Annotated in this window: 59 protein-coding genes; 54 read left to right on the top strand and 5 right to left on the bottom strand. The window is 35.2% G+C overall.

Translation table 11 applies throughout. The features are described from left to right. From C7958_RS12055 to C7958_RS11980, 16 genes are all read left to right on the top strand, one after another. Positions 1–486: carboxyl transferase domain-containing protein (locus C7958_RS12055; RefSeq protein WP_279586192.1), on the top strand; the 486-nt coding region annotated here is incomplete at its 5' end. Positions 487–578: 92 nt separating this feature from the next. Next, a complete protein-coding gene (locus C7958_RS12050; protein WP_111572927.1) occupies positions 579–896 on the top strand; it encodes an OadG family protein in 318 nt (105 codons plus the stop codon). Positions 897–910: 14 nt separating this feature from the next. Beyond that, positions 911–1,348 carry a biotin/lipoyl-containing protein gene (locus tag C7958_RS12045; protein ID WP_111572926.1) on the top strand — a complete coding sequence of 146 codons (438 nt, stop codon included), beginning with the start codon at positions 911–913 and terminating at the stop codon, positions 1,346–1,348. Positions 1,349–1,359: 11 nt separating this feature from the next. Next, complete coding sequence (locus tag C7958_RS12040) at positions 1,360–2,490, top strand: sodium ion-translocating decarboxylase subunit beta (RefSeq protein ID WP_111572925.1); 1,131 nt, start codon at positions 1,360–1,362, stop codon at positions 2,488–2,490. 224 nt (positions 2,491–2,714) lie between these two features. Beyond that, entirely contained in the window at positions 2,715–3,026 is a 312-nt protein-coding gene (locus tag C7958_RS12035; RefSeq protein WP_111572924.1) for a late competence development ComFB family protein, read from the top strand. A 56-nt stretch (positions 3,027–3,082) separates the two neighbouring features. Beyond that, complete coding sequence (locus C7958_RS12030; RefSeq protein WP_111572923.1) at positions 3,083–4,156, top strand: AI-2E family transporter; 1,074 nt, start codon at positions 3,083–3,085, stop codon at positions 4,154–4,156. Between the two features lie 203 nt (positions 4,157–4,359). After that, positions 4,360–5,136 carry a Fe-S cluster assembly ATPase SufC gene (sufC, locus tag C7958_RS12025; RefSeq protein WP_111572922.1) on the top strand — a complete coding sequence of 259 codons (777 nt, stop codon included), beginning with the start codon at positions 4,360–4,362 and terminating at the stop codon, positions 5,134–5,136. Between the two features lie 100 nt (positions 5,137–5,236). Next, positions 5,237–6,640, top strand: coding sequence for a Fe-S cluster assembly protein SufB (gene sufB, locus C7958_RS12020; RefSeq protein ID WP_111572921.1), 1,404 nt, complete (start codon positions 5,237–5,239; stop codon positions 6,638–6,640). A gap of 10 nt (positions 6,641–6,650) precedes the next feature. Then, positions 6,651–7,841 carry a Fe-S cluster assembly protein SufD gene (gene sufD, locus C7958_RS12015; RefSeq protein WP_111572920.1) on the top strand — a complete coding sequence of 397 codons (1,191 nt, stop codon included), beginning with the start codon at positions 6,651–6,653 and terminating at the stop codon, positions 7,839–7,841. Further along, entirely contained in the window at positions 7,813–9,087 is a 1,275-nt protein-coding gene (locus tag C7958_RS12010; RefSeq protein ID WP_111572919.1) for a cysteine desulfurase, read from the top strand. The genes sufD and C7958_RS12010 overlap by 29 nt, the downstream gene beginning before the upstream one ends. Further along, a complete protein-coding gene (gene sufU, locus C7958_RS12005; RefSeq protein WP_111572918.1) occupies positions 9,077–9,508 on the top strand; it encodes a Fe-S cluster assembly sulfur transfer protein SufU in 432 nt (143 codons plus the stop codon). Before C7958_RS12010 ends, sufU begins: the two co-directional genes overlap by 11 nt. Before the next feature lie 193 nt (positions 9,509–9,701). Further along, positions 9,702–10,604, top strand: a complete 903-nt coding sequence (locus C7958_RS12000) for a DMT family transporter (protein ID WP_111572917.1) — start codon at positions 9,702–9,704, stop codon at positions 10,602–10,604. 139 nt (positions 10,605–10,743) lie between these two features. Further along, positions 10,744–11,256 carry a KdsC family phosphatase gene (locus C7958_RS11995; protein WP_111572916.1) on the top strand — a complete coding sequence of 171 codons (513 nt, stop codon included), beginning with the start codon at positions 10,744–10,746 and terminating at the stop codon, positions 11,254–11,256. A 134-nt stretch (positions 11,257–11,390) separates the two neighbouring features. After that, the gene (locus tag C7958_RS11990) at positions 11,391–12,128 is read left to right on the top strand and encodes a Uma2 family endonuclease (RefSeq protein WP_111572915.1); all 738 of its coding nucleotides are present in this window, start codon (positions 11,391–11,393) and stop codon (positions 12,126–12,128) included. Between the two features lie 88 nt (positions 12,129–12,216). Then, positions 12,217–12,657 carry a MarR family winged helix-turn-helix transcriptional regulator gene (locus C7958_RS11985; protein WP_111572914.1) on the top strand — a complete coding sequence of 147 codons (441 nt, stop codon included), beginning with the start codon at positions 12,217–12,219 and terminating at the stop codon, positions 12,655–12,657. Between the two features lie 87 nt (positions 12,658–12,744). Then, on the top strand, positions 12,745–13,218 hold the full coding sequence (locus tag C7958_RS11980; RefSeq protein WP_111572913.1) for a glutathione peroxidase: 474 nt from the start codon (positions 12,745–12,747) through the stop codon (positions 13,216–13,218). A 47-nt stretch (positions 13,219–13,265) separates the two neighbouring features. Here C7958_RS11980 and thiI read toward each other — a convergent pair whose 3' ends face one another. Continuing rightward, positions 13,266–14,486, bottom strand: a complete 1,221-nt coding sequence (gene thiI, locus C7958_RS11975) for a tRNA uracil 4-sulfurtransferase ThiI (RefSeq protein WP_111572912.1) — start codon at positions 14,484–14,486, stop codon at positions 13,266–13,268. Positions 14,487–14,500: 14 nt separating this feature from the next. Then, positions 14,501–15,649, bottom strand: coding sequence for a cysteine desulfurase family protein (locus tag C7958_RS11970; protein ID WP_111572911.1), 1,149 nt, complete (start codon positions 15,647–15,649; stop codon positions 14,501–14,503). 250 nt (positions 15,650–15,899) lie between these two features. On the opposite strand from C7958_RS11970, the gene C7958_RS11965 reads away from it, so the two are divergent. From C7958_RS11965 to pnpS, 10 genes are all read left to right on the top strand, one after another. Continuing rightward, entirely contained in the window at positions 15,900–16,667 is a 768-nt protein-coding gene (locus tag C7958_RS11965; protein WP_111572910.1) for a TatD family hydrolase, read from the top strand. 44 nt (positions 16,668–16,711) lie between these two features. Beyond that, positions 16,712–17,608: a Gfo/Idh/MocA family protein gene (locus C7958_RS11960; RefSeq protein ID WP_111572909.1), complete on the top strand. Its 897-nt coding sequence runs from the start codon at positions 16,712–16,714 to the stop codon at positions 17,606–17,608. Positions 17,609–17,728: 120 nt separating this feature from the next. Continuing rightward, a complete protein-coding gene (gene rsmA / locus C7958_RS11955; protein ID WP_111572908.1) occupies positions 17,729–18,631 on the top strand; it encodes a 16S rRNA (adenine(1518)-N(6)/adenine(1519)-N(6))-dimethyltransferase RsmA in 903 nt (300 codons plus the stop codon). Positions 18,632–18,670: 39 nt separating this feature from the next. Then, positions 18,671–18,928 (top strand): NAD(P)H-dependent oxidoreductase subunit E, encoded by a 258-nt coding sequence (locus C7958_RS11950; protein WP_309250761.1) that lies wholly within the window; start codon positions 18,671–18,673, stop codon positions 18,926–18,928. After that, positions 18,925–20,430: a 4Fe-4S dicluster domain-containing protein gene (locus tag C7958_RS11945; RefSeq protein ID WP_111572906.1), complete on the top strand. Its 1,506-nt coding sequence runs from the start codon at positions 18,925–18,927 to the stop codon at positions 20,428–20,430. Before C7958_RS11950 ends, C7958_RS11945 begins: the two co-directional genes overlap by 4 nt. A gap of 120 nt (positions 20,431–20,550) precedes the next feature. Further along, entirely contained in the window at positions 20,551–20,808 is a 258-nt protein-coding gene (locus C7958_RS11940) for a Veg family protein (RefSeq protein ID WP_111572905.1), read from the top strand. Positions 20,809–20,955: 147 nt separating this feature from the next. Beyond that, complete coding sequence (locus C7958_RS11935) at positions 20,956–22,656, top strand: Na/Pi cotransporter family protein (RefSeq protein ID WP_309250760.1); 1,701 nt, start codon at positions 20,956–20,958, stop codon at positions 22,654–22,656. A 440-nt stretch (positions 22,657–23,096) separates the two neighbouring features. Beyond that, on the top strand, positions 23,097–23,684 hold the full coding sequence (locus C7958_RS11930; RefSeq protein WP_111572903.1) for a GrpB family protein: 588 nt from the start codon (positions 23,097–23,099) through the stop codon (positions 23,682–23,684). 89 nt (positions 23,685–23,773) lie between these two features. Next, positions 23,774–24,463 (top strand): response regulator, encoded by a 690-nt coding sequence (locus tag C7958_RS11925; protein ID WP_111572902.1) that lies wholly within the window; start codon positions 23,774–23,776, stop codon positions 24,461–24,463. Next, a complete protein-coding gene (gene pnpS / locus C7958_RS11920) occupies positions 24,447–26,228 on the top strand; it encodes a two-component system histidine kinase PnpS (protein ID WP_111572901.1) in 1,782 nt (593 codons plus the stop codon). The genes C7958_RS11925 and pnpS overlap by 17 nt, the downstream gene beginning before the upstream one ends. 284 nt (positions 26,229–26,512) lie before the next feature. On the opposite strand, the gene C7958_RS11915 is transcribed toward pnpS, so the two are convergent. Then, the gene (locus C7958_RS11915) at positions 26,513–27,862 is read right to left on the bottom strand and encodes an FAD-dependent oxidoreductase (RefSeq protein ID WP_111572900.1); all 1,350 of its coding nucleotides are present in this window, start codon (positions 27,860–27,862) and stop codon (positions 26,513–26,515) included. A gap of 18 nt (positions 27,863–27,880) precedes the next feature. Further along, the gene (locus C7958_RS11910) at positions 27,881–28,195 is read right to left on the bottom strand and encodes an ArsR/SmtB family transcription factor (RefSeq protein WP_111572899.1); all 315 of its coding nucleotides are present in this window, start codon (positions 28,193–28,195) and stop codon (positions 27,881–27,883) included. A gap of 185 nt (positions 28,196–28,380) precedes the next feature. Between C7958_RS11910 and C7958_RS15680 the strand changes: the two genes are divergently transcribed. The 14 genes from C7958_RS15680 to C7958_RS11845 all read left to right on the top strand — a co-directional run bounded on the left by C7958_RS15680 (position 28,381) and on the right by C7958_RS11845 (position 39,194). Continuing rightward, entirely contained in the window at positions 28,381–28,557 is a 177-nt protein-coding gene (locus tag C7958_RS15680; protein WP_166668718.1) for a hypothetical protein, read from the top strand. Positions 28,558–28,660: 103 nt separating this feature from the next. Then, positions 28,661–29,740: an ACR3 family arsenite efflux transporter gene (arsB, locus tag C7958_RS11905; RefSeq protein WP_111572898.1), complete on the top strand. Its 1,080-nt coding sequence runs from the start codon at positions 28,661–28,663 to the stop codon at positions 29,738–29,740. Between the two features lie 41 nt (positions 29,741–29,781). Beyond that, positions 29,782–29,928, top strand: coding sequence for a universal stress protein (locus C7958_RS11900; protein WP_258394142.1), 147 nt, complete (start codon positions 29,782–29,784; stop codon positions 29,926–29,928). A 219-nt stretch (positions 29,929–30,147) separates the two neighbouring features. Further along, positions 30,148–30,510, top strand: a complete 363-nt coding sequence (locus C7958_RS11895) for an ArsR/SmtB family transcription factor (protein ID WP_111572896.1) — start codon at positions 30,148–30,150, stop codon at positions 30,508–30,510. Beyond that, positions 30,510–31,466, top strand: coding sequence for a permease (locus tag C7958_RS11890; protein WP_111572895.1), 957 nt, complete (start codon positions 30,510–30,512; stop codon positions 31,464–31,466). The genes C7958_RS11895 and C7958_RS11890 overlap by 1 nt, the downstream gene beginning before the upstream one ends. A gap of 87 nt (positions 31,467–31,553) precedes the next feature. After that, the gene (locus C7958_RS11885) at positions 31,554–31,784 is read left to right on the top strand and encodes a thioredoxin family protein (RefSeq protein WP_111572894.1); all 231 of its coding nucleotides are present in this window, start codon (positions 31,554–31,556) and stop codon (positions 31,782–31,784) included. 170 nt (positions 31,785–31,954) lie between these two features. Next, the gene (locus tag C7958_RS11880; RefSeq protein WP_111572893.1) at positions 31,955–32,776 is read left to right on the top strand and encodes a phosphate ABC transporter substrate-binding protein; all 822 of its coding nucleotides are present in this window, start codon (positions 31,955–31,957) and stop codon (positions 32,774–32,776) included. A 139-nt stretch (positions 32,777–32,915) separates the two neighbouring features. Beyond that, positions 32,916–33,803: a phosphate ABC transporter permease subunit PstC gene (pstC, locus tag C7958_RS11875; protein ID WP_111572892.1), complete on the top strand. Its 888-nt coding sequence runs from the start codon at positions 32,916–32,918 to the stop codon at positions 33,801–33,803. Next, positions 33,803–34,669: a phosphate ABC transporter permease PstA gene (gene pstA / locus C7958_RS11870; RefSeq protein WP_111572891.1), complete on the top strand. Its 867-nt coding sequence runs from the start codon at positions 33,803–33,805 to the stop codon at positions 34,667–34,669. The genes pstC and pstA overlap by 1 nt, the downstream gene beginning before the upstream one ends. An 18-nt stretch (positions 34,670–34,687) precedes the next feature. Beyond that, positions 34,688–35,446: a phosphate ABC transporter ATP-binding protein PstB gene (pstB, locus tag C7958_RS11865; protein WP_111572890.1), complete on the top strand. Its 759-nt coding sequence runs from the start codon at positions 34,688–34,690 to the stop codon at positions 35,444–35,446. 140 nt (positions 35,447–35,586) lie between these two features. After that, a complete protein-coding gene (phoU, locus tag C7958_RS11860) occupies positions 35,587–36,246 on the top strand; it encodes a phosphate signaling complex protein PhoU (protein ID WP_111572889.1) in 660 nt (219 codons plus the stop codon). 171 nt (positions 36,247–36,417) lie between these two features. Further along, positions 36,418–38,145, top strand: coding sequence for an ABC transporter ATP-binding protein (locus C7958_RS11855; RefSeq protein ID WP_111572888.1), 1,728 nt, complete (start codon positions 36,418–36,420; stop codon positions 38,143–38,145). A gap of 211 nt (positions 38,146–38,356) precedes the next feature. Continuing rightward, the gene (locus C7958_RS11850) at positions 38,357–38,893 is read left to right on the top strand and encodes a PspC domain-containing protein (RefSeq protein WP_111572887.1); all 537 of its coding nucleotides are present in this window, start codon (positions 38,357–38,359) and stop codon (positions 38,891–38,893) included. Further along, positions 38,883–39,194, top strand: coding sequence for a LiaF transmembrane domain-containing protein (locus C7958_RS11845; protein WP_111572886.1), 312 nt, complete (start codon positions 38,883–38,885; stop codon positions 39,192–39,194). The genes C7958_RS11850 and C7958_RS11845 overlap by 11 nt, the downstream gene beginning before the upstream one ends. A gap of 104 nt (positions 39,195–39,298) precedes the next feature. Here C7958_RS11845 and C7958_RS11840 read toward each other — a convergent pair whose 3' ends face one another. Further along, on the bottom strand, positions 39,299–39,808 hold the full coding sequence (locus C7958_RS11840) for a biotin transporter BioY (protein ID WP_111572885.1): 510 nt from the start codon (positions 39,806–39,808) through the stop codon (positions 39,299–39,301). 143 nt (positions 39,809–39,951) lie between these two features. Here C7958_RS11840 and ispE point away from each other — a divergent pair, with 143 nt between their 5' ends. From ispE to C7958_RS11770, 14 genes are all read left to right on the top strand, one after another. After that, complete coding sequence (gene ispE / locus C7958_RS11835) at positions 39,952–40,815, top strand: 4-(cytidine 5'-diphospho)-2-C-methyl-D-erythritol kinase (protein ID WP_111572884.1); 864 nt, start codon at positions 39,952–39,954, stop codon at positions 40,813–40,815. A 105-nt stretch (positions 40,816–40,920) separates the two neighbouring features. Then, positions 40,921–41,307, top strand: coding sequence for a MerR family transcriptional regulator (locus C7958_RS11830; RefSeq protein WP_111572883.1), 387 nt, complete (start codon positions 40,921–40,923; stop codon positions 41,305–41,307). After that, on the top strand, positions 41,308–42,639 hold the full coding sequence (gene glnA, locus C7958_RS11825; protein WP_111572882.1) for a type I glutamate--ammonia ligase: 1,332 nt from the start codon (positions 41,308–41,310) through the stop codon (positions 42,637–42,639). It abuts the gene before it with no gap. Positions 42,640–42,661: 22 nt separating this feature from the next. Beyond that, positions 42,662–43,198: an ECF transporter S component gene (locus tag C7958_RS11820; RefSeq protein WP_111572881.1), complete on the top strand. Its 537-nt coding sequence runs from the start codon at positions 42,662–42,664 to the stop codon at positions 43,196–43,198. Continuing rightward, positions 43,195–44,199 carry an AIR synthase family protein gene (locus C7958_RS11815; RefSeq protein ID WP_243834367.1) on the top strand — a complete coding sequence of 335 codons (1,005 nt, stop codon included), beginning with the start codon at positions 43,195–43,197 and terminating at the stop codon, positions 44,197–44,199. Before C7958_RS11820 ends, C7958_RS11815 begins: the two co-directional genes overlap by 4 nt. Positions 44,200–44,265: 66 nt before the next feature. Beyond that, the gene (locus C7958_RS11810) at positions 44,266–44,532 is read left to right on the top strand and encodes a SpoVG family protein (RefSeq protein WP_111572879.1); all 267 of its coding nucleotides are present in this window, start codon (positions 44,266–44,268) and stop codon (positions 44,530–44,532) included. A gap of 216 nt (positions 44,533–44,748) precedes the next feature. Next, complete coding sequence (glmU, locus tag C7958_RS11805) at positions 44,749–46,119, top strand: bifunctional UDP-N-acetylglucosamine diphosphorylase/glucosamine-1-phosphate N-acetyltransferase GlmU (protein WP_111572878.1); 1,371 nt, start codon at positions 44,749–44,751, stop codon at positions 46,117–46,119. A gap of 33 nt (positions 46,120–46,152) precedes the next feature. Beyond that, positions 46,153–47,094: a ribose-phosphate diphosphokinase gene (locus C7958_RS11800; RefSeq protein ID WP_111572928.1), complete on the top strand. Its 942-nt coding sequence runs from the start codon at positions 46,153–46,155 to the stop codon at positions 47,092–47,094. A 150-nt stretch (positions 47,095–47,244) separates the two neighbouring features. After that, complete coding sequence (locus C7958_RS11795; RefSeq protein ID WP_111572877.1) at positions 47,245–47,928, top strand: 50S ribosomal protein L25/general stress protein Ctc; 684 nt, start codon at positions 47,245–47,247, stop codon at positions 47,926–47,928. Positions 47,929–47,997: 69 nt separating this feature from the next. Then, positions 47,998–48,555: an aminoacyl-tRNA hydrolase gene (gene pth, locus C7958_RS11790; protein ID WP_111572876.1), complete on the top strand. Its 558-nt coding sequence runs from the start codon at positions 47,998–48,000 to the stop codon at positions 48,553–48,555. Between the two features lie 120 nt (positions 48,556–48,675). Further along, a complete protein-coding gene (gene mfd / locus C7958_RS11785) occupies positions 48,676–52,158 on the top strand; it encodes a transcription-repair coupling factor (RefSeq protein ID WP_111572875.1) in 3,483 nt (1,160 codons plus the stop codon). A gap of 56 nt (positions 52,159–52,214) precedes the next feature. Further along, positions 52,215–53,843, top strand: a complete 1,629-nt coding sequence (locus tag C7958_RS11780; RefSeq protein ID WP_111572874.1) for a putative polysaccharide biosynthesis protein — start codon at positions 52,215–52,217, stop codon at positions 53,841–53,843. 73 nt (positions 53,844–53,916) lie between these two features. Continuing rightward, complete coding sequence (gene mazG / locus C7958_RS11775) at positions 53,917–54,762, top strand: nucleoside triphosphate pyrophosphohydrolase (RefSeq protein ID WP_111572873.1); 846 nt, start codon at positions 53,917–53,919, stop codon at positions 54,760–54,762. A gap of 29 nt (positions 54,763–54,791) precedes the next feature. Continuing rightward, a complete protein-coding gene (locus tag C7958_RS11770) occupies positions 54,792–55,940 on the top strand; it encodes a D-alanyl-D-alanine carboxypeptidase family protein (RefSeq protein WP_111572872.1) in 1,149 nt (382 codons plus the stop codon). The last annotated feature ends 849 nt before the right edge of the window (positions 55,941–56,789 follow it).

Genomic DNA, 56,789 nt, shown 5'->3' with positions numbered 1-56,789 from the left:
CCTATTATTTCTTTAGTTGATGTTCCAGGCTATATGCCGGGTACAGAACAGGAATATGGAGGAGTAATTCGTCACGGTGCCAAGGTACTTTATGCTTACTCAGAAGCAACAGTACCGAAGATTACTTTAATTATGCGTAAAGCCTATGGTGGAGCCTATATAGCAATGGGCAGCCGTTCAGTCAGAGCTGACCTTGTTTATGCCTGGCCGATAGCAGAAATTGCAGTTATGGGACCGGAAGGTGCAGCCAATGTAATTTACAGAAAAGAAATTGCAGCCGCCGATGACCCGGATCAGCTGCGTCAGGATAAAATTGATGATTACAAAGATAATTTTGCCAATCCTTACATCGCAGCAAAAAGAGGGATGGTCAATGATGTAATTAAAATGGAAGAGACCAGAGCCAAACTGATCAATGGCTTAGAGATGATGAACAATAAGCGTGAAGATGGTCAGGACAAAAAGCACGGTAACATTCCCCTCTAGGATTGTTGATCAAAAATAGCTTAAAAATATTCAGGTTATCGAAAAAATAATGAGATTATATAACTATAAAAAAGTAATAAGTAGGTGAAAGTATGAATAATTATGTTCTTGGTCTGGAGTTACTGGTAATTGGAATGGGAACAGTTTTTCTTTCCCTTTATCTACTCTCAGTTTTCCTTCATTTTAGTGGAAAACTTCTGGGACCAGAAAGTGATTCTAAAAAGAAAAAAGAAGTAAAAACGGCAAAAGTAGATATTGTTGAAAAATCAAAAGAAAAAGAGATTAATCAGCAGGAAATTTCTCCTAAAAAAGTTGCAGCAGTGACTGCAGCAATTTATGAGAGTTTAAATGAGCAGAAAAATTATCGGATAATATCTATACAAAAAAGTAATCAAAACTGGAAAAGATAGGAGCTGAATAGAGAATGAAAAAATTTAGAGTTGAGGTAGATGGTGAAGAATTTATTGTAAATGTTGAGGAAATTGGAAGTGAAGCGAGCGCTGGCGGGTCAGCCAGGAGTAAAGCCAGTGCAGGGAGCTCAAGCAGCAGTAAAAGTACTGCATCTGCTCCAAAAGCAAAGCCCAAAAAAGCTGCTCCCAGCCCCAAAAAAGAGTCACAGCAAGAGATGGCAGCACCGGCTGATATTGGTGAAGGTGATGTTGTAGCACCAATGCCCGGCAGCATTTTAGAAATTAATGTTAAAAAGGGTGATAGTGTCAGTAAGGGTGATATTTTAGTAGTATTAGAAGCAATGAAAATGGAAAATGAAATCACTGCAGTTGAGGCAGGAACTGTTAAAGATATTAAAGTAAGAGTCGGCGACAGTGTTGATGCAGAAGATATACTGCTGGTAATTGAGTAGGAGGTTAAATCATGTTAGATAAGATTTCACTATTTGTCCAGTCAACAGGTTATTTAAATCTGGGACTCGGACAATTTATAATGATTATCATTGCCTCCATACTTTTATACCTGGCAGTGGTCAAAGAATATGAGCCGCTGCTATTAGTGCCCATCAGTTTTGGGATGCTGTTAGTTAATTTACCTTTAGGTGGACTGATGGCAGCCGGATCAGAGGGAGAAGTTGGAGGTTTATTATATTATCTTTATCAGGGTGTTAAATTAGGGATTTATCCTCCAATTATCTTCATGGGAGTTGGAGCCTGGACAGATTTTGGTCCGATGATCGCGCAGCCGAAAACTGCACTCTTAGGAGCAGCAGCCCAGTTTGGTATTTTTGCCACTATTTTTGGAGCAATTGCCTTAGGTTTTTCACCTGCAGAAGCAGGAGCAATTGGAATTATTGGGGGAGCAGATGGACCAACAGCAATTTTTTCAGCCAGTCAGCTGGCACCACATTTACTGGGCCCGATTGCAGTAGCAGCTTATTCCTATATGGCTTTAGTACCGATTATTCAGCCTCCGATCATGAAGGCTTTAACAACAAAAGAAGAGCGCCGGGTAAAAATGGAGCAGTTAAGACCTGTAACTAAAAAAGAAAAAGTTATCTTTCCGGTAGCAGTAACTTTACTGGGAGGTTTATTAGTACCTTCTGCTTTACCGCTTTTAGGAAGTCTGATGTTTGGTAATTTAATGCGGGAAGTGGGAGTAGTAGATAGACTGCTGAAAACAACTCAGAATGCTCTGATGAACATAGTAACTTTATTTTTAGGATTAACTGTTGGAGCAACAGCCAGTGCAGAGGCTTTTTTAAATGCCGAAACAATTGGGATTTTAGTGCTGGGATTAATAGCTTTTAGTTTTGGGACAGCAGTTGGAGTATTATTTGGTAAAGTGATGTATAAATTGAGTGGAGGTAAAGTTAATCCCTTGATTGGAGCAGCAGGAGTATCTGCAGTACCAATGGCAGCCAGAGTAGTGCAAAAGGTGGGACAGGAAGAAAACCCATCTAATCACCTTTTAATGCATGCTATGGGACCAAATTTTGCCGGAGTTATTGGATCTGCAATTGCAGCCGGTACTTTACTTTCAATTCTTGGTTAAAATTAACTTATTTGAATAAAATTAAATAAAATAAAAAATATCAAGCTTGAAATATTTAATTATTATTTAAAACCCTGTCAATTTTAGGCAGGGTTTTTGCAATTTATAAAGAAATATAAATTATATAGAGTAGAATTTTATTTTAATATTGAGATTAGAACTGTTCATAGTTTTAAATTTTTATTAAATAATTTTTAAATAGAGAAAAGATGGGGGTAAAAATTATGATAAAAGATGAAAAGTTAAAACATTTAAAAGGAAGACTGAATAATGTAACTGAGGAAGTTGTTTTAAATATGTTGGATGATCTGCTGCAGAGAGAGGAATTTAAGGATATTTGTAAGGATGAAGACTGCCTGCTGGATATGGCAAGTTATGCTTTAAACCGTTTGCCGGCAAAATATGTAGCCACCTCTAAAGGGGAAGTTTTTTCTAAAACAGAGGGACTTGAACAGCAGCATTCAGTTGATCTGCTTTCTGTAGTTACCAGAGCAATTAAAGTCGTATCCGAAAATGATCATAATAATAATGACTAGTTATCTTTTGCTTTTTGTTGCCTGGCGAACAAAAAATATTGTTAGGAGAGATTTATATGTTTAATGAACGTTATTTTAAAATTGGCCATGGACTAATTATTTTCCTGATTATTATATTCTTAGCAGGACAGATACCATATTTTACGGCACCTTTGACTTCTGTGCTCAGCTTTGTGCTGCTGCCGCTGTTATTTAGTACCTTTTTGTATTATCTAATGCGACCTCTGGTTAGATTTTTGCATAAATGGATAAAAAACAAGGCCTTATCAATTGTAATTTCCTTTCTGGTTGTGATTGCTATTTTAACGATTGTATTTTATTTTGGGGGCAGCATTATTTATGATCAGGGTAAGGAACTGAGCCAGAGTGTAAGTGGAAATTATGATTATATTTATAATTTGATTCTGGGAATAGTTGAAAGTTTAAGGGAATATATAAATTTTGACCAGGCTTTTTTAGAAGAATTAAATTTAAGGGAAAGAATATTCTCTTATGCTAATGATTTGGCCCAGAGGATTTCTTCATATAATTATATGGGTATTTTTAGTTCGATCACTAACTTTGGACTGATAATAGTTTTAATTCCCTTTGTTTTGTTTTATTTTCTAAAAGATGATCAAAAAATATTCGAAAATCTGATGACAGTGGTTCCCGAATCTAAAAAAAGAAAGACGGAAAAGTTGGCAGTAGAAATTGACCAGCTGCTGTCTACATTTATTAGTTCTCAACTGGTAGTTGCTTTTTTTCTGGGTTTAGTAATGCTGATTGGTTTTTTGATAATTGGACTTCCAAATGCTGTTGTGCTTTCTTTTATTGCCATGATAACTTCCTTAATTCCAATTATCGGCCCCTTTTTTGGCAGTCTGCCTGCAGTTTTTGTGGCGGTTACTAACAGCTGGTTTTTATTTTTAGGAGTGCTGGTGATTATTTTGATTGCTCAGTATTTAGAAGGTAATGTAATTAGACCCCTGGTTCAGGGTAGAAGATTGGAAATTCATCCGATTGTTGTTTTATTTGTTGTTTTGTCGGGAGTTTATCTATTTGGGTTTATCGGAGCTCTGACAGCAGTTCCTTTATATGTGGTTTTGAGACTGCTGTTTAGAAAAAAATATATTGAGCAAGAAATATAGTGAGATAGTGTTGGCACCGGGCGCCTGGTAAATTTATCCAGGTGCCCGGTGTCATTTTGCGGTGTCATTTTGTAATGGTACCAATTTTATTGTAAATTGAGTTACTTTTTTAGTTAAAACCTTGACTAAAGTTGAGCAATGTTGTAGGATATAAATAGCAGTATGCTGAGCAGATAACTTTAATAAAGGAGATGACATAGATTATGGATAAAAAATTGCTTAAAATTTGTAATCTGGAATCAAAAGTTGAAGAAGAAAAAATATTAAATGGAATTGATTTAAAAGTTAACAAAGGTGAAATTCATGTAATTATGGGTCCCAATGGAGCTGGAAAATCAACTCTGGCAAATGTTTTGATGGGCCACCCGGAACACAAGATTATAAATGGAGATATCGAATTTGAAGGTGAAAACATTAATCAACTGGCAGTAGATAAAAGAGCTAAGAAAGGGATTTTCTTATCATTTCAATATCCTCAGGAAATTCCAGGAGTAACTGTGGAAAATTTTCTGCGGACTGCTAAAACTGCAGTCAGTGGAGAACAGCAGAGTATTTTTGACTTTAAATTTCTTCTGGAAGAAAAAATGAATCTGCTGAATATTGATCAATCATATGCAGACCGCTATTTAAATAAAGGTTTTTCTGGTGGAGAAAAAAAGAAAAATGAAATTCTGCAGATGGCAGTTTTAGAGCCTAAACTTGCTATTTTAGATGAAACAGATTCTGGACTGGATGTTGATGCAACAAAGACAGTTGCCGAAGGGATTAAAAAAGTAGCTTCTGAAGATAATGCAATGATAATAATTACTCATCATAATAAAATTTTAGATTATTTACAACCTGATTATGTACATGTACTGGTTGACGGTAGAATTGCCAAATCTGGAGATATGGAGCTGGCAGAAGAAATTGAAAAAGAAGGTTTTGCTAAATATAAAGAAGCAGCTCTGGATGAGAGTAATTCTAAAAGTAATTGTTAACACAGGTTTTTAGATGATACTTTATCTAGTAAATTAATTTGGGGGAATTAGGTATTTTTAATATAGATTTAAATGTTTTTAGAACAGGGAGGTATTTTAGATGAGCGAAAAGACAGAAGTCAATGATATTGACCGCAGTCTGCACGAAGAAAAAAATGTGGAAAAACATCGTTATAAATCAGCTAAGGGATTAACTCCTGAAGTAATTAAAGAAATTTCTAGAGAAAAAAATGAACCAGAATGGATGCTGGAATTCAGGTTGAAAGCTCTAGAAATATATAAAGAAAAAGAAGTTCCTACCTGGGGAGCAGATATTTCTGATTTAGATATGGATAATATTATCACTTATGTGAGACCAGATGCGGATCTTCAGAGCGACTGGGATCAGGTTCCGGAAGAAATTAAAGATACTTTTGATGCCCTGGGAATTCCTGAGGCAGAAAAGGAGTCTTTAGCCGGGGTAGGGGCCCAGTATGATTCTGAGGTTGTTTATCATAATTTAAAAGAAGAAATGGTCGAACAGGGTGTTGTTTATATGGACATGGAAAATGCTGTTAAGCAGCATGAAGATTTAGTCAAACAACACTTTATGAAATTAATCACACCTAATGACCATAAATTTTCAGCTCTGCATGGAGCCGTCTGGTCAGGTGGATCATTTGTCTATGTACCGGCCGGAGTAGATGTGAATATTCCTCTCCAGTCTTATTTCCGTCAGAATGCACCTGGCTCAGGCCAATTTGAGCATACTCTGATCATTTTGGAAGAAGGAGCAAATGCTCACTTTATTGAAGGCTGCTCAGCCCCAAAATATTCGGTTAATAATCTCCATGCAGGTGCTGTAGAATTATTTATAAATAAGGGTGCCAAACTCCGTTATAGTACTATAGAGAACTGGTCCCGTAATATGTATAATTTAAATACCAAAAGAGCTTTAGTAGAGGAAGATGGAGTTATAGAATGGGTTTCCGGTTCTTTTGGCTCAAAAGTTTCAATGCTTTATCCAATGAGTATTTTAAAGGGAGCCAGAGCTAGAGCAGAGTTTACAGGAGTTACATTTGCTGCTGAAGGACAGTATTTAGATACCGGGGCTCAGGTGATTCATGATGCTCCAGATACAACTTCAACAGTCAATTCGCGTTCTATTGCTAAAGATGGTGGTCATGCTTATTACCGCGGTCTGCTTAAAGTAACTAAAAATGCTCATGGAGCAAAGGCCTCAGTTTCCTGTGAATCTCTGATGCTGGATAATGAGTCTAAATCAGATACTTTGCCAATTATGAAGCTGCAGACTGATGATATTGACATTGGTCATGAAGCAAAAGTTGGACGAATCAGTGAGGAAGCTGTTTTTTATCTGATGAGCAGAGGTATCAGCGAAGAGGAAGCCAAGGCAATGATTGTCCGCGGTTTTGTGGAGCCAATTGCCAGTGAACTTCCACTAGAATATGCAGTAGAATTAAACAATCTAATCAACCTTGAACTCGAAGGTACTATAGGATAGGTGATATGAGATGTACAATAAAAAATTAGTAGATAATTTAACCACCGGCCAGTCAAAGCTGTTAAGCAGCAGAAGAAGAGAAAGTTTTGATTTTTTTCAGGATCTGGCTCAGGGTGATTATGAGAGAATAAATTTAATTAATTATCAGTTCCCGGAATACAGTCCTTATAATAAGGAATATTTAAAAGAGAAAAAAGGACAGGCTGAACTATTGATCAAAAAAATGACAGATAACTTAAATAATGAAGAAGAAATTTTAAATTATCTGGATCAATTTAAAGATAAAAAAGTTGAAAAAGGTAATCAGGGGCTTGACCCCAAATATCTGGCAATGGCCGAAGCTTTTTACAATACAGGTCTTTTTATCAAAGTGCCAAAAAATGTTGAACTAAAATTACCTGTGGAGATTTTCTATCAGCTTGATCAGGAAAATCCTGTTTTAATCGATAATAATTTAATTGTGGCTGAAGAAAATTCCAGGCTAACTGTAGTTATTGACTACAGAATGCAGGATCAAAATGTAGAAGCTTTTCATAATGGCTTAACCAGAGTAATTGTTAAAGATAACGCTGTTTTAAATATTGTTAAGGTCCAGCGATTTAATGATCAGAGTGATAATTTTGACAGCAATATTTCTCTTGTTTCCAATCAGGGAGAGTTAAACTGGATTCCAATTGAACTTGGCGGCAAAAATTCTGTTACAAATAATGAAAATACTCTAATGGATGATGGCAGTAGAGCCAGCATAAGTTCAGTCTATTTTGCTGATGGTGACCGCAAAATGGATCTTGGTTTTAAAATGAACCATCAGGGTCGTCACAGCAGCAGCGAAATTGAGAGTAAGGGTGTTTTAAAAGATAGGGCTCAAAAAGTTTTTAGAGGCGATTTGTATTTCCAGAAAGGTGCCAGCCAGGCAAATGGTTCAGAAAAGGAAGAAGTTTTACTTTTAGATAAGACGGTAGATTCTGATTCCATACCGGCATTATTTTCTGAGGAAGATAATGTGGAAGGAGAACACGCTGTAAGTGCAGGCCAGATTGATGAGCAGCGCTTATTTTATCTAATGAGCAGGGGTATGACAAAGGCGGAAGCCAAACAGCTAATGGTAGAAGCTGCTTTTAATCCAATTTTTGATAAAATACCTCTTAATGACCTTAAAGGAAGTGTTATTAATGACGTCAAAACAAGAATCCGCAGTTAATAAAAACAAATTGGATCATGATTTTGCCCAAAAGTATAAGGCTGATTTTCCAATTCTAAATCAGCAGATTAATGGTAAGGATCTTGTTTATTTTGATAATGCGGCTACAACCCAGAAACCAGAAGCTGTTTTAGAAGCAGTTAATAATTACAACCGTACAATTAATGCTAACCCACATCGGGGAGCTCATACTCTAAGTGTTCGGGCCACTGAGGCTTACGAAAATGCCAGAGCTAAGGTTAGTAATTTTATCAATGCAGAAAAAGCAGAAGAGATTATTTTCACCCGGAATACGACAGAGTCTCTAAATCTGCTGGCAAACAGCCTGGAAGCTGTGGTGGAAGAGGGAGATGAGATTTTAATTTCCGTACTTGAGCACCACAGTAATATACTTCCCTGGCAGCAGCTGGCTGAGAGAAAAAATCTGAATTTAAAATTCTTATATCCAGATCAAAGTTATAGAATTCCCCTGTCAGAACTTAAAGAAAAACTGACAGATAAAACAAAGATTTTGAGCATCTCTCAGATGTCAAATGTGAGTGGAGTAATTAATCCGGTAAAAGAAATGGCAGAACTAGCTCATCAAAAGGACGCTTTAGTTGTTGTTGATGGTGCTCAGGGTGCTCCTCATATTAAGACTGATGTTAGAGATTTAAATGCTGATTTTTATGCTTTTTCTGGTCATAAAATGTTGGCTCCAATGGGGATTGGTGTGCTTTATGGGAAAAAAGATCTGTTAGAAGAATTACCTCCTTTTCTAAAAGGTGGAGGTATGATAGAATATGTAAAAGAACAGGGTTCTACTTATGCCCCACTTCCAGAAAAGTTTGAAGCCGGTACTCCCAATGTCGAAGGTGCAGTAGGATTACAGGCAGCAATTGAATATTTAGAAGAGATAGGACTTGATAAAATTAAGGAACATGAGCTTGAGTTAACAGCTTATGCCCTCGAAAAAATGAAGCAGCTTGACTATGTAGAAATAGCTGGTCCGCTTAATTTAGAAAATCGAGGTGGAATTATATCTTTTAATATTAAAGATGTTCACTCTCATGATCTGGCTACTATAGTAGACAGTGAGGGGATTGCAATTCGTTCCGGACATCACTGTGCTCAACCATTAATGAATTATTATCAAATTAATTCTACTGGAAGAATCAGTTTTTATCTCTATAATACTAAAGCAGAAGTGGATCGCTTCCTGGAAGCCCTGGAGAAAGTAAGGGAGGTTTTTGGTTATGGATCTTGATTCAGTTTATACAGAATTAATAATGGAACACAATAAAAACAGCCGCAATAAACATTCATTAGCAGATGCTGATTTGAGTGAACATGGACACAATCCAAGCTGTGGAGATGATATTACTCTGGAACTGAAATTTGATGGTGATACAATCAGTGATGCAGCTTTTACAGGCAGCGGTTGTGCGATTTCACAGGCTTCAACTTCAATTATGATTGATTTGATTAAAGGAAAAAGCATTGAAGAGGCTCTGAAGCTGATAGAGACTTTTATTGCGATGATTAAAAAAGATATAGAAGATCAGCAGGAATTAAGAAAGCTGAAAGACGCAATGGCCTTAAAGAATATTTCGAACATGCCCGCTCGAGTTAAATGCGCAGTTTTATCCTGGCACACACTTAAAGAAGCTTTGAATGAACGGAACTAAAATTTGAAAATAATTTTTAGAAACTTCACCGAAAAGGTGGAGTTTTTACTTTACATAAGAGTAAATAATCTATATAATAATGATAACGAATATCATCGTACCAGGTACAAAAAGGCCTTTTTGTACCTGGTACCTGTTGATAAACTGTTAATAACTCTATAATCCGATAATATTATAAGATGAGGTGGAAAAAATGGAAAATAGAAAAAAAGGAATAACCTATATACTTTTATCATCACTCTTTTTTGCGCTGATGGCAGCTACAGTTAAATTTTTAGGAGATATGCCGACGGCAGAGAAGATATTTTTTAGAAATTTAGTTGGTATTTTTGTAGCTTTCAGTCTGGTCAAAAAAAGCGGAAGCTCACTGACTGGTAATAATAAAAAGCTTTTAATCTTACGCAGTATCTTTGGAGTTTTAGGAATTGCGGCCTATTTTTATGCACTGGCAAATATCAAACTATCTGATGCAGTAATTTTGAATAAAATGTCACCATTCTTTGTCATGGTCTTTGCAGCTTTATTTTTAAAAGAGAAGATTAGCAAAAAACAGCTAATTGCTCTAGTGACAGCAGCCTTAGGAGCTATACTGGTCATTAGACCTGGTTTTGATTCCAATATAATACCCTCCTTAATTGCCTTATTGTCCAGTTTATTTGCGGGAGTTGCTTATACAATAGTTAGACAGCTGCGCAAAACTGACTCAGCAGCTACAGTAGTTTTCTATTTCAGTCTTTTTTCAACTCTGGCAATGATACCTTTTCTGATCAGTGGTAGTTTTATAATTCCTACAACTGTCCAGGCGGTAGCCTTATTAGCTTTAGGATTATTTGCAGCAGCGGCTCAGCTGTTTATGACCAATGCCTACCGGCATGCAGAGGCAGGAGAACTTTCAATATATACCTATGCTAATATTGTTTTCTCCTCAATTTTTGGACTACTTTTATTTCAGGAAATACCGGATCTGTTTTCAGTATTCGGTGCAGTATTAATAATCTCAGCCGGTTATTTAAATTATCGGGCCAAGGAAAAGGAAGAGGCAGAGAAAGCAGCTAAATTAAAATTGAAAAAAGAGAAGCAAAAAAGTACTATATAAAATAATAATCTCTTTAACATTGCCCTCAGCCTAAAACTGGGGGTTTTATTGATTTGGCGGCAAACATTGCAGAATGCTTTCTAAAAACATATAATAAATGTAGTTTGTAAGTTTTTTGATTATAAATGGAGGGATCAGAGTGAAGAATATTAATACTATTTTTTTGGATGTTGATGGGACACTGACGGATGGCAGGGTATATTTAGATAATGGCAAAAATGAATTTAAATCTTTCAATGTTAAAGATGGCCTGATGGTGGTTGCTGCAATAAAATTGGGTTATGATATAATCATTATGACCGGCAGAAAATCTGAAGTTGTGGCCCGCAGAGCGGCTGAACTGGGAATAAAAGAATATTATCAGGGAGTTAGAGATAAAAAGCAGGCTTTAGAAAAATTGATGGAGGAAAAAGAAATTACTTATGGAAATCTAGCCTATCTTGGCGATGATTTAAATGATTTAGCTGTAATGAAGGAAGCCAGATTTGCAGGCTGTCCCAGTGACGCAGCAGCAGAGGTCAAAGAAGTTTCTGATCTAATATCAGAATGCAGGGGTGGAGAAGGTGCAGTTAGAGAAATTTTAACTCATCTTTTAAAAGCGAAAGGCGATTATCATAAAGTTGTAGAAAGTTTTTCTGAGAAAAAAAATTAAATTCAATATACTGACAGGTTCCCGGAATCTCTAATTTTCCATAATTAAATGCCTAATTTTAATTATATTAGTCAATTTTATTATAATTTTAGCTAATGTATGATATAATATAGCTAAAGGAGGGAGGATATGAGATGAGGGTTAACAGTACTGATTTACAGAACTCATTTGGTAAGTATTTAGCACTGGTGGAAAAAGAGGATGTTATTGTGCTCAAAAATGGTAAGGCTGTGGCGAAGCTTAGTAATTACTTTGATTATAGAGATTATATTAAAGAAGAGGCTAAAGATTATAATTCGAAAAATTATAAGAGGGTAAGCTATCAGGAATATCGGGAACTTATAGAAGGTTCTGATCAGCGTTATGAACTGATAGATGGTGAGGTATTTTTAATGGCTTCCCCCAGTTTTAGACATCAGATGCTTGTAAATAAAATTGCTGGTATTTTCTATAATTATTTTAAAGATAGTAAATGCAGTTCTTTAACATCTCCCCTTGACATTAAACTACAGGGATATGCACCTAAATTTAAAGAGGACCCAAATGTTGTTCAGCCTGATATTATGGTGATCTGTGATCCGGAAAATGTTGTGGATGATAAGTACCAGGGAGTACCCGAACTTTTAGTAGAAGTTCTTTCTCCTTCGACTAAGAAAAGGGATCTTATTTTAAAATTGAATTTATATTCAAAAAGTGGAGTCAGAGAATATTGGATTGTTGATCCCGAAAACATGAAAATAACTCAGTATATTTTTACAGAGGATAGAGATATAGAAGCAGTAAATGATCTGCTCTCGGATCAAATTTTGAAATCTGAACATTTTGAGGGATTGAAGATTCAGGTGGATGAAATATTTTCGAAAATTAACTAAAAGCTATTGACAAATGTTACAAGAAAAAGGTATAATAAATTAAGTTGAGCACAATTGAATTATATCAAACTAAAATTGAGGTGAAATTATGGGTAAATTTGAAAATTTAAAGTTGGAAAATCAAATTTGTTTCCCCCTTTATGCCCTTTCCCGTAAAGTGATTCAGTTATATAAACCTCTGCTGGATAAATATAATCTAACCTATACTCAGTATATTACCATGCTGGTTTTATGGGAAAAAGAAAATATTTCACTGAAGGAATTGGGAGAAAAATTATATCTTGATTCTGGAACTCTTTCTCCTCTGGTTAAAAAAATGGTTAAACAGGGATTGATAGAAAAATATCGTTCCCAGGCAGATGAGAGAATAGTCAAACTAAGATTAACTGATGAGGGCAGGGAAATGAAAAAAGAAGCAGTAGAAATACCGGAAAAATTATATTCTCAGTTTGAGGGAGAACCAGAAACTTTGATTAACTTAAAGAACAGTTTAGATCAGGTCTTAAAACAGTTTAAAGATGAGAGTTAAATCCCTGTAGAGAGGATTTAACTTATATTTTTATATTTTAAATTGTACACAATTTAATTTTACAAAATTCAAAAAGGAGAGATAAAAATGAGTGTATATGATTTTAAAGCAAATGATATTAAAGGAGAAGAGATTAATCTGTCAGATTATAAGGGTAAAGTTTTAATGATAGTAAATACAGCCAGTGAATGTGGACTAACTCCACAATTTGAAGGCTTAGAAGAGCTTTATCAGGAATATGGGGATCAGGGTTTTGAAATTCTGGGATTTCCCTGTAATCAATTTGCCAATCAGGATTCTGGGACAAATGAAGAAATTAAAGAGTTCTGTCAGCTTAATTATGGAGTTAGCTTTAAGATGTTTGAGAAAATAAAAGTTAATGGAAATGATGCTCATCCGTTATTCAAGTTTCTTAAAAAAGAAACTGGATCATTACTTGGAGGTATAATTAAGTGGAATTTTACTAAGTTTTTGATTGATCGGGAAGGAAATGTAGTTAACAGATATGCTCCAACAACTGAGCCGACAAAAACCAGAGCCGATATTGAAGAGTTATTATAAAAGTAAAAAGGAGCAGTATTACTGCTCCTTTTAGTTCTTTATAACAGTTATTCTGCACCTTCATTAATTGTAATAACTTCCATTTTTTCTACTGCCCTATTTACTAGCTTTTCAATTTCTAAGTCTTCTTCTCCAAAATGGATGGTATCGAGTTTGGGCTGGGTGGCAGGGTTGTCAGGCACAAAAATAGTACAGCAGTCTTCATGAGGTCTAATTGAGATCTCATAAGTTCCGATCTTTTTTCCCAGAGCAATAATATCATTTTTATCCATTGTGACTAAAGGACGAAGAACTGGGAATTCAGCGACTTCATCAGAGGAACGGAGTCCTTCTAGGGTCTGGCTTGCCACCTGGCCCAGGCTTTCGCCGGTTACTAGAGCCAGCTCGTTATTTAATTCTGCCAGTCGGTTGGCAATTCTAATCATCATGCGGCGCATAATAGTTACAGTATATCTTCTCGGTGATTTTTTTAATATTTCCTGCTGGATTTCTGTAAAATAAGGAATTTGTAGTTTTATTTCTCCACCATAACGGCTTAAAACCTTTGCCAGGTCAATCACCTTTTCTTTTGCTCGCTCAGAAGTATAAGGAGGAGAATCAAAATAAACTGCATTTAAAGACAAACCTCTTTTTAATCCCAGCCAGCCGGCAACAGGACTGTCAATTCCTCCGGATAAAAGAAGTAATGCTTTACCAGACGACTTAACTGGCAGCCCACCCGGGCCAGCTTCTCGTCTGATGAAAAGATAGATCTTACCCCGTCTGATTTCAATTTCAAAAAGATGCTCAGGCTGATGGACGTCAACACTGAGCGGAGTCTCTGGTCCTTCAACTTCCCTTAAAATCTCTCCTCCAAGCTCTCGATTAAGTTCAGGACTTTCAATCGGAAAAGACTTATCTGCTCTGGTAGTTTCCATTTTAAAAGTAGTGGGATAGTTTTGAACCTCAGCTTTAAAGAGCTTAACCGCCTTATTTTTCAATTTTTCAAAATCCTGATCGTTAAAATCAGCTATTTTTTTGCCAATTCTAAATCTCTGAGCCGGACTTAAAGAAATAATCCCCGGTACGTTTACCAACCGTGCAACAATTTTTTCAATCTGATTACTTTCGGCATAAAGAAAAATTCGCCCGTAAACAGTACTTATTTCAAAATCTCCCAGGTCAGCTGTTGCCCTTTTAATATTTGAAATTAACTGGGAAATAAAATCATTAATATTGTCACCTTTCAGGCCAATTTCTCCATAACGAATAATTATTAAATCATACAAATTTTTTCACCTCATTAAAAAAGTTTAAGAAAATCAATCTGTTCTTTTAAAGTTTTTATAAAATAATCTAGATCATCATTAGTAATGGTGTTATTTAAACTTACCCGGAGTGCACTTTCACTTCTTTTTTGAGAGAGGCCGCAAGCATTGATGATTCTGCTGCCTTGTTTATCAGACGAACAGGCTGAACTGGTCGAAATATAGATTCCCTGACTCTCCAGTGCATGCAGCATAGTTTCCCCTTTGATCCCCGGTAAAGAAAAATTTATAATATGCGGAGCCCCAGCAGCTGGAGAATTAATTACTGCTTCCTCGATTTCCTGCAGTAAGTTAAACAGATATTCTCTTTTTTTAGATAAATCTTTATCAGTATTTTCTGCTGCTGAAAGCTGAGGTAGTTTTTTTACTGCTTCTCTCAGCCCTGCAATCCCGGGAATGTTTTCTGTTCCAGAGCGTAAATTACTTTCCTGACCTCCACCGTAAATCAGAGGTGTTAAATTAGTACCCTTCTTAATATATAAGGCACCTATTCCTTTAGGTCCCTGGATTTTATGGCCGCTAATTGAATAAAGATCGACTGGCCACTGACCTAAATTGCTGTATGTTTTTCCAAAAGCCTGCACCCCATCTACATGAAAAAAGCTGAGTGGATTTTTCTTTTTTATAATCTCGGCAATTTTTTTAGTAGGCTGAATAGTCCCCAGTTCATTATTAACCTGCATAATGCTGACTAAAATTGTTTCCTCAGTAATTAAATTTCTTAAATGCTCAAGGTCCACATGGCCTCCCTGATCAACATTAACTGTATCTACCTGCCAGCCTTCATTTTCTAAAGCATTAAAAAGTTCAGCTACAGAAGAATGTTCAATAGGGGAAGTTATTAGATGTCTGCCCCGATTCTTATAGGCTTTTGTTATTCCTCTAATGGCAAGGTTGTTGCTTTCTGTACCCCCAGATGTAAAAATGACTTCTTTAGCTTTGACGCCGAGATAGTCAGCAATTATCTTTCTGCTCTTTTTCAAAATCTTTTCTGACTTTAATCCAAAACGATGTAGAGAAGAGGGATTTGCATAACTTTTTTCTAAGGCATCAACTACGGCTGCAGTAACCTCCGGCAGTGCCTTAGTAGTTGCGGCATTATCTAAATATATTTCTCTTTCCATTAAACTCACTCCTAATTTAAAACACTAAATTTTATTATACCACCAATAGTAAAAGAAATAAACAGCTAGGGGATAGAAATCAGGTAAAATAATTTATTTATCGCTATATATGATTAAGAATTGAACCAAGTTTTTTGCAATCATTTTATTTTTTAACTTCTAGTGATATAATAAAGATGGTTAATTATAAATATTTTTCTTAAAGAAGCAAATATCATTAGAACTTAAAAAACAACTAGGAGGAAAAAAATTGCGTTTAATAGATACCCATGCTCATCTTGATTTTGATGATTACAATAGAGATAGAGAAGAAGTTTTTAAGAGAGCTCGTGAAATCGGAGTGGAAAAAATAGTTAACATTGGTGCAGATCTGGAAGGAAGTAGGAGGGCTGTTGAACTGGCTGAAAAGTACGATGATATTTATGCCGCAGTAGGGATTCATCCTCATGAGGCAGACTCAGTTAATCAAAAGAGTCTGGCTGAAATAATAAAATTAGCTGCTTCTTCTCGAGTCAAGGCAATTGGTGAATGTGGACTTGATTTTTATTATGATAACTCACCCCGGCAAACTCAAAAAGAAGCTTTTAAAAAACAGCTTGATTTAGCGCTGGAGCTTAAACTGCCGGTTGTTGTTCATTCACGAGAGGCGATAGCTGAAACATTAAAAATTATAGATCAGACAGCTGACTTTGCGGAAAATTTAATTTTTCACTGTTATGCTTATGGGCCAGAAGAGATTGAGGAAATAATAAAAAGAGATTATTATGTAGCTTTTGGCGGTTTAATTACTTTTAAAAACGCTCAGCCAATCAGAGATGCCTTAAAAAAAATGCCTTTAAATAGAATTCTGCTGGAAACTGATGCTCCTTATCTGACTCCAGCTCCTAATAGAGGGAAAAGAAATGAACCAGCTTATTTAGAGCATATTGTAAAAAAAGCGGCAGAAGTTAAAGGGATTAGAGCTGAGGAAATGGGTAAAATTACAACTGAGAATGCCGAAAGAATCTATAATTTTTAGCTTAAAATTAAATTCAAATAAAATTAAACCGGGAGGCAGCTAAAATGAAAATTGGAATTATTGGACTGGGTGATATTGCACAAAAAGCCTATCTACCATTAATTACTCAGCTGGAAGAGGTGGAACCATATTTCTGTACCAGAACTGAAAGTACACTTCAGCAGCTTGGCAAAAAGTATAGAGTTGATAAACTTTTTACTTCCTTAGAAGAGCTTTTAAAAGAAGATTTAGATGCGGCATTTGTTCATGCTGCTACAGAGGCCCATTATTCTTTAGTAAAAAAACTGCTGCAAAATGAAATTCCTACTTTTGTTGATAAACCAATTAGCTATCATTTAAAACAGACGGAAGAGTTAATCCGACTGGCCAAAGAAAATAATGTGGTTTTAATGACTGGTTTTAACCGCCGCTATGTTCCAACTTATCGTTCGCTTCTGGAAATTGAAAAACCTCAAACAATTATTATGGAAAAAAATAGAACTCATCAGCCTGGAGAGCCCCGCAGTTTTATTCTAGATGACTTTATTCATGTAATAGACACTATTTCTTATTTAATGGGAGAAGTTAATCTCGATCAAATTGAAGTTAACAAAATTAAGCGGAAAAACAAACTTATTCAGGTGCTTGTAACTCTCAAAAATGGAGAAAATACAGCAGTTGGAATTATGAACCGTGATAATGCAATTACTGAAGAAACACTTGAAGTAATGGGGCTGAAAGTAAAGAAAAAAATTAAAAATATTACTCAGATAGTTGATTACACAGCTAATGGAGAAAAATTTTCTCAGACTGCAGGCTGGAATAAAATGGGATATGATCGCGGTTTTGTAGATATGATTGCCGAATTTTTAAAGAGGGTTAAAATGGGACAAAATGACAAAGAGGAACTGGCAGCTGATTTATTAACTCATCGTCTGGCCGCAAAAGTGATTGAAGCATAGTACTAAGTAGTTTTTTAAAGTTTAAGATGGTTCTTTTTCTTAGAACTTAATTTTTGCCTGATTTAAGCAAATATGATAAAATTATAACAAATAATAAATTAAGGATGATTTAAAATTAATATGGAAAATAAAATTGCAACACCTTCGGAAACGAAAAAGATTCTCCGCCAGCACAATTTAAACTTAAAAAAGAGTCTGGGTCAGAACTTTTTAGTTGACTCAAATATCATTGACATTATTACCGCAGCAGCAGATATTAAAGGTGATGAATTTTTAATTGAAATTGGACCTGGAATAGGTTCTTTAACTCAGTCACTTTTAGAAAAACTGGACAGTGGTAAAATGCTGGCAGTAGAAAAAGATGCTGCCATGGTAGGAGTTCTAGAGGATATTTTTGCGGGAGAAGAAAGACTTTCTCTTCTCAATCAGGATGCGTTAAAAACAAACTGGGAAGAAATGGTGACTGAACATAATACTGAGAATAGGAAGATAAAGCTGATTGCAAATCTCCCCTATTATGTGACAACTCCCATTATTATGGGAGTTTTAGAAAGTGAACTTGAGCTGGAACAGATGGTTTTTATGGTGCAAAAGGAAGTTGGAGAAAGAATCTGTGCTGGCCCGGAAACCAAAAAATTTGGTTCTTTAAGTGTGGCAGTTCAGTATCACATGCAGCCGGAGATTGTTCATCAAGTACCAGCTTCAGTATTTATTCCACAGCCCGATGTTGATTCAGTGATTGTTAGTTTATCACCATATGAAGAAAATATTTATCAGGAAAAGGTAATAAGTAAAAAGTTCTTTTTCCAGATTGTTAAATCTATTTTTCAGCAGCGCCGCAAAACTCTGCGCAACAGTTTGAGCAAATCTGCGGTAATTAATCTTGATCGGGATCTTGTAACTCAGGCTCTGGAGGATGAGGGAATTGGACTGAAAAAAAGAGGAGAAAAGCTATCAATTTCTGAGATGATTTCTATCAGCAATAGAATTTATAAAATGAGAAACAAAGCAGAATCTAATTAAGTAGAAGTTTATAAATAAAAGTTATGGTTTAATGAATTTTTGAGAGGAGGCAGAAAAATGGTTAAAGTAAAGATTTGTGCAGGCAGTCACTGCTCACTTGTAGGAGCCTTAAATATTTTAGAGACTTTAGAAGAACTGCAGAAAGAATATCCCGACCAGATTCAGATTGAAAGAGTTGAATGTCTGGATAAGTGTGAGGATATCAAAAAAGCTCCAGTTGTTAAAGTTGATGATGAACTTATTACTTCAGCTCAGAATCAGATTGTAATCAGTAAAGTAATGGAGAGGATAAAATGAGCAAACTAAAGGGTATTTATACTGATATAGTAAAAATCCGACGGATGGTCTTTGCTGAGCTGGCCGGTCTTGCTCTCAAAGATGCAAAGTGTGAAGAATTTGATAAAATTCCTTATCGGATTATTGACACCGAAGAAGCTACATATCGCTCAAGTATTTTTAAAGAAAGAGCAATAGTTGCTGCTCGAGTCCGGATGGGACTGGGTATGGATTATGAAATAAACCAGGAACATAAATTGCTTTCAGAAGGAATCAGAGATTTCTTAAATAATGATAATCAGTTAAAAGAACCGCTGGTCAATGTCATTCGCTTTGCCTGTGAAAAATGCCCGACTAATGCTCATTTTGTCACCAATAACTGCCGTAAATGTCTAGCGCATCCCTGCAGTATTGTCTGTCCGGTAGATGCAGTTAGTATTGAAGAGCATGCGGCTGTAATTGATCAGGAAAAGTGTATTAATTGTGGTAAATGTAAAGAAGCATGTCCCTATGAGGCGATTGTTAATTATGAGCGACCCTGTGCAGCTGCCTGTGGTGTTGGTGCTATAGAAAGTGATGACTATAACCGAGCCAGAATTAATCAAAATAAATGTGTCAGCTGCGGACAGTGTATTATCGCCTGTCCTTTTGGAGCTATTGCCGATAAGTCTATGATCTATCAGCTCTTAAAATCAATTAATAGGGGAGAAGATGTGCGGGCAATTATTGCACCTTCTTTTGTGGGTCAGTTTGGACCTCTGGTTTCTGCGGAAAAAATTGTAGCTGCCTTAAAAAAACTAGGAATGAAAGAAGTGCGAGAGGTCAGCCTGGGAGCAGACTTTGCTTCTCTGCATGAGGCTGAATTATTTGCCGAAGATGTTCCGGAAGAGCAGCCTTATCTTGGAACTTCCTGCTGTCCGTCCTGGACTTATATTGCAGATAAACATGTACCTGAGGTTAGAGAAAATATTTCAGAGTCCAGTTCCCCAATGATTTTTGCAGCCCAGTCTGTAAAAGAAAATAATCAGGACAGTAAAGTTGTCTTTATTGGTCCCTGTGTTTCTAAAAAACTGGAAGCTTTAAGTAAAAAAGTTAAAGATGAGGTGGATTTTGTAATTACTTTTGAAGAACTGGCAGCAATATTTGTAGCAGCAGATATTGAGCTGACTAAAGTTGATGCTGAAGAAGAAATCAATGATGCTTCCTATTATGGTCGTGCTTATGCCAATGCCGGTGGGGTAGCAGAAGCTATCAGGCAGAATTTAAAAGAAAAATATGAGATTGATCCTCCAATTACTAAAGCAGATGGGCTAGCAGATTGCAAAAAAACTTTAATGAAGGCAAAAGCTGGTGTGCTTGAGGGTCACTTGATTGAGGGAATGGCCTGTGAAGGTGGCTGTGTTGGAGGTCCTGGTACTTTACTGGCAACAAACCGTGGGGCTAAAAATGTAAGTAAGTTTGCTGATCAATCTCCATATAAATTTGCTTTTGAAAATGATAAGCTAAATGAGACAGATAAATAATCCATTTTGGTAGATAAAATATTTTTTTAACTTAAAAATCTTGTTATCCGGATTTTTGCTAAAGCAGACATCTTATGATATAATTACTTTTGAATTGTTTTTTAAAATGAGGTGAATCTGATGGAAGAAAATGTTCTGGATAAAATAAAAGAGGAAGTAAAATCTTTTGTTGGCCACCGAGTCAGTGTTAAGGCTAATCGGGGTAGGCGAAAAGCTGTGGAAAAAGAAGGTGTTTTAGAAAAAACGCATGAGAATGTTTTTATAGTGAGGATTAAAGATCACAACCAAATTAGGCGGCTGTCTTATTCTTATTCTGATTTATTAACAGATAATGTTGTCGTTAAATCTAAAGATGATGAGGTTAAGATAGGAGTTTGATTTTAGATAGAGTAAATAAATTTAATAGAGCAGCCCGGGGCGGCTGCTTTTTTTCCTGCTATTTTTTATTAAAAAAATATGATTTGATTATTATAACAAAATAAGATAATAACAGGATAATCTAATAATATGAAAGGGGAGATAGGCTTGGGATTTGATATGGCTATAAGTTTACTTGGTGGTCTGGGTATCTTTATTTATGGTATGAAGCAGATGAGTGAGGGTTTACAGAAAACCGCCGGTAAAAGACTGCGTCATTTTTTAGCTGCTATGACCTCAAAACCAATTATGGGTGTTGGAGTTGGAACAATAATTACTGCAATTATCCAGAGTAGTAGTGCTACAACAGTTATGGTTGTAGGTTTTGTTAATGCAGGGTTGATGACTCTGTTCCAGTCGGTTGGAGTTATTATGGGTGCCAATATTGGTACTACAGTAACTGCTCAGTTAATTGCATTTAAGCTTGGTGATTATGCTCTTCATGCAATTGCAATTGGTTCTTTTACATATCTATTTTCTAAAAGCAAAAAGTTTCAATATATTGGACAGGTTTTACTTGGTTTCGGTTTATTATTTTTAGGGCTGGAAACAATGGGAGATACAATGGCTCCTTTAGAAGATTCAGTTGTTTTTGTCAACTGGATGGAAAGTTTTGCCCAGTATCCTATTTTAGGTGTATTAACTGGTATTGTTGTCACAGTTGCTGTTCAGAGTAGTTCTGCTTCATTTGGTATTTTATTAGGTCTTGTTACAGCAGGAGCGATTCATTACGAAGCTGCCATCCCAATTCTTTTAGGTAGTAACATTGGTACAACTGTTACTGCAATTTTATCTGCTATTGGAGCCAACTTAACTGCTAAGAGAGCAGCTGCCGCCCACTTTTTATTCAATGTACTGGGTGCCAGTATTATGATAGCGTTTTTATATATAGTTCCTGATTTTGCTGGATTTATTGAGAATTTTATTTTAGATATTAGCGGCTTTTTTGGTCAGATTAATCCTTCCGAAGAGAGATTGCTGGCCAATACACATACCTTTTTTAATATTTTAAATACTATGCTCTGGCTGCCATTTACAGGTTTTATGGTTTATTTAGTTAAAAAAATGCTGCCAGGAGAAGACTTGACTTTAAAAAGAGGAACTACTTTTATTGATGAGAGAATGTTAAGCACTCCTTATGTTGCAATTGATCAGGTTAAAAAGGAGATTGTAGCAATGGGAGGAATTTCCCGGGATATGGTTTGTGAGTCTGTAGAGGGATTTTTGAACAAAGACGGAGATGTAGTTAAAAAAATAAGGAGACACGAAGATATAGTTAATGAAATGGAAGAAGAATTACTTCACTTTATTCAGAAAATACCACAGGGTCAATTAAATGATGTAGATATTAGAACTTTAGATAAATATTTTGCAGTTGTTGATGATATTGAAAGCATTGCTGATGATGCTGATGATATTGCAGAATTAATTGAAAATCGTCTTGAAAACAAACTTAAATTTTCAAGTGATGCTCAGTCCACTATTCAGGAAGTATATTCTATTGTCTGTAATGTATTAGATAAAACTATAGAGTTAATTAAGACTGATAATTTAGAAATTGCTGCTGAGATTTTAGAAGCAGAAGAAAAATTAGACCAGATGCAGATTCAGTTTAGAAAAGAAAGTATCAGCAGAATTAAAAGTTCCGATAAAAGTATCAATGATCCAAATTCAGGTATAATACTTTTAGAACTTCTTGATGATCTCGAACATATCAGTGATCAAATGGCTGATATTGCTTATAGTGTAATTGAAATTTATGAAGATGATGGTACAGGTAGAGATGTTCAGGAAGTGGATGTAGTATAAGTTTACAAAGATTTAACATTTAAATAGCTTTATTTGGGTGGAGCCTCCTTTTTATAGGAGGCTCTTTTTGCTATAATGGAGATAAGGATTATCTGATTTAGCCACAGACTCCATTAACGCTTTTCATATATAATTTATTTGGGACTGCCTTAACTCACTTTGGTCAGACAATAGGCAGTCTATTTCCAAATAAATTATAATCAAAGCTATTCCGTCTGAAGTACTAAATCAGATAAATCTTTTCTCTGAAGAATACTTGGAGTTTGTGCATGTATCTTAGTTTAACGAATTGTTTTAATGATAAAACAATAAAATCTAATCAAGGCTATTCCGACTAAAGTCTCAATTTAAGTAAATCCTTTTCTTTGGGGATACTTGAAATATGAGTAGGTATCTTAAGTTTAATTAATTGTTTTAATGATGGTTTAAGGAGGTTTTCAATGAGCAAATCACTTTCTGAGATGTCACTGGAGGAGCTGTGGCAGCTTTTTCCGATTATTTTAAAGGAACATAAGCCTGAATATAAAAATTGGTATTTAGAAGAAAAAGAAAGGCTGAAGGAGATTTTGTCAGCTAAAAGTATTGCCCGAATCAATCATATTGGTAGTACTGCAGTCCCAGGACTGCTGGCAAAACCGACGGTTGATATTTTGCTTGAAATTAACAGAAGCTCTGAGCTTTCAAAAGTGGAAAGTAGGCTTAAAAATACAGGCTGGATTTTGATGCATAGAAATCAAGAAGACGAAGAACTGGACCTGGTTTTTAATAAAGGATACACACCAGAAGGATTCGCAGACAGGGTTTTTCACCTTCATTTACGTTATTTAGGTGATTGGGATGAATTGTATTTTAGGGACTATTTAATTGCTCATCCTGAAATTGCAGAAAAATATGGAAAACTAAAGGAGAAATTAAAAAAAGAATATAAGCATAACCGAGATGGTTATACTGAGGCTAAAACTGAATTTATTAAGAAGTGGACTGCTGAAGCCAGAAAAGAAATTAAAAATAAATATTTAGCTGAATAAAAATAAAAAACTTACTTTTGATTGATAAAATCAAATCCTTACAGAACTTTATTTAACAATTAAAAATAAGAAATCCGGGAGGATTTATAATGAAAAAAATACTTGTAGTTGAAGATGAAAAAAATATTAGAGAATTAATTAAATTTAATCTGGACAACTCAGGTTATCAGGTTGAAACTGCTGCGGATGGACGAGAGGCTCTGGATAAACTTTCAGAAGAAACTGATCTGGTAGTTTTAGATTTAATGCTGCCAGAAATTGATGGGATGGAAATCTGCCGCCGGATGAGAAGCAGTGAAGAGCTGCGTCAGATCCCAATAATTATGCTGACTGCTAAGGGTGAGGAAGTTGAGAGGATTCTGGGCCTGGAAATGGGAGCAGATGATTATATGACTAAACCATTTAGTCCCAGGGAACTGGTGGCTCGAATTAAAGCGATTTTTAGACGTCTCAAAGAATTTAAAGCAGATAGTGAACAATTAAAAGATGAGATAATTGAAGCAGGTAAATTGAAATTAGATATTTCCAGACACGAGGTTCTTTATGATCAAGAAAAGATAGTCTTAACCCCAAAAGAATTTGAACTGCTCCGTTATCTGGTGATTAATCAGGGACGAGTTTTAAGCCGTGATTTACTTTTAGAAAAAATATGGGGCTATGAATATGCCGGAGACACTCGAACAGTTGATGTTCATGTCAGAAGACTCCGCAAAAAGATTAAAGCTGATTATATAGTCACAGTCAGAGGGGTGGGTTATAAATTTGTTAAAATGGAATAAGCTAGGTATAAAAAACCGTTTAATTATTATTTTTATTGTGATTCAACTCTTGATAATTGGCTTAAGCTTTTATTATTTTAGTTCAAATCACCGTGAATTTTATCTAGAACAGGAAAAGATTAGTCTGGAGCATTATTCTCAGTTAATGCTTAACAATATTGAAATAGAAGAAATATTAACTTCAAGCCAGAGTCTTGAAATTAAGGCAGCTGAATGGTCGGATGATTCAGAAACCAGAATTACTATTATTGCTGCTGATGGTCAGGTGCTGGCAGATTCACATTATGATATTAATGAAATGGATAATCATCGTGACCGTCCTGAAGTTGTGCAGGCAATTCGCAGCGGCAGCTCCGGTAATGCAATTCGTTATAGTAACACAATAGGCGAAGAAATGCTCTACTATGCTGTTCCAGTAAGAGAGCAGGGGGACCTGATTGGAATTTTAAGAACTGCTCGTCCACTTGAGTTTATTAGAAGTGTTTTAATTGAAGATATTAAGAGTTATTTATTTTTCTTTGTTATACTGGCAGTAATTACAATTATTTTAGGCTGGCGGCTAACCAATAGTATAGTTAAACCCCTGGAGACAGTGACAGAAACTGCAGAAAAAATTTCGGAAGGTGATTTAACCCAGCGCATACCTGTTAGAAAGTATAATAGTGAAATTGAAAAGCTGGCCCGGATGTTTAACTACATGGCTGAAGAGCTGGAAGAAAAGATTACCGAGATCTCTCAGGAGAAAAATAGAATCGAAGCAATCCTGGAAAGTATGGTAGATGGTGTAATAGCAGTTGATAAAGAAGGAAAAATTTCTTTAATTAATCCTGCAGCCCGCAGAATTTTTAATATTGAAGCCGAAAAAATAAAGGGAAAGGAAATTATAAGTTCCCTTTTCAACCATCGAATAGATATGTATTTACAGCGGGCATTTGATAAAAAGGAAAGTATCAGCAGGGAGATTAAATATAAGAATCCAGAACAGAAAATTATTCAGGCTACATTTATACCTCTGCTTGATGATCAGGACAATATAAATGGTGGTGTAATTGTTTTAACTGATATTACAGAGCTGAGAAAATTGGAGACAGTTCGCAATGATTTTGTGGCCAATGTTTCTCACGAATTGAGAACTCCCCTTACTTCGATGGTGGGTTATCTTGACACACTTTTAGAAAGTGATATTGAAGATCAGGAGACTAGAGATAGATTTTTAAGGATAATTAAAGAAGAGACTGATCGACTTTCAATTTTAATTAAAGACCTCTTTAATTTATCAAAGATTGAGTCACAGAGTTTTGATTTAAAGGTAGAAAACTTTGAAGAAGTATTAACCAAAGTGGTGAACTTGCTGGAGAAAAATGCTGAAAACAAGAAAATTGATTTTACAGTTCAAATACCTGATAATTTATCACCTGTTTATATGGTCAGGGAACAGATTAAACAGGTATTAATAAATTTAATTGATAATGCAATTAAATATACTCCAGCCGGGGGAAAGATTGAGGTTAAAGTAGAAAAAGAGGGAGATAAAGTCTATTTTTTCGTTAAAGATAATGGTATAGGAATCCCAAAGGCTGATCAGGAAAGAATTTTTGAAAGATTTTACAGAGTAGATAAGGCGCGTAGTCGAGTTCTTGGCGGTACGGGTATCGGACTCTCAATTGTACGCAATATTGTTAAACAGCACGGTAGTGAAATCCAGGTTAAGAGTAGAGAAGGTGAAGGCAGTGAATTTTACTTCTATTTAAAGGCTGCTGAATAAAAGTATGTGTGATATATCATAGATACCAGGTAAAAAAAGGGCTTTTTGTACCTAGTACAGGTGAAAAAAATACAATCTGAAGCAGAAAGAGCTCCTACCACTTATTATTTTGAGGTAGGGACTCTTTTAAGATTTTAATTTAATAATTATTTAATAATTCTCATCACTTAGTATATCAGTTTGTTGAAATAATATAAACTTTATTCTGATTTACTCATAAACCCTTAGCATTTTCTTAATCACTTTTTTATTTTTAAGGCTTTCAGTATTATTATAATAGTATATTAAAATTCAAGTTCAAGCTGCTGTACAGCTTTCTGAACAGGATCCCAGGGACTGCTTAAAGGCGGAGTGTAGCTTAAATCAAGCTGACTGAATTTTTCGATAGTCATTTGATTATAAATGGAAGCTGCAAAAATATCAATTCGCTTTGATATTTCAGCATAGTAACTGCCTAAAATTTGAGCTCCGATAATCCGCTGGGTATTTTGATCGGCAATGACTTTGATATAAGTTTTATAAGAAGGAGGATAGTAGGCTTTGTGATCATCAGTTGTAATTTCTGTGCTGATAGGATCAAAGCCAGCTGCTATTGCTTCTTTTTCATTAAGACCGGTTCTGCTTATTACCTGATCAAAAAGTTTAATTGACTGAGTTCCAATAGAACCATCAAAATAACTTGTTTGACCACAGATATTGCTGCCGATGATACGCCCATGTTTATGGGCTACTGTACCCAGTGCATAATATCTGTAGTCTCCTGTTAAAAAGTCCAGAGTTTCTGCACAGTCACCACCAGCATAAATATCTTTAAGATTTGTCTCCATTTTTTGATTAACTTTAAAGGCTCCCCGCTCATTTGTTGCCAGCTCTGTATCCTCTGCCAGAAAAGAGTTGGGCATTGTTCCAACTGAGACAATTGCTGTATCTACTTTAAGATTTAAATTATTACTGCCGCTGATCTTAAGGCCCGAATCAGTTTTTTCTATATTTTTCACTTCAGTATTTAAAATAACTTCAATTCCTTCTGCTTCCAGCTTTTCTTTAATTAACTTTCTAAATTTAAGATTTACAGTAGTTAAAATACTGTCCATAAATTCAATTACTGTCACTTTCAGGCCGCGTTTACTTAAGGCATCTGCCATTTCAAGCCCTACATAACCGCCGCCAATTACAGCTGCTTTTTGAGGCTGATTTTTTTTGATGAAATTATCACAAGCAAGGGCATCATCCATCCAGCGCATAAAAAATACTTCTGGCAGCTCCAGACCACTAATTGGCGGTTCAATATTGACTCCACCAGTGCCCAGAACCAGCTTTTCATAATATATTTCCTGTCTGCCTTCAGCATTAACAGCAATTATTTTTTTCTTTTCAGGGATGATTTTTTCCACCCTGGTTTCCAATAGCAGTTCCATTCCAGCATTTTTAAGATCCTTTTTTTTACGGTGAGCAAGATTAGAAGATTCAACAACTTCCCCCCCAATAAAAAAAGGGATTCCACAGATACTAAAATTGGGAAAATTATTATCAGCAATCACCAGTGGTTTAAGACTTGGATCAAGTTCTCTAATTCTGAGAGCAGCGCTAATCCCGACATCACTTGCTCCAATAATTACCACATCTTTTTTCATTTGCTCAGCTCCTTTAAGTTAATCACAATTAATTTTTGTACACTGACAGTCTTCTTCATAGTTTGTTAGAATATTATTCAGCTCGTTTTTAATTAAAGCAATATTTTCTTCGTTTAAGCTGTAATCTATCCAGCGTCCCCTTTTTGAAGCTTTAATTAGCCTAGCTTCTTTTAAAATTTTTAAATGGTGGGAAACATTAGGCTGACTGATTTCTAAAATATTGACAAAATGACAGCTGCATAAGCTTTCACAGCTTAAAAGGTTAATTATTTGGAGTCTGTTTTCATCAGCAATTGCCTTTAACAGTTTTACGATTTTTTTATTATCGACCATTATTAATCAATCCTTAAATTAATATATTTAAATCTATTTATATATTATTAAAAAAAGATTCCTTTGTCAAGTAAATTAACTGTCGAAATAATTATTATTTGTAAGCTAATTGCTAAATTTTTATTAATCAATGCTTTAAAATATAAAATAAGCTATCAGAATTCGCTGGTCAGCAGGCTGTAGATATGCCACCTCGAGTGGAAATAGGAAAACCTAAAGATGAGACCTCTTATTTTAGAAAAGAAAATTATAAAGATATTAGTGTCTATATTTTGGAAAAAGTTAATGATCAAAAATTGGAGAATAAAACTATGGTATTTAAGAAGGGCTTTGGTATTTTTAAAAGAATTGTTATAGAATAGAGTAAACTAATTGATTTCCAGGCTTGACAAAATTTTTTTTTAAGCTTATAATATGAGTGAAATCGAATATAAACATATAAAAATAAAATTGGAGGATTCTATAATGAATAAAAAAGAAGAAAATGTTCAGGAAGCAGTCGATAAAGGCTTAGGTATTTTTGAAAAATATTTAACGGTCTGGGTTGCAATCTGTATAGCTGCTGGGGTTGCAATTGGTCGTTTGTGGCCGGCATTTCCGGATACTTTAAGCCGCTGGGAATACGCTCAGGTTTCAATTCCGGTGGCAATATTGATCTGGTTTATGATTTACCCAATGATGGTTCAGATTGATTTTAGCAGTATTCTGGAGGCTGGTAAAAAGCCCAAAGGTTTGACAGTTACTCTGGTATCTAACTGGTTAATTAAACCTTTCAGTATGTATTTCTTTGGCTGGTTATTTATTCGCGTCTTTTTTCAAAATTTTATTCCAGCAGATTTAGGTGTCCAGTATGTTGCTGGAATGATTTTGCTTGGTTCAGCTCCCTGTACTGCGATGGTATTTGTCTGGAGTTATCTAACAGATGGTGATCCCGCTTATACCTTAATTCAGGTTGCAGTTAATGATCTGGTTTTAGTTTTTGCCTATGCACCTCTGGTAATGTTCCTGCTGGGCTTAAGTGATATGACAGTTCCCTGGAATACAATTTTATTATCTGTTATTTTATATATAGTTGTACCACTTCTGGCCGGTTATATTTCTCGAAAATACTTAATTAAAAATAAGGGGCTTGAATGGTTTGAGAATGTATTTTTATCTAAACTAAGTAATTTTACGGTAATTGGTTTATTATTAACTTTAATAATCTTATTCTCGTTCCAGGGAGATGTAATTATCAATAATCCTCTACACATATTATTGATTGCAATTCCTTTAACTATTCAGACCTTTTTCATTTTCACTATTGCTTATGGCTGGGGTAAGTTATGGAAAATAGATCATTCAGTAGCTGCACCGGCTGGAATGATTGGAGCCAGCAACTTCTTTGAACTGGCAGTTGCCGCTGCAATTTCAATTTTTGGAATTGGTTCTGGAGCAGCACTGGCTACAGTAGTTGGAGTGCTGGTTGAGGTTCCTGTAATGCTGGCGCTAGTTAAAATTGCAAATAAAACCCGTCATTATTTTCCGCAAGTAGAAAATAACTAGTAATCAATAATTTATTTACTGATGGGACAAATTGCAAATAACTGTTTGTTCAAAAAGATGCAGGTTTAATTATAATGTCTACTAGAGGTTCTGGATTTATGGAAGGCATCTTAGTAGGTAGTACTGCTGAACAGGTTGCTCTGAGATCTCCGCTCCCTGTACTGCTGGTTCCCTGTAAAAATAAATAAGTACTAATTGACACCTGCTTTTACTAATGTGAGCAGGTGTTTTTTTATGCTGAATATATCTATTATATTATTTGTCATCAGAAATAGATGCTGCTATAGTAGTTTTAATCTAACTTTGCTCTTTGATATTAATATAAGTTTAAAAATTAATTTGACATAAAAAATATAATACTATACAATCATATTAGTTAATATTAATATGAAAACGAGGGAGTGCTTATGGAAGAATTACTTAATTTTTTAAAATGCATAGCTGATGAAAATCGTCTTAAAATATTAAAACTGCTCTTAGATGGCCAGTACTGTGTCTGTCAGCTGCAGAAATTACTTGATAAATCTCAGTCCAGTGTATCTCAGCATCTGAGTTATTTTAAAGAGCTTGAGCTATTAGATGAAGAAAAAAGCGGTAAGTGGATTTATTACTCTATAGATAGAAGTGTTTATGATAGTTATCTGGCAAAACTTATTTCTTTAAAGGCTAGTTCACTAATTGATTTAAACTTGGCAGAACTTAAAAATGAAATTGATACTTTAGATACAGCTGCAGTAATTAAAACAGGTTCTCAGGGAGGTTGCTGTTAGTGTTTATAATATTTGAGAGATTTGCAGATTTAGTGGCTTATAGTTTGTTTGGCCTTCAAGCCGGAACCAGGCTGGGAGAGTCAGTTCACTTCTTTTTCTATGATACAACTAAGATTATTTTCTTACTTTCAATAATGATCTTTTTTATTTCAATTGTGAGGAGCTATTTTCCACCAGAAAAAACAAAAAAACTTTTAAGTAATTATAGAAAAATAACAGGCCATGTTATGGCCTCACTTCTGGGAGTTGTGACACCATTCTGTTCCTGTTCTTCAGTGCCAATTTTTATTGGTTTTGTGGAGTCAGGAATTCCACTGGGAATCACGTTTTCCTTTTTAATTACTTCACCAATAGTTAATGAGGTGGCCCTGGTGATGCTTTATACAATCTTTGGCTGGAAAATTGGAACGCTCTATCTGGTCAGCGGTATTTTAGTTGGAATAGTTGGTGGAATTGTCATTGAAACACTTGGTATGGAAAAACAGGTTGAAGAATATGTTTATCAGATCAGCTCCGGTGAAAGTGAAGTTGAAGAGTTAGACTGGAGTGATAGAATTGATTTCGCCAAGGCAGAAGTTAAAGAAATTGTGAGCCGTGTCTGGAAATATGTAATAATTGGTATTGGAATTGGAGCAGCAATCCACGGTTATGCACCTGCCGAACTGCTGGCTGAATATGCGGGAGCAGATAACCCTTTATCTGTAATTGCAGCAGTTATTGTTGGAATTCCACTTTACTCTAATGCTGTGGGAACAATTCCGATAGTGGAAGCTTTGATGGGAAAAGGAGTTGCTTTAGGAACTGCCTTGAGTTTTATGATGGCTACTACAGCTTTATCTTTACCAGCAATGATTATTTTACGTAAAGTTATAAAGCCAAAGCTAATTACAGTTTTTGTAACAGTTGTTGGAGTTTCAATTATTGGTGTTGGTTATATGTTTAACTTTATAATGTAATATAGTTTAGTACCAGGTACAAATCAATTGATTTGTACCTGGTTAAAAAGAATAAAATTACAAATTAAAATCTGAGGAGTGTTAATTATGAAAATTACTATTTATGGATCAGGATGTAAAAACTGTGTGAAGCTGGCTGAAAATGCTAAAAAAGCAGTGGCAGAAACAGGAGTTGAAGCAGAAATCGTTAAAGTAGAAGATATGAAAAAAATTGCTATGGCTGGAATCATGAGTACACCTGCAATTGGAATTGATGGAGAGGTTAAAATTAAAGGTAGAGTTGCAACAGTAGATGAGATTAAAGAATTAATAGCATAAATAATAATAAAAGTAAGATAAAATTTTTCAAACCGCCTTTCGGGGCGGTTTTTTTATTTGTTTACATTTTGTTAACATTAGGGAAATACTGCCGTAACATTCAGATGGTAAATTATTATTAGAGTTAAGTTAAAGAGAAAATTAAAAATTCCTTAAGGAGGAAAAAATTAATGCGTAAAATTAATTCTTTTATTGTTGTGTTGGCTCTTTTGATGGTGGCTGTTATGACTTTTAGTGTAATGGCTCAGGAAGAACTTACAATCCAGGGTTCTTCTACAGTACTCCCAATTGCTCAGAAAGCTGCTGAAGTTTATATGGAGCAAAATTCTGATGTAAACATTTCTGTTCGTGGTGGTGGATCAGGTAATGGTATCGCTGCTTTAATTGATGGCGCAGTTGATATTGCAGATGCTTCTAGATTTATTAAACAATCTGAGGTTGAGGCTGCAATAGAAAATGGAAACTATCCTGTACCTCACAGAGTAGCAATGGATGGAATTGCTGTTATAGTCAATCCTGCTAACTCAGTTGAAGGCTTGAGTTTAGAAGATATTAAAATGATTTATAGTGGTCAGGCTACTAACTGGTCAGAATTTGGTGGAGCTGATATGGAAATAGTTGTTGTTTCCAGGGACTCAAGTTCTGGTACTTTTGAAGTGTTTAATGATATTACACTTGGTGATGAAAGACTGACTCAAGGTGCTCTATTACAAGCATCTAATGGTGCAGTTGCTGGTGTTGTTTCTGATACTGAAGGAGCAATTGGTTATGTAGGACTTGGATACTTATCAGATTCAGTAAAAGCTGTTGAGGTTAATGGAGTTCTGCCTTCTAATGCAACTGTTGCCAGTGGAGAATTCCCAATTGCCCGCCCATTATTCATGTTTACTGATGGCTGGCCAGAAGGTTTAACTGGAAGATTTATTAACTTCGTCTTAAGTGCTGAAGGTCAAGGGTTAGTTAAAGATCAAGGTTTTGTACCTCTTCACTAATAATTAATTTAAAAGTAACACTAAACAGTTAAATAGATAAACAACATATATACTAGTATCAATTGGAAAAGGGGAGAGGCCTCTCCCTTTTTCTCAATGTTTATTTATAAAATTTTTCTACATTTGAGAGGTGAAATTTATGTTAAATTGGACAACTAAAGAGAAAATAATTAAAAATATACTCATGCTTTTTGCTTTTTCATCAATACTTTTCTTAACAGGAATTATAATTGTTTTATTTAGAGAGGGAGCTCCAATTTTTACTAAGGTAGGGATTTCTGAATTTCTTTTCAGCAGTGACTGGTACCCAACCTATGACCCACCTGGATATGGTATTTTTAATTTACTTTCTGCTTCTATTGTTGTAACTATAGGAGCCATGGTTATTGCAGTGCCATTTGGAGTTGCATCTGCAGTTCATATTTCTTATATCTTACCAAAAAAATATAAAAATATAGTTAAGCCAACAATAGAGATGCTGGCTGGTGTGCCTTCTGTTATCTATGGACTTTTCGGAATGAAGATTTTAAGTCCATTTTTAAGAGGAGTTTTTGGTCTGCCTACAGGTTTAACAGCTCTGACTGCAATGATAATGTTAGGTATAATGTCTCTGCCGACAATAGTCAGTCTGTCTGAAGATGCAATAACTGCTGTTCCTAAAAGTTTTAGAGATGCCTCTCTGGCTCTGGGGGCAAACAGATTGGAAACAATGATTAGAGTGATTCTGCCAACAGCATCTTCCGGTATTGTAACTGCAATAATATTGGGAATGGGAAGAGCAATCGGAGAAACTATGACAGTTTTAATGGTAGCTGGAGGTGCTTCGCTTTTTCCAAGTAATATTTTAAAACCGGTAAGACCAATGACAGCTACAATTGCTGCTGAAATGGGAGAAGCTCCAGTTGGCAGTGAACATTATCAAGCTTTATTTGGAATTGCAATTATACTGTTTTTAATTACTTTGGTTTTTAATATCTTTGCAGATATTGCCCAGCAGAGATTTAAGGAAAAGGTGAGTGGAGAATAATGGAAAATAAATTTACTAAAAGAAAAGCAACAGAAAAATTAATTTTTTGGTTTTTAGGATTAATGATGCTCTCTTCTATAGCAATTCTTGGTATTATTATATTCTTCATCTTTAAAAGAGGTGTAGGAGTAATTAGCTGGGAATTTTTGATCTCTATGCCTATGAACGGAATGACTGAAGGGGGAATTTTGCCTGCTATTTTAGGATCCTTTTATCTGGTCACAGGAGCGATTCTGGTGGCAACTCCACTTGGAGTCTTTGCAGCTATTTATATGACTGAATATGCCCAAAAGGGTAAATTAATAAGAATTATTAGAATAGGTGTGAGTAACTTATCTGGTGTTCCTTCAGTTGTTTTTGGGCTTTTTGGTTTATCAATATTTGTAAAGTATCTTAATTTTGGAGTCTCAATTTTATCAGGATCCCTTACTTTAGCAATTGTTATTTTGCCAACAATTATTAGAGCATCAGAAGAAGCATTAATGTCAGTTCCTGATGAATACAGAAGTTCTTCGCTAGCTCTTGGTGCAACAAAGTGGCAGACTATCAAACATGTAGTTCTACCTGCTTCAATACCTGGAATTTTAACGGGATGTATCCTGGGAGTTGGCCGAGTAGCAGGAGAAACAGCCCCAATAATTTTTACAGCGGCTACTTTTTTTTCAATGCGGTTACCCAAATCGGTTTTTTCAGAAGTAATGGCTTTACCATATAATATTTATGCTTTAGTTGCTACGGGTACTTCACCGCAAAAACAGGTTCCAATTGCTTATGGTACAGCAGTAGTACTGCTGGTTCTTGTATTATTAATAAATTTAATTGCTATTTTTATGCGAATTAAATATAGTAATAAAAACGCCAATTAAACTGAAAGGAATGATTTTATGAATGAATTGAAAATGGAAGTAAAAAATCTAGACTTTTATTATGACGATTTTCAAGCTTTAAAAGACGTCAATATACCTTTAGAATCAAATAAAGTTACTGCTCTTATTGGCCCTTCAGGTTGTGGTAAATCAACATTTTTAAGAACTTTAAATAGAATGAATGATTTAATTGAGGGTAGCAGGGTAGATGGAAATGTGCTTTTTGATGGAAAAAATATTTATGATCAAGATGTAGATGTTGTAGAATTAAGAAAACGAATAGGAATGGTTTTTCAACAGCCGAATCCTTTTCCCAAGTCGGTATTTGATAATGTAGCTTATGGACCTCGAATTCATGGTCTTAAGGATAATGAAACTTTAGAAGAAATCGTAATTGGAAGTCTAAAAGGGGCTGCCTTATATGATGAGGTAAAAGATCGACTTGATGATTCAGCTTTAGGCCTATCCGGAGGTCAGCAGCAGAGACTCTGTATTGCTAGAGCCCTGGCAGTTAAGCCAGAAGTTTTATTAATGGATGAACCAGCTTCTGCTCTTGATCCAGTTGCAACAGCTAAAATTGAAGATCTAATAGATGAATTGAAAAATAATTATACAATTGTTATTGTAACTCACAGTATGCAGCAGGCAGCAAGAGTTTCTGATAATACTGGATTCTTTTTAATGGGGGATCTGGTTGAATATGATAGAACTGATAAAATATTTGAAAACCCTGATGATCAGCGTACGGAAGATTATATTACAGGACGTTTTGGTTAATAGTTAATTATAATTATTGATTTAGCTTAACTTAGTATCTTATTGGTAAAACTATAAATTGATGTTATACTTAATGTATAATCTATAGTTTATGAAATTAAATACCTTAAAAGAAAATTATAGTTTGAGGGGGATTAATTATGGAGGAATCTCGTAAGAGTTTTCATGATGAATTGAAAAATTTGGAGAAAGAAATGTTAAAAATGGGTAGTATAGTTGGAGAAAGTATCAGCAAAAGTATTGAAGCTTTAATGAAAAAAGATGTTAAGCTGGCTGACCAGGTGATAAGGGATGACGATATAATAGATGATTATGAACTTGATATAGAAGAAAACTGTACCCGTTTAATTGCCCTACAGCAGCCGGTAGCAATTGATCTTAGGAAAATAATTGTGATTTCTAAACTGGTTACTGATTTAGAAAGAATTGGAGATAATGCATCTAATATTGCTCACAGAGTTAAGGATATTGGAGATCAGCCTTTGATTAAGGAGATGCAGGATCTACCAGGAATGAAAGACATTGTTGTCCAGCAGTTAAGAGAAAGTCTGGAAGCTTTTGTCAATATGGATATTGAGAAGGCAAAAGAGGTTGCAGCTAGAGATAAAAAAGTTAATCAACTTGATAAACAGATTAATTCTGAATTATTAAATGTTATGGAAAATGACTGTGCAACAATTGAGCAGGGGACTTCGCTGATGTTTATCAGTCGTTTTTTAGAAAGAATTGGTGACCATTCAACCAATATTTGTGAGCGGACTGTTTATATGAAGACAGGGGAATGGACAGAGCTGGAATAATTTAAATAAGATTCTATAATATTATTTAAATAGCTTTTAATAAGCAGTTTTAAAGATACACTCTTTTAAGGGTGTATCTTTTTTTTAACTGAATAAATTTTCGTTGCAATAATTCTGGGGCTGTGATAAAATTTCTAATTAGTAAATAAAAAAGGGGGATAATGAAAAATCATGCTAAAAATGTTTTTAAATTATTATAAAAATCACTGGAAACTATTCACAGCCGAACTAAGCTGTGCTGTCTTAATGTCTGGGTTAGATTTGATCTATCCAATGTTTATCCAGCAGCTAATAGATCAATATTTTCCGGCCAGAAATTTAAATATGATGATCAGAATTTCAGTCATTTTATTAGTTATTTATTTATTACGGTTTATTTTCCAATATATAGTCCATTACTGGGGACATGTTGTGGGAATCAGGATGGAAACAGATATGCGCTCAGATTTATTTACCCATCTCCAGAAATTATCTTTTAAGTTTTTTGATAATAATAAAGTTGGGTATTTAATGTCCAGAGTAGTTAATGATTTAAATAACATTTCTGAACTTGCTCACCATGGTCCGGAAGATGTTTTGATTTCAGCCATGTTATTAGTTGGTTCATTTACTATTTTAATCAATATGCACTGGCAGTTAGCTTTAGTTACCTTTGCTTTAATTCCCATTATGTTCTTTTTCTCCAAAAAATTAGGCGAAAAAATGTATCATGCCTTTAAAGTGATCCGGGAAAAAATGGCTGAGGTAAACACAATAGTAGAAGACAGCTTAAGTGGGATTAGAGTGGTTAAGTCTTTTACTAATGAGGATTACGAAAATGAAAAGTTCTGTGAGGGAAATCATAATTATCGACGCTCTCGCGAATGGGCAATGAAAAATATGGCTCAGTTCCATTCGGGAATGAATCTTTTTATTAACTTAATTCGTCTGAGTACTCTGGCAGCAGGTGGATATTTTATTTATAATGGTTCTTTAACTGCAGGCCAGATGGTAGCTTTCTTATTTTATGTAGATATGTTTATGAATCCCATTCGGCGTCTGGTTAACTTTAATGAACAGCTGCAGCGGGGAATGTCAGGTTTTAGCCGATTTAAGGAATTGCTGGAGGTTGATCCCGAAATAGTTGACCGAGCCGGAGCCCGGGAATTAAAGAATGTTGAAGGATTAATTAAATATGAAGATGTTACCTTTGGTTATGATAATCACGGCAAAGTATTAACTAATATTGATATAGAAATTGAGCCCGGTAAAACTGTGGCTTTTGTAGGACCTTCAGGAGCCGGAAAATCAACTCTGACTAAACTGCTGCCCAGATTCTATGAAATTGATAATGGCAGACTATCTATTGATAATCTTGACATTAGAGATATAACACTTGAGTCACTGCGCCGCAATATTGGAATAGTCCAGCAGGATGTATTTCTATTTAATGGTACAGTTAGAGAAAATATTGCCTATGGGATGGCCGATGCTGCTGAAGCAGAAATAATTGAAGCTGCTGAAAAAGCAAATGCTCATGATTTTATTCTGAATTTAAGCCAGGGTTATAATACCGATATTGGAGAAAGAGGAGTTAAATTATCTGGAGGGCAAAAACAGAGGATTTCTATTGCTCGTTCATTTCTGAAAAATCCTCCAATTCTAATTCTTGATGAAGCCACCTCATCTCTTGATAACCGCAGCGAAAAAATTATTCAGGAATCACTGGAGAAATTAGCTGAAGGAAGAACCACCTTAGTTATTGCTCATCGACTGTCAACAGTAATCAATGCTGATCAGATAATTGTTTTAACTGAAAACGGCATAGTTGAACGTGGTAAGCACGAAGAATTGATTAAAAATGGTGGAGAATATGCTCAGCTGTATAATGAACAGTTTTCTGCAGAACTGGCAGGTTAAATTGATTAACTAAATTGATTAAACCCGAAAGTTAATTAATATTAAAAATGATTTAATTTTATAGAACTTACTTAAAGTCGGGTGCTGAACCCGACTTTTTTCTTTGACAAGAGAGCAGAAATCTGCGATACTATAAACAGAAATGAATCTTCAATCTTGAAGCCTGAAATTGAATTTAAAATTAATTTAAATAAAGAAAGGGAGATTAATTATGTCCAAAAAATTATATCGTTCTAGAGATGATAGAATGATTGCTGGAGTTTGTGGTGGACTGGCAGATTATTTTAATGTTGATTCTTCTCTAATTAGGCTGGGAGTTTTGTTGGTATTTTTATTCCAGGGGATAGGTTTAATTGCTTATATTATTGCCTGGCTGGTAATGTCTGAGGAGCCTGTTAAAAATGAGTATAGAATGCCCGATGATTACTATATTGAAGATGAAAATCGGGATGATTATAAAAATAGTCAGCAGACAAATAATACAGATAGTGAGCAAGAAGAAAATAAAAAACATGAGTCAACTGCGAAAAAAGGAAGTGAAAAAGAATATTATCAGCAGTATCAGGATCATAGTTCAGAAAGCAGTGCTAATAGTCGGCGTAAATTATTTGCGGTGATCATGATTTTAGTTGGTTCAATTTTCTTAATTGACATCTGGATCCCGGATCTATACTGGGAAAAGTACTGGCCTTTAATTTTAATCGCAGCAGGAGTATTAATGCTTAAAGGTGATAATAATGACAGATAATAGAGATCGCAGTTTAATTGCAATAATTTTAATTTTTGCAGGAATAATATTTTTGGGGGACTCGCTGGGTGAATATAATTTTAATCTGATATTTTTTCTCCGCAGCTACTGGCCCCTTTTGCTGATTGTTTTTGGATTTCATATTTTACTTCAAAAAAGCCGATTCTGGTTTATAGTACCGTTAGTAGTGATTGGATTGTTCTTATATCTCATTTATATGCTGGTAAATCAGCAGCCCTTTTATTTTATGCCTCAGATTCGGATGAGAATTTTTAATTTTAATAATCTTCCTTTTAGATAAAGCTGGAATAAACAGTTTAAGTCTGGACTTTATTGCAAAACAAAACCACCTGAATTTAAACAGGTGGCATTTCTTTTAAATTCTAGTAATTTTTTAACTAATTTCTAGTTAAACTTAAGTCTGTTTTCAATTATTGGAGCTAGAATTAAAATTAGAATTATTTTTAATAAATCTCCCGGGGTAAAGGGGATTACTGTCATATTAAGAGCCGCAATCAGTCCGGTTCCTGTTACAAAAGTGAAATAAATGCTTCCGATGACATAATTACTTGTGACAGCAGCTGCCAGGATAAAGAAATCCTTTTTATTATTGCCGCTGTAATGAGCAGCAATCCAGGCAGCAATAACGAAGCTTATTAAAAAGCCACCTGTTGGTCCGGCAATGACACCCAGTCCACCCCGACCTCCAGAAAAAATTGGCAGTCCAAAAGCTCCAAGTAAAAGGTATGTAGTCTGAGCTAAAACTCCATATTTTTTTCCGAGAAGTCTACCGGAAAGCAGGACAAAGAATGTTTGCAGAGTTATTGGCACAGGGCCAATTGGAATGATTATATAGGCTCCCACTGCCGTAAGAGCTGCCATTAAAGCTGCTTTAATCATTTTATTAGTTTTCATTTTATTTACAACTCCTTTCTTTTCTATTAAACAATCAAAAACTGACCAATGGTCAAATAGCTTTAAATAATGTTATCACAAACATTGAACTATTTAAAGAGCATTAGTAAATTTATTTATTAAAATTTATCTGGGGGATAATTATGCGAGAATTATATTTAAAAGCACCGGCAAAAATAAATCTAGCCCTACATATTAAAGGGTTGAGGGAAGATGGTTTCCATGAACTGCAGATGATTATGCAGAGTATTAGTCTGGCAGATCGAATAAAGTTAAAGAAAAAAAGTGGAGGAATTGTTCTCAAAACATCACACACTGAACTACCTACAGGAGAAGAGAACCTGGCCTATCAGGCAGCAGAAATTTTCTTTGAACAGAATCCTGAGCTTAATCAGGGAGTTGAAATTTATATCGAAAAAAATATTCCAATTGCTGCAGGGATGGCTGGTGGAAGTACAGATGCTGCTGCAGTGATGAAGGGGCTTTATCAGCTTTTTGAACTGGAGGCGGATTTCATGAAACTACACCAGGATCTGAAAGCAATTGGTTCAGATGTACCTTACTGTCTCAAAGGAGGTACAGTTTATGCCTCTGGTAAAGGTGAAATTTTAGAACCGCTCCCCTTTATAGGTGAAAAATATCTGGTTGTAGTAACTCCAGCTTTTAAAATTTCTACTCCAGCAGTGTATAAATTATATGATGAATTACAGGGTTATCAAAAATTCAATTTTGATTTAATCCTGGATAATTTAAGGAGTGAGGAAGAGATAGACTGGAGTCTGGATTATAAAAATGATTTAAAAAGAGCTTCCGAAAATATCTGTCCTGAGATTGTTGAAATTAAAGATATATTTAAAAATAGTGAGGCTGAATTTACAAGGATCTCCGGCAGTGGGCCAACAGTATTCTCAGTTTATGACAGCAGAGAGAAGGCAGAAAAGGTTGCTGCTGGCTGGCCCCGAAAAAATGATTTTGTTACAGCGGTTAAAACAATTGATAGTTATTAAAAAGGATAAAAAGATAAAATTAAAGCTAACATGAGATTGACATGGATTTGGATTCATGTTATACTTTCTGCAATAATTATTAGGACTATGGGAGTAGTGATAGCTATGAAAAGGGAAAAAAATATCACAATGAAGGAAGCAAAGGAAAAAACAGGATTAAGTTCCAGGCAGATCCGATATTATGATCAGCAGGATCTAATCTTTCCTGCCCGCAGCAGCGGTAATCAGCGTCTTTTTTCGGGAAATGATATTAAGAGACTTGTCAAAATTAAAGATCTTCTGGCAGCCGGTAATAGTATAGAAACTGTACGTTCAAAATTAAAGGCACCGGAAGTTAATCAAGATTTTGAGGCTGCAGCAGACTTTGATGATCATTTTGATGATTATTCAGATGTTGATTTAGATTCGCTTTATCCTGTTTCCAATCGTTCAGAATTGATAAAAAAACTTTCCCGGAGTAATAGAAAACACTCTCAGGAGGAGGAAGAATAAGTGGAAAAATTTAGTAGAGAGAAGATTTTAAAGATTGCTGAACAAAAGAATGTGGAATTTATTCGGCTGCAGTTTGTTGATATTTTGGGGATTATTAAAAATGTGGCAATTACAATTGAACAGCTGCCTGAGGCACTTGATGGGAAGATAATGTTTGATGGTTCATCTATTGAGGGTTATACACGTATCCACGAATCCGACATGTATTTGAAACCAGACTACGATACATTTGCAATTTTTCCCTGGGGAGCCAGTGGTGGCTGTACAGCCAGAATGATGTGTGATATTTACCTGCCTGATGGAGAACCATTTGTTGGCTGTCCTCGCGGTACATTAAAAAGAGCAATGGCTGAAGCAGAAGAAATGGGATATGAGATGTTTGCCGGACCTGAGCCGGAATTTTTCTTATTTGAAAAAGATAAAGATGGTAATCCAACAACTAAAACTCATGATAAAGGTGGATATTTTGATCTTTCCCCGGTTGATTTAGGTGGAGAAGCCCGGCGTGATACTGTACTGGCTCTTAAAAAAATGGGCTTTGAAGTTGAAGCTGCACACCATGAGGTAGCTCCAGGTCAGCATGAGATTGACTTTAAATATACACCTGCTTTAAGAACTGCAGATAATATAGCAACATTTAAATTTGTAACGAAATATATAGCAATGCAGCATAATTTACATGCTACTTTTATGCCCAAACCAATTTATGGAGAGAGTGGTTCCGGGATGCATGTTCACCAGTCATTATATAAAGATGGAAAAAATGCTTTTTATGATCCAGAAGATGAATACGGATTAAGTGAAATCGCATATTATTACATAGGTGGATTACTAAAACATGCTAAAGAGACTACAGCTATTTTAAATCCTACTATTAACTCTTATAAAAGATTGGTTCCTGGTTATGAGGCACCAGTATATATCTCCTGGTCAACTCAAAACCGCAGTGCTTTAGTTAGAGTACCTTCAGCAAGAGGTAATGGAACTAGATTAGAATTGAGAAATCCTGATCCAGCAGCAAATCCCTATCTGGCAACTGCTGTAATGCTCAGAGCCGGACTTGATGGGATAAGAAATAAAATTGATCCAGGAGAACAGACTACTGATAATATTTATGAGATGAGTTATAAAGAAAGAAAATCCAGAGGGATTAGCAGTTTACCAGGTTCAATGGAGGAAGCTCTTAAGTATTTTCAGGAAAGCGAATTTATGAAAGAAGCTCTGGGAGAACATATTTTTAATCACTTAGTCGAAGCAAAGAAAATCGAGTGGTCTGTCTATAGAAAACAGGTACACAGCTGGGAAATTGATCAATATTTAACGACTTACTAAATTTTAGTTGGGGGGATTAAGCATGGAAGGTAGAGAAAATATTCAGGAACATTTAAAGAAAGTTAAACTGAGCAATCTTGACACCAGGTCGCTATCTTTTTTAGCTCTATTTATTGCCTTTACAGCTGTGGCGACTTATTTACATATTCCTGGTCCCAGCAGCTCCTACTTTAATTTGGGAGAAGTAGCAATTTATACAATTGCTTTAACCTTTGGTGCTAAAGCCGGAGGAATTGCGGGAGGGGTTGGTTCTGCTTTAATGGATATTATCCTGGGTTATTCAATCTGGGCTCCTTTTACTTTTGTGATCAAGGGGCTGGAGGGATTAGTTGTCGGTAAAATTGCAAGTCAGGAGCAGGAGAAAAAGTTTGACAGAAAAATATTTGCAATAATTGTTGGCGGTAATCTTATGATTCTGGGATATGCACTGGCCAAAGGATTTTTGCTAAGTTGGGCAGTTGTTTTACCTGAGATTGGAATTGATTTTGCTCAGATGTTAATTGGAGGAGTTTTGGCTATTCCTCTTTCTCACCATCTTGATAATTATTTTGGGAAGTGATAGTTTTGGAAATTGGAAAAATGTCAGGAAAAAAATTAAAGAAAACAATACTGGATAAGATAGATCATTTTCGTTCTGATGTAATAGTCCCTGCTGGCCCGGGTGAAGATAGTGCAGTAATTGATCTGGGAGACTTTTTATTAGTAGTATCTTCTGATCCCATAACAGGTGCCGAAAAAAACGCTGGTTATCTGGCTGTTAATGTTGCCTGTAATGATATTGCAGCAGCTGGAGCTGAACCTTTTGGGATTCAGGTAGTTTTATTACTTCCTCCCAGACTGGGCGAAGAGAAAGCCGAAGAGTTAATGAGCGAAATAGTCAGTACCGCTAAATCAATTGAGATTGAGGTGCTGGGTGGACATACAGAAATAACCGATCTGGTTCAGAAACCTATAATTACCGTTACTGCTCTGGGTAAAGCTAAAAAAGAAGAGCTAACTTCCAGTTCAGATGCTGAAGCTGGTGATATTCTTTATATTTCTAAAGGGATGGGGATTGAAGGAAGTTATATTTTAGCCAGTGATTATCAGGATCATCTATTAAAAAATGGTGTTAGCAGAGAAGCTATAGCTAAAGTTTCTGGATATTTAGAGCTTTTAAGTGTAATTCCTGAAAGCAGAATTGCACGCCAGAATGGTGTTAAGGCGATGCATGATGTAACTGAAGGTGGGGTTTATGGAGCAATAGCAGAAATGGCTGCTGCCTCAGAACTGGGATTTATAATTGAAAAAGATAATTTCAAATTAAAGTCTGAGGTAAAAGAGCTCTGCAGTAAATTAGATTTAGATCCAGCTGCCTTAATTTCTTCCGGAGCTATGTTAATGGCTGCTCCCCCGGAGATTGATCTAAAGTCAGTTTTTGCAAAAACTGAAATTGAAATAATACGGGTGGGAAGATTGATTGAGGCTGGAATTCATCTGGAAGAAAAAGGAGAAAAAAGAGAGTTTGAAGTTCCAGAAAAAGATGAATTATGGAAATTTATTGAAAAAATAAGCAAATAAGCCTTGACATTTACATTTAATGGAATTATAATGTTATTAACAAATAATTCCAAAGGCGGTGTATTTATGAAAATTACAGATGTCAGAGTTTTTCCGGTCGAAATTAATGGAAGTATGGTCAAGGCTTATGCAACGGTAACTTTTGATGACTCTTTTGTGGTACGGGATATGCGGGTTATTGAGGGTAAGAACGGGATTTTTCTTTCAATGCCTGCAAGACGGAAGAGAAACGGAGACTATCAGGATGTCTGTTTTCCAATTTCCGCTAAATTAAGGGATCTAATGGAAAACGAAGTTTTAGAAAAGTTTGATGAGTTACTGGCAAGTGCTTAATTTTCAATTTTTATTATTAGTTTAATAGTTTGTTTAAATAACACTACTCTGGGCAGGGTAGTGTTATTTTTACTCCTTGATTTCGCACTCTTGACAAAAGCTTTTTTCTCTGTTATACTTCAAGCGATTAAAGCACTATGATGGACTAATAGTGTCTGGTTATAATATTTATAAATATGGGAAAATATATTCCTTATTTAAAGGAGGATATTGTAGATGACAGATCTTTTAAGTATTATTCTGGCTGCCGGTAAAGGTACCAGGATGAAATCAGATAAAATTAAGGTCTTACATCCGGTTGCTGGTAAGGCAATAATTAAACATGTTTTGAACACTTTAGATGGACTAAATAGCAAAATTGTTAATGTGATCGGCCATCAGAAAGAAAAAGTAAAGGCTGAGCTAGAGGATTTAGATAAATGGGATTTAAATTATGTAATTCAATCTGAGCAGCTTGGTACAGGCCATGCCGTAAAACAGGCAGAGGATTATATTGCAGGACATGAAGGGCCAGTTTTGATACTTTATGGGGATACCCCCTTATTAAGAAAAGAAACTATCGCTGAATTTGTAAAAGACCATCAGCAGAACAATTTTGATTTAACTATAATGACAGCATTTTTTGATGACCCAGAGGGTTATGGCAGAATTGTTAAAGATCAGGCAGGAAATTTAACTGCAATTGTAGAAGAAAAAGATGCTGATCCAGAAATTAAAAAGATAAAAGAAATAAATAGCGGTGTCAACTGTATAGATAGTGAACTACTGCAGGATTTTCTGGCGAATATGGATAATGATAATGCTCAACAGGAGTATTATTTAACTGATATTATAGAATTTGCTATAAATAAAAATAAGAAGATCAATACATATACTGTTCAGGATTCGGATGAGATAATTGGTATCAACAGCAGGAAACAGCAGGCTGAAGCCGAACAAATATTAAGAGAAAGAATTATTGATCAGCATTTGACTAATGGCGTTACAATAATTGATCCAAATACAACCTTTATAGATGCTGAAGTAGAAATTGAGCAGGATGTTACAATTTATCCTTTTAATTATCTGGAAGGTAAAACTAAAGTAGCTAAAAATACTGTTATTAATCAGAACTGTAAATTGAAAAATGCAGTTATCGGGGAGAATGTAGAAATTCTAGCTAATACTATTATAAAGGAAAGTGAAGTTGGAGATGGAACTAATGTTGGTCCTTTTGCTTATTTAAGGCCGGGTTCTATAGTAGAGGATAATTGTAAAATTGGTGATTTTGTAGAATTGAAAAAGACTACAGTTAAAAGTGGAGCCAAGGTTCCTCACTTATGTTATGCAGGAGATGCAGAAATTGGAGAGAGAACAAATATAGGTGCTGGTACAATATTTGCGAACTATGATGGAGAAAATAAGTTCCAAACAAAAGTAGGAAAAGATGTTTTTATTGGCAGTGATTCTATTTTAATTGCACCATTAACAATTGGTGACCAGGCAAAAACAGCTGCTGGTTCAGTAGTAACTAAAGATGTTAATTCTGGTGATATTGTAATGGGAGTCCCTGCTCGAATTTATAAATCTAAAAAGCAGGAAGACTAAATAATGAAAAAAAATAAACCAGGAGGTCAAAAAATGTCCAGTTATAGTGAACAGTTAAAAATATTTACAGGAAATTCACATCCTGGTTTAGCTCAGGATCTGTGTGACTATCTGGGAACAGAATTGGTTAATGCTGATGTAACAAGATTTAAAGATGGGGAGATTGGTGTTCGCACCTATGAAACTGTGCGAGGGGCCGATGTTTTTGTAGTTCAGCCAACTTCACCTCCTGTAAATGAAAATTTAATGGAGCTGCTGGTAATTATTGATGCCTTAAGAAGAGCATCTGCCAGACGAATAACAGCTGTAATTCCATACTATGGTTATGCAAGACAGGATAGAAAAGCAAGACCACGGGATCCAATAACTTCTAAATTGGTTGCTAATTTATTAACCGAGGCTGGGGCTCGTAGAGTTCTGTCAATTGATTTTCACGCTCCTCAGATTCAGGGTTTTTTTGATATACCGGTTGATCATTTATATGCAGCTCCAATAATGGTCGATTATTTTAAAGATTTTGATCGTTCAGATTTGATTGCTGTTGCCCCGGATGTTGGTTCGGTAAAAAGAGTGCGTTCTTTTGCTGAGAGTTTAAATATTCCGATGGCAATTATTGACAAGAGAAGACCCAAACCCAATGTGGCAGAGGTTATGAATGTAATTGGAGAAGTAGATAAAAAAAATGTTATTTTGCTGGATGACATAATTGATACTGCAGGTACTATTTCAGCAGCAGCTGAGGTTCTTAAAGAAAAAGGGGCTAAAGATGTCTATGCCTGTGGAACTCACGCTTTATTTTCGGGGCCTGCGATTGAACGTTTAAAAAAGGCACCGATTACAAAAATAATTGTGACCAACACAATTGCTCAGAAAGAGCATGAACTTGAGAATCTGGAAGTGCTTTCTGTTGCGCCCCTGGTAGGAGAAGCTATTGACCGTATATTTAAGGATTTATCGGTAAGTGTATTATTTTAAGAAATAATTTGATAAATAATTTTTCTAAAACACTTGCTCAAAATGAGCTTTGATGTTATAATAAAATTTGTTATGTCTTATTATCGTAGATTTGCCAGGATTATAGTTTAATCTGGCTTAAAATTTAATTTATGCAAGGAGAGGATAGTCATGGAGAAACATTCTATTGAAGCTGAACTGAGGTCGGAAACTGGAAAGGGAGTAGCCCGTCAAATAAGAAGAAACGGACTAATTCCTGGTGTTGTTTATGGAAGAGGAAATGAACCACGATCTATTAAAATGGATCCACAGGATATCGAAAAGCTTCTCCATTCAAATGCTATCTTTGATCTGACTTTTGTCGGAGAAGATGGAGAAGAAGATGAAGCAACTGTAATTATCAAAGATTATCAGCAAGATGTAATCAAGCGTAATCTGCTTCACGTAGATTTTCAATTTATTTCTATGGATGAGAAAATTACTGTTTCTGTACCAATGCATTTAGAAGGAGAAGCAGCTGGAGTTCGCGATGGGGGAGTATTACAGCAGCTCTTACGTGAAATTGAGATTGATGCATTACCTGCAGAAATTCCTGAGGAAATTACAATTGATATTTCTGAGCTTGAGGTTGGAGAATCTTTATCTGTAGTTGATCTTGAACTTCCTGAAGGTATTGATCTTGTAACAGACAGTGACGAAGTTATTGTAACTGTTGTTACACCTACCGAACTGATTGAAGAAGAGGAAGAAGAGGAAGAAGAAGAATTCTTAGAACCAGAAGTTATTGGCGAAGAGGAAGAAGAAGAAGGCGAAGAAGGAGAAGAAGGGGCAGACGAACCAGAGCCCTGGGAATAATTTTAGTGCAGAAATTGAGCGCGGCCTGAACAGCTGCGCTTCATTTTGTTCTTAATGGAGGTTTAAAGTTTGAAAGTAATTGCTGGTCTTGGAAATCCAGGTGAAAAATATGCTTCTACCAGACATAATATAGGATTTATGGTTATTTCAGAATTAGCAGATAGATTTAAAGTTAACAGCAGCTATAAATTTGATGGTCTTGTGGGGGATTTTTTCTTTGGGGGAGAAAAGATTATTCTTTTTCAACCAATGAAGTATATGAATACAAGTGGTCAACCCATTTTTAAACTACTGGACTATTTTCAAATAGAGCCTGCTGATTTACTGGTAATTCATGATGATTTAGATCTTGAACTTGGAAAGATGAGGTTTAAACAAAATGGAGGTAGTGGAGGCCATAATGGGATTAAATCCATTATCAATAATCTGGGCACTGATGAATTTAAAAGATTAAAGATTGGAATTGGCAGACCCCCAGAAAATTTGCCGGTACCAGATTTTGTTTTAACAACTTTTCAGGGTGAAGAAAAGGATATTTCCAGAAGAGTTGTTGAAGAAGCTGCTTCAGCAGTTGAATTGATGTTAAAAGAAGACATAATGAAAGCAATGAATAAGTATAATGGATAAGAAGCCCGTACATCTCATGTAGGGGCTATTTTGCCATTTTTTTAGAGATAAATGTATAAAAAATATAAAATGAAGAAAAATTATTTGTTAAAAGGTCTTTGTTTAAGGAGCAGTATTTAGATGAATTTTAAGGATTTGTTATTAGAAAATCAAAAATTTAAAAAAATTGCAAAAAATATAAATAGCTCTGCTCAGTCAATTAGCGGTTTGAGTGGAAGTAGGATTTCTTATTTTGCAGTTAATTTTTTAAAAAAAGCAGAAAAAGATATAGTTTTCTTTTTGCCGGATAATTATTATTTGCAGCAGATGCAGGAAGATTTAATTCGCCTGATCGGGAAAGATGAATTTTTAGTTTTTCCAGAGGAAGAAATACTTCCTCACGAACAGTTAATGCCTGATCTCACAACAATGAGTGAACGAACTAAAGTTCTGACAGAACTTCTTTTTTCAATTGATCAAAAAAAGAAAATTATTTTAACAACACCGGCTGCTGTTTTTAAGAAATTACCTCCCAGAGATATTTATCAGAAAAAAAGTATAAATATCAAAACCGGAAGTGAGGTTAATATTGATCAACTGCGAAGGCAGCTTTTTGCCCTGGGGTATAAAAAAGAAGAAATGGTTGAGGCTCCTGGACAATATAGTATTCGCGGTGGAATTATTGATGTTTTTACACTTTTAGATGAGCAGCCCTTTAGAATTGAGCTTTTTGGAGATGAAGTTGACTCAATTCGTAAAATTGATTTAACTGCTCAGCGTTCCAAAAAAGAAGTATCTAAGATAACAATTCCACCTTTTGCAAATTTAGTTATTGACGAAGATGTAGTTAACAGAGCCTATCCCAAACTGGAAGCAGCATATTCTAAAGCTGTAGCAAAACTTATGGAAAATAATTATCAGGAGGAAGCATCCTATCTCAGGGAAAAAGCTAAAAAAATGCTGGAAGATTTAAAAGAAAAACATCGCTTTCCAGGATTTGAACAGTTTTTACCGTTTTATTACGAGGAGACTGCTAATTTCTTTGATTATTTAGAAACAAGTCTTGTTTTTGCTGTTCGCCCAAACAAGATGGAGCAGCTGACTCATGATTATTATCAGGAGATTACTGAAACACATACTCGTCTGTTAGAACAGGGAATGGTATTTCCTGAATATCTGGATAATTTCATTACGGAAAATGAGTTCAAAAAAGAAATCAATAAAAATCGGGTAGTTGATATTAATTCTGAATTTGAGGATGAACAGGTTGCAGAAAATGATATACATTTTAATACTTCATCTTTAGAACCTTTTCACGGCCAGCTGGAATTGTTCAGTGATAAGATTATGGAGCTGCTGCAGAAAAAATATAGAATTGCAATCACCCTCAATTCTGCCAGCAAAAAAAGAAGAGTCAAAATGTTTCTGGAAGAGAAAAACATTGTAGTTGGTGATAATTTTGATGAGAGTAGAATTGTTATTTTTCCAGATAGTCTGGCAGAAGGTTTTATTTTTGATGATATAAAACTTGCAGTTTTTAGTGATAAAGAAGTTTTTGGTAATGAACAAAAACGAAAAAGAAAAATTGGGGATTTTGAAGAAGGTGTTGAAATTTCCAGTATTGATGATTTAAAAGCTGGCAACTATGTTGTCCACGAAAATCACGGTATTGGTAAATACCTTGGAGTTAAAACTCTAGAAATTCAGGGTCAGCATAAGGATTATCTTGTTTTAAAATATGCAGGAGAAGATAAACTTTATGTCCCAACTGAAAAAATCCACCTTGTCCAAAAATATATTGGTTCAGATGCTGGTAATCCTAAGCTTTATAAATTGGGCAGCAGTGACTGGAAAAAGGTAAAAGAAAAGGTACAAAAATCTGTAGAAGAAATGGCTGTTGGTTTATTAGAACTTTATGCTGAAAGAGAAACTCTGACTGGTTACCAATTTTCCGAAGATGATGTCTGGCAGCAGGAGTTTGAGGATGCATTTCCATTTGAAGAAACTCCGGATCAAAAAGAAGCTATTCAAGATGTTAAGTCTGATATGGAATCTGAAAAACCAATGGATAGACTTTTATGTGGAGATGTAGGTTATGGAAAGACTGAAGTTGCAATTAGAGCTGCCTTTAAAGCTGCACTTGACAGTAAACAGACCGCAGTTTTAGTCCCAACAACAATTTTAGCTCAGCAGCACTATAATACTTTTTCCGAGAGAGTTGAGGAGTTTCCTGTTAGAGTAGGGATGTTGAGTCGTTTTAATACAGCAGCTGAACAGCGTAAAACTTTAAAAAGATTAATTAAAGGCGACATTGACATTTTAATTGGAACTCATCGGTTATTATCTAAAGATGTTATTTTTGATGATCTGGGATTATTGATTATTGATGAAGAACAGCGTTTTGGAGTTACTCATAAGGAAAAATTAAAGAATTTAAAACGTAATGTTGATGTTTTAACTCTGACAGCAACACCAATTCCAAGAACTCTGCATATGGCTTTAGTTGGAGTTAGAGATATGAGCCTTATAGAAACTCCACCAGAGAATAGGTATCCGATCCGAACTTTTATTAAGGAGCATAATAAGGAACTAATTGCCAGTGCAATCAGGAGAGAATTAGCCCGGGAAGGACAAATTTATTTTGTTCATAACCGAGTTAAGGATATTGAGAAAACTGCCGGTAAATTGCAGAAGTTGATGCCGGAGGCAAAAATAGCTGTTGCTCACGGTCAAATGAATGAAAAACGTCTGGAAAAAATAATGTATGATTTTTATCACCATAAATTTGATATACTGGTCTGTACAACAATAATTGAAACTGGACTGGATATTCCTAATGTGAATACAATTATTATTAATCATGCAGATAAGATGGGTTTATCACAGCTTTATCAGTTAAGAGGTAGAGTTGGTCGTACAAATAGGATTGCCTATGCTTATTTACTTTACGAAAGAGATAGAATCCTGCCGGAAGTAGCTGAAAAAAGACTGGAAGCAATTAAAGAATTTTCTTCTCTGGGTTCTGGTTTTAAAATTGCTATGCGTGACCTAGAAATCAGGGGCGCAGGTAATTTATTGGGTCCAGAACAGAGTGGACATATTGCAGCAGTTGGATTTTCTTTATATACTAAGTTATTAGAGGGAACTATAGAAGAGCTTAAAGGTAAATCAGATCAGGAGAAAATCGAAGTGGAAATTGATCTCAGCCTGGATGCTTATATTCCTGATGATTACATTAAATATGAAGCAAGAAAAATAGAGATTTACAAGAAAATCAAATCTATTGAAAAAGAAGAAGATGCTTTAGATACTATTGATGAATTAATTGATAGATTTGGAGAGCCACCTGTAGAGGTCATGCGTCTGGTTAATACAGCAAGACTAAAGTTTATAGCTGCGGAATTAAATATTGAGTTAATTAAAGAAGATAGCGGCAAAATAAAATGTCAGTTCCTTAGTCCAGAAGTAGTTGATGGCAGTAAATTAGTTGAATTCAGCAAGAAATATAGAAGAAAAACAAAAATTAAATCTGCTAAAAAGCCTCTGATGTTAATTAAAATTGATGATCCAGAAGATATAGATAAACAATTATTGAAAATGTTAAAAGATCTTAAAAACATTTAGTTTTATGTAAATACAGGCAAATTATTAAAATGAAGAATTATTAAAGGGTGGAAAAAATGTCGGAAAACACAAAACAGGGTAGTTTTATAAAAGGAGCAGCTATTCTGACAGCTGCTGGTCTTGCTGCCAGAGTAATGGGCTTTGGTTATCGAGTAATTTTAACCAGAATCATAGGTGCTGAAGGAATGGGTCTTTATCAGATGGCCTATCCGATTTATACTGTTTTACTGGTTGTTTCTCGTTCAGGTATTCCTGTGGCCCTTGCCAAATTAATTGCAGATAAAATTGCAGCCGATAAAAGAAAAGAAGCATATAAGATATTTAAAGTTGCCAGAAAGATGAGTTTTATAGTTGGTTTAATAATCTCAATTATTATGGCTCTATCTGCCCGACCCTTAATTTCACTGCTTTCACTTGACCCCCGTTCCTATTATGCAGTTCTGGCGATTTCACCAGCGATTTTTGTGGTTTCAATTATGGCTTCCTATCGCGGTTTTTTTCAGGGACTTCAGGATATGGTTCCAACTGCCAAGTCTCAAATTTTGGAGCAGTTCATCCGAATGTTTACGATGGTGGGACTGGTTGTCTTTTTAGTTCCCTATGGTCTTGATTATGCAGCTGCTGGTGCCAGCTTTGGGGCTGTAAGTGGGGCTTTCGGAGGACTTTTGATTCTCTTATATATTTATGCAAAAAGACGAGAAAAAATATTTAGTTTTTTAGAGAAGGGTTCTGATTCAGTAGAACTAAGCACTAAAAATGTTGTAAAAAGAATTATTTCTTTAGGTGTTCCCATCACTTTAGGGGCTCTTGTAATGCCCTTGATGAGCCTTGTTGATTTAGTTTTTGTTCCAAATAGACTGCAGGCTGCCGGGTATATGGTTAGAGAAGCAACCGCCTTATATGGTATGTTTTCTGCTGTAGCAATGCCTTTAGTCAATTTCCCCACTATTATTACTGTTTCCTTAGCAGCAAGTCTGGTGCCTGCTATTGCTGAGGCCTTCACTCTTGGTAAGGAGAAATTAATTAATTACAGGACCCAGACAGCTTTAAGATTAACTGTTTTAATTTCTTTGCCTGCAGCCGCCGGCCTTTTTCTGCTGGCAGAACCGCTGACTGAAATTATTTTTGCTGAACCCGGGGCCGCTGTTCCTCTGCGCTTTGTTGCCTGGGGAGTGTTTTTTATCGCCCTCCAGCAGACCAGTACTGGTATTTTAAATGGAATTGGTAAAACTTCTATTCCGGCCCGTAATTTAATGATTGGGGCAGTTTTTAATGGTTTTATTAATTATACACTAACTGCAGTACCTGCTTTTGGAATTAGAGGTGCAGCTTTAGGAACCACAATCGGTTTTGCTATTGCGGCTCTTTTAAACCTGTATTATGTAAAAAAAGAAAGTGGTTTTATAATAGATGCTAAAACAATGATATTAAAGCCATTAACCGCAGTATTTTTAATGGGTGTCTTTGTCGAAGTTTTTAATAATCTATTAAATCGTTTATTAGAAGCAAATGAGCTGGCTTATGCTTATCAAATAAGTACCTTTACTACTGTAGCTGCAGCAGCAATTTTTTACTTTGTTTTATTATTAATACTTAAAGAGATTAAATATAATGATCTGGCTATGCTGCCACTCTTTGGAAAAAAGTTGGCTGAGTTATTGAGGAAATACAGAATTATAGAATAATATAATCAATTTAATAATAAAGACTGGCTATCAGTCTTAGGAGAGATAATCTTAATTTAGAGGAGGTTTGATCTTGGAAAAAGAAAAGAAAAAAGAAATTCTGGCAGAATTGGATAAATTAATTGAAGTCATGGCAGTTTTAAGGGGGCCGGAGGGTTGTCCCTGGGATAAAAAGCAGGATTATTACTCGATAAAAGAGAATATTATAGAAGAGGCCTATGAAGTTGTAGAGGCCTTAGAAAATAATGATATTGAAGCTTTTAAAGAAGAATTAGGTGATCTTTTGTTACAGGTGGTTTTTGAATCCCAGATGGCCTATGAAAAGGGTGATTTTGATTTAGCTGAGGTAGCAAGAGTCTTAAGAGAGAAACTTATTCGCCGTCATCCCCATGTTTTTGCAGAAGTTGAAGTTGATGGTTCTGAGGAAGTGTTGAGAAATTGGGAACAGATTAAAAAGGGCGAAAAGAATGGTAAAAATCAAATCAATTCTCTCCTTGATAAGTTTAAACAGGGACAAAGTGCTCTAAATCAGGCTTATGATATTCAAAAAATTGCGGCTGAAGTTGGATTTGACTGGGATAATTTAGAACCTGTGCTGGATAAAATAGAAGAAGAGTTTGGGGAGTGTAAAGAAATTATTGGAGCTAATCCTGACAACACTTTATTTGCTGATCAGAATTTAAATATTGAAGAACAGGAAGAATTGGAAGCCGAAATTGGAGATTTGTTATTTGCTGTAGTTAATCTGGCTCGATTTAAAAATATTAATCCAGAACTAGCATTATTAAAAACTATTTCGAAGTTTAAAAGAAGATTTAAATTTATTGAGCAGAGAATTATTGAGGAAAGGGCAGAATTCGAAGATTATAATTTAGAGCAGCTGGATGAAATTTGGAATCAGGCCAAAAGCGAGGAATAGAAAATCAATTTACAGGAGGATTATCAAAGATGAAAAGAAAACTAATTACTATTTCAATTATTAGTATTTTATTTAGTTTAGCAATATTGACCCCGGCAGCAGCTTTTGATGTTGCAACAGATTCAGCTATTTTATTAGAAGCAGAAACAGGACAGGTATTATTTTCGAAAAATGCAGATCGCAAGTTACCACCGGCAAGTGTTACTAAAATAATGCCTCTTTTAATTGCAATGGAAAAAGTGGAAGAAGGAAGCATTTCTTTAGATGATCAGGTAACTATTAGCAGATATGCAGAATCTATGGGTGGTTCTCAAATTTTTCTGGCTGCTAACACTCAGGTTTCGCTGGAAAAACTCCTAAAAGCAGTAACGATTGCTTCGGGTAATGATGCCAGTGTGGCAATTGGAGAATATATAGCGGGTACATATAGTAATTTTATTGCTATGATGAATGATAAGGCTGAAGAACTGGGAATGGATTCTACCAATTTTGCTAATTCAACTGGTTTGCCAGATCCTAATCATTATTCAACTGCTCGTGATATATCCATTATGGCACGTGAGTTAGCAAAATATCCTCAGGTCTTAGAATGGGCTTCGATCTGGACAGAAACTATCCAATTACCTGATCGAGAAGCTATGCTGGTTAATACTAACAGTTTAATAAATAAATATCCCAGCATGGATGGTTTAAAAACAGGACATACTCAGGAAGCTGGATTTTGCCTTGCTTCTACTGCTAAAAAAGGTGACACTCGTTTAATCTCTGTTGTTTTGCAGGGAGATACACTGCAGGAGCGGGAAGAATCAACAATTAGGTTATTAGATTATGGTTTTAATGCTTTTTCCAAAAGACAGATAGCTGCGGCGGGAGATCAAATTCAAAACATACCTGTAGCTGAATCATCAGATAAAGTTGCAGTTGGTAAAGTAGCAGAAAATTTATTTGTTATGGTTCAGAAAGGACAGGAAAGAGAAATTTCTCAGGAAGTAGAAGTCAAAGAGGATTTAAAGGCTCCAATTGAAAAAGGTGGAGTACTTGGCAAACTAACTGTCTATAGTGGAGAAGAAGTAATTTCTTCAGTTGATGTTATTGCAGGCCAGGAGATTGAAAGAGCTAATATAGTGACTAGATTATGGAGAACAACAATTAACTTCGTTCAGGGAATATTCTCTTAGTTATATAGTAGATAGGAATCTACTTATTGTTAATTTTAAGGCAAAACTCTATATTTAAAATTCGGAAAACAAACCCCATTTAATGATTTTACTTAAATGGAGTTTGTTTTCTTTTAAAATATTTAAGTTTTTTTAAGAAAGTTCTTGACAGTATATTAATTAAATGGTACTATATTAAACGTTGCAGCAATAATTATTTTTGCCTGCAATATCTTAATAAAAATTCCTCTTCAAGTCTTGACAAAAGAGAGATTTGATGTTATGATAATGTATGTCGCTGAAAAGTTATGAAAGATATTTTTTTGGCCGACAAAATTATCTTAAAAAGTTCTTGACAAAGCAAAAGGAGACTGATAAGATAATAAGCGTCGCACAAATAATCTCCAGCAAAAATTGAGAGTTAAATTGATCTTAATCTGGAGGTTGAAAAGAACTTGAGTTTCAAACTTGAAAATTTCTCTTCTTTATATATATTAAGAGAAAAGGCAGAGTTTTGAAGCGGAGAAAACTTTTAAAAGTTTTTCTAAAAAGTTCTTGACAAAGTGAGGCACAGTTGATAAGATATTAAATGTCGCTGATAAAAAACGTGGCAGAAACAAAAGAAGAAAACATTATCTCTAAACAGGAATAAATATATTATGCGCTGCCCTCAATGGGCAAGTCTGAAAATATCAATTTGTTCTATAAAAGAGATTGTGTGCGACGGGGTCAATCCCCTAGCAAGGCGCCATCCATTTTGTTTATGGAAGAAGGCGCGTTGAACCTTGAAAATTAAACAGCAAGCCAACGTTAATATACTTTGAGTGTTAAAACTTAAAAGTAATTATAGTTTAAAGCTTATATTAAATA

Source organism: Halanaerobium saccharolyticum (genome assembly GCF_003259895.1).
GTDB classification, from domain to species: Bacteria; Bacillota; Halanaerobiia; order Halanaerobiales; family Halanaerobiaceae; genus Halanaerobium; species Halanaerobium saccharolyticum_A.
Note: the sequence above shows the minus strand (reverse complement) of the source record. Positions and strands in the feature narration are given on the sequence as shown.

Excerpts from the sequence above, each read along its gene's own strand:
- C7958_RS12050 (WP_111572927.1), top strand. The coding sequence starts at position 579 with ATGAATAATTATGTTCTTGGTCTGGAGTTACTGGTAATTGGAATGGGA.
- C7958_RS12045 (WP_111572926.1), top strand. The coding sequence starts at position 911 with ATGAAAAAATTTAGAGTTGAGGTAGATGGTGAAGAATTTATTGTAAAT.
- C7958_RS12040 (WP_111572925.1), top strand. The coding sequence starts at position 1,360 with ATGTTAGATAAGATTTCACTATTTGTCCAGTCAACAGGTTATTTAAAT.
- C7958_RS12035 (WP_111572924.1), top strand. The coding sequence starts at position 2,715 with ATGATAAAAGATGAAAAGTTAAAACATTTAAAAGGAAGACTGAATAAT.
- C7958_RS12030 (WP_111572923.1), top strand. The coding sequence starts at position 3,083 with ATGTTTAATGAACGTTATTTTAAAATTGGCCATGGACTAATTATTTTC.
- sufC (WP_111572922.1), top strand. The coding sequence starts at position 4,360 with ATGGATAAAAAATTGCTTAAAATTTGTAATCTGGAATCAAAAGTTGAA.
- sufB (WP_111572921.1), top strand. The coding sequence starts at position 5,237 with ATGAGCGAAAAGACAGAAGTCAATGATATTGACCGCAGTCTGCACGAA.
- sufD (WP_111572920.1), top strand. The coding sequence starts at position 6,651 with ATGTACAATAAAAAATTAGTAGATAATTTAACCACCGGCCAGTCAAAG.
- C7958_RS12010 (WP_111572919.1), top strand. The coding sequence starts at position 7,813 with ATGACGTCAAAACAAGAATCCGCAGTTAATAAAAACAAATTGGATCAT.
- sufU (WP_111572918.1), top strand. The coding sequence starts at position 9,077 with ATGGATCTTGATTCAGTTTATACAGAATTAATAATGGAACACAATAAA.
- C7958_RS12000 (WP_111572917.1), top strand. The coding sequence starts at position 9,702 with ATGGAAAATAGAAAAAAAGGAATAACCTATATACTTTTATCATCACTC.
- C7958_RS11990 (WP_111572915.1), top strand. The coding sequence starts at position 11,391 with ATGAGGGTTAACAGTACTGATTTACAGAACTCATTTGGTAAGTATTTA.
- C7958_RS11985 (WP_111572914.1), top strand. The coding sequence starts at position 12,217 with ATGGGTAAATTTGAAAATTTAAAGTTGGAAAATCAAATTTGTTTCCCC.
- C7958_RS11980 (WP_111572913.1), top strand. The coding sequence starts at position 12,745 with ATGAGTGTATATGATTTTAAAGCAAATGATATTAAAGGAGAAGAGATT.
- C7958_RS11970 (WP_111572911.1), bottom strand. The coding sequence starts at position 15,649 with ATGGAAAGAGAAATATATTTAGATAATGCCGCAACTACTAAGGCACTG.
- C7958_RS11960 (WP_111572909.1), top strand. The coding sequence starts at position 16,712 with ATGAAAATTGGAATTATTGGACTGGGTGATATTGCACAAAAAGCCTAT.
- rsmA (WP_111572908.1), top strand. The coding sequence starts at position 17,729 with ATGGAAAATAAAATTGCAACACCTTCGGAAACGAAAAAGATTCTCCGC.
- C7958_RS11945 (WP_111572906.1), top strand. The coding sequence starts at position 18,925 with ATGAGCAAACTAAAGGGTATTTATACTGATATAGTAAAAATCCGACGG.
- C7958_RS11940 (WP_111572905.1), top strand. The coding sequence starts at position 20,551 with ATGGAAGAAAATGTTCTGGATAAAATAAAAGAGGAAGTAAAATCTTTT.
- C7958_RS11930 (WP_111572903.1), top strand. The coding sequence starts at position 23,097 with ATGAGCAAATCACTTTCTGAGATGTCACTGGAGGAGCTGTGGCAGCTT.
- C7958_RS11925 (WP_111572902.1), top strand. The coding sequence starts at position 23,774 with ATGAAAAAAATACTTGTAGTTGAAGATGAAAAAAATATTAGAGAATTA.
- C7958_RS11915 (WP_111572900.1), bottom strand. The coding sequence starts at position 27,862 with ATGAAAAAAGATGTGGTAATTATTGGAGCAAGTGATGTCGGGATTAGC.
- C7958_RS11910 (WP_111572899.1), bottom strand. The coding sequence starts at position 28,195 with ATGGTCGATAATAAAAAAATCGTAAAACTGTTAAAGGCAATTGCTGAT.
- C7958_RS15680 (WP_166668718.1), top strand. The coding sequence starts at position 28,381 with ATGCCACCTCGAGTGGAAATAGGAAAACCTAAAGATGAGACCTCTTAT.
- arsB (WP_111572898.1), top strand. The coding sequence starts at position 28,661 with ATGAATAAAAAAGAAGAAAATGTTCAGGAAGCAGTCGATAAAGGCTTA.
- C7958_RS11895 (WP_111572896.1), top strand. The coding sequence starts at position 30,148 with ATGGAAGAATTACTTAATTTTTTAAAATGCATAGCTGATGAAAATCGT.
- C7958_RS11885 (WP_111572894.1), top strand. The coding sequence starts at position 31,554 with ATGAAAATTACTATTTATGGATCAGGATGTAAAAACTGTGTGAAGCTG.
- C7958_RS11880 (WP_111572893.1), top strand. The coding sequence starts at position 31,955 with ATGCGTAAAATTAATTCTTTTATTGTTGTGTTGGCTCTTTTGATGGTG.
- pstC (WP_111572892.1), top strand. The coding sequence starts at position 32,916 with ATGTTAAATTGGACAACTAAAGAGAAAATAATTAAAAATATACTCATG.
- pstA (WP_111572891.1), top strand. The coding sequence starts at position 33,803 with ATGGAAAATAAATTTACTAAAAGAAAAGCAACAGAAAAATTAATTTTT.
- pstB (WP_111572890.1), top strand. The coding sequence starts at position 34,688 with ATGAATGAATTGAAAATGGAAGTAAAAAATCTAGACTTTTATTATGAC.
- phoU (WP_111572889.1), top strand. The coding sequence starts at position 35,587 with ATGGAGGAATCTCGTAAGAGTTTTCATGATGAATTGAAAAATTTGGAG.
- C7958_RS11855 (WP_111572888.1), top strand. The coding sequence starts at position 36,418 with ATGCTAAAAATGTTTTTAAATTATTATAAAAATCACTGGAAACTATTC.
- C7958_RS11850 (WP_111572887.1), top strand. The coding sequence starts at position 38,357 with ATGTCCAAAAAATTATATCGTTCTAGAGATGATAGAATGATTGCTGGA.
- C7958_RS11845 (WP_111572886.1), top strand. The coding sequence starts at position 38,883 with ATGACAGATAATAGAGATCGCAGTTTAATTGCAATAATTTTAATTTTT.
- C7958_RS11840 (WP_111572885.1), bottom strand. The coding sequence starts at position 39,808 with ATGAAAACTAATAAAATGATTAAAGCAGCTTTAATGGCAGCTCTTACG.
- ispE (WP_111572884.1), top strand. The coding sequence starts at position 39,952 with ATGCGAGAATTATATTTAAAAGCACCGGCAAAAATAAATCTAGCCCTA.
- C7958_RS11830 (WP_111572883.1), top strand. The coding sequence starts at position 40,921 with ATGAAAAGGGAAAAAAATATCACAATGAAGGAAGCAAAGGAAAAAACA.
- C7958_RS11820 (WP_111572881.1), top strand. The coding sequence starts at position 42,662 with ATGGAAGGTAGAGAAAATATTCAGGAACATTTAAAGAAAGTTAAACTG.
- C7958_RS11810 (WP_111572879.1), top strand. The coding sequence starts at position 44,266 with ATGAAAATTACAGATGTCAGAGTTTTTCCGGTCGAAATTAATGGAAGT.
- glmU (WP_111572878.1), top strand. The coding sequence starts at position 44,749 with ATGACAGATCTTTTAAGTATTATTCTGGCTGCCGGTAAAGGTACCAGG.
- C7958_RS11800 (WP_111572928.1), top strand. The coding sequence starts at position 46,153 with ATGTCCAGTTATAGTGAACAGTTAAAAATATTTACAGGAAATTCACAT.
- C7958_RS11795 (WP_111572877.1), top strand. The coding sequence starts at position 47,245 with ATGGAGAAACATTCTATTGAAGCTGAACTGAGGTCGGAAACTGGAAAG.
- mfd (WP_111572875.1), top strand. The coding sequence starts at position 48,676 with ATGAATTTTAAGGATTTGTTATTAGAAAATCAAAAATTTAAAAAAATT.
- C7958_RS11780 (WP_111572874.1), top strand. The coding sequence starts at position 52,215 with ATGTCGGAAAACACAAAACAGGGTAGTTTTATAAAAGGAGCAGCTATT.
- C7958_RS11770 (WP_111572872.1), top strand. The coding sequence starts at position 54,792 with ATGAAAAGAAAACTAATTACTATTTCAATTATTAGTATTTTATTTAGT.